Here is a 57,671-nt window from a genome sequence, read left to right as displayed (position 1 = left end):
CGCTTTCCTCCAGCAGGGCGCCGTCCGCAAAATCCCTCATGATGGTGAAGGCCAGGTTCACGGTGGACTCCTTCATGCTGGGCACGTCCATCATGTACACGGTTTCGTCAAAGGCGGTGTAGGCGTTCGCGTCCCCGCCCAGGCCCAGGCCTTCCTTCTGCATGGCGGGAATCATTTCCCCGCGCTTGAAATGCGTGCTTCCGTTGAAAACCATGTGTTCCAGGAAGTGGGAGATGCCCTGGATGTCGTCCGTTTCATTCAGGGAACCCGTATTGACGCGCAGGCGGATGCTGAACCGGCCCTTGGGCTCTGCGTTCGGGCGGATGAAGTAGGTCAGCCCGTTGGGGAGCTTTCCCTTGATAAGCCGGGGATCCTGCTTGGGAATGCCTGCCGCCGGTTGGACAGCGGCGGCCTGGGTCTTGTTTTCTGCTGCGGCTTCGGCCAGCGAATGGGCCGGGAGTAGGCACGCGGCAGCCAGAATGGAGGTGATGGTAAATGCCTTCATGGAAAAATACTGCCCTCTTGTTTCACACGATTTTCCGGGCAAGTCAAGCGGCCTTCTCTGCATAAAAGCGGTGAATTTCCGGAGAACCTCCGGAAACGGAAGCCATATCAAAAGGATGAGGAAGGCATCCATTCATCCCGCGGGCGCGGCTCTGAAATTCCGCAGATGCGGTCCACGCAACGCTCCCACGCCTCCCGGCCCTGGTAGATCTCCACCTCAATGCGCAGGAAGTAAATGGGAACCTCCGGGTCTTCCTCCGGTTTTTCCAGCCGCACGGCGTCCTTCTCCGTGGTCACGATCATGTCCATGGCCCGGTCCGCGCAGCGGTCGTAGAACTCCTGCAATTCCGCTTGTTCAAACCAGTGGTGGTCCGGGAACCTGCGGCAGATTTCCACGTGGGCGCCCAGGGAGCGCAGGGAATCTTCAAAGCTTTCCGGGCGCGCGATGCCGCTGAGGCACGCCACCCATTTCCCCTGAAGGGCCTCCAGGGGAAGCCGTTCCCCCGTGAACACGTTTTCCAGGTACCGGGGGCCGTGGTCGCTCACGATGATGTCCGCCACGGGATTGTACTTCCTGATGGCGGCGATCAGCTCATCCTGGGGCTTGCCGCCGCATTTGGTCAGAACGATGTAGCTGGCGCGCGCCAGGCTGCCCCTGGGCTCCCGCAGGGTGCCGCGCGGGAGCATGGCCCCGGTGCCGAAGGGCGCGCCGCAGTCCACCAGCACGATGTCCAGTTCATGAGCCAGTTTCAGGTATTGCATGCCGTCGTCCAGCAGCAGGGTGTCGCACCCCAGGTGTTCAATGGCGAAGATGCCGGACTTGATGCGGTTCTTGTCCACCAGAACCGCCACGCCGTCCAGGTTCTTGGCAAGCATGAAGGGTTCGTCCCCGGAATGCAGGGGGCCCAGGTAGCGCGTTTCCCCGTCGCTGGCGATCTTGGGCAGGTTTTCCGGCTGGCGGCCGTCCTTGTCCTTCCACTCCTGGGGCTTGTCCAGGTCCGCGCTCTTGTAGCCGCGGGTCAGGATGGCTACCTTGCGGCCGCGCTGGGTGAGGGTGCGGGCCAGCAGTTCCACCACCGGAGTCTTTCCGGTGCCCCCCACGGTGATGTTCCCCACGCTGACCACCAGCGTTCCCAGCCTGGCCTGCTTCGCGATGCTGGAGTGGAACAGGTACAGCCGCGCCAGCACCACCAGCCTGAACAGCCAGGAGGCCCCGCGCAGGACCATGCGCATCATGGAGGCGCGGAACCCCTTGGCCCGGCCGAAGATGACTTCCGTCCCCCACTCTTCAAACTCTTCCGATCTGGATTTCATGATAAGCCCGGCGGCGCGCCTGGAAACTCCGTCAGTGGAGGATGCGGTGGCAGCTGTCGCAGTAAACGGTTTCGTGGCCGCCCAGCACCTTCATGCGGGCGTTGTCCGTAATGACCATGTGGCAGCCGCCGCAGTGGCCTTTTTCATCCATCGGCACAATGACCGGGACTCCCTTGCTTTTGGTCATCCGTTCGTATTCCCCCAGGGAATCCTCCGGAACGGCGGCGGCCAGGTCCGCGCGTTCCGCATTCAAGTGGTCCAGAAGCTCCTTGTCCGTTTCCGCCGTCCGGTCAAAGCGGGCCAGCGTTTCCTCCATCTCGCGCTGGGCGTCCCGCGCGCGCCGGATTTTCTGCTCCATATCCGTTTTCGCGGTTTCCAGGCGTTCCATCAGCTCCAGCTCGGAGGTTTCCAGGGCGTCAATGGCGGCTTCCGTCTTCTCCACCTCCTGAATGCACATCTGGTATTCCTCGTTTTTCCGGGTGTTGGACTGGAGGGTTTTCATCTTGCCGATGTAGGCGCGCTTGGTTTCAACGGCGGCTTCCACGTCCCGTATGCTCTTCTCAACGCTCGCGACTTCCTGCTTGGCGGCCAGGGCCTTCTGCTTGATGGCCTCCATCTGGCGCAGCAGGCGCGTTCTCTGTTCCGGCAGGGAGGCCAGCTCCTTCCGGAGTTTGGAGATCCGCACATCTTTTTCCTGAAGGATCAGCAACTGGTCTAAATCGGCATGATTCATCGCCTGCCACCCTAGCATGCCCCGGCGGGGTGGAAAAGATTTTTTCTCGGCTCCGGGGCGGCGGCCCTTCCGTCTTTTTACGGTGCAGGGAAGCGGCGTCCCGTGTTTCGGGGGAAAGGAGGTTTTCCTGAGAAACGGCCTCCCGTTTCCCGCTGAGTATTTCAAGCAGGGCCTTCTGCTGCGCCGGAGTGCCGCCCTGTGCGGGCGGCGGCATGGAAAGTTCCGCGTACTGCCGCGCCAGTTTGTCTTTCTTCTGCCGGTTCTGCCAGAAAAGGAAGGCGCACACGGCAAGCACGCAGGCGCAGGCGGCTGCCAGGACCGTGTATGAATGGCGGTTGGAGGGCATGACGGGAGAGACTAGCCGTGCATTGTAGAGAAAGACGCTCCCCTGTTCCAGGTAAATCAACAACGGGGAAAAGAGAGTCTGCCGTGCCGCCATGGGGGCGGAAGCCTTCCGCGGCGGTTTCGGCGGCTCTTAAAACGTCAGGATGGTTTGGAGCCGGAAGACGCTGGCGTTTCCGGTGTCGTCCCGGCCCGCGGGGTTGGAAATCCACAGCAGGGAGGGCTGGATCAGGAACCAGGGAGTCACGGAAATGTTATAGTGGCATTCCATCACCACTTCCTTTTTGCTTCTGGAACGGCCTTCCGCCATGCTCCCGTCGTCCGGGCGGGTCACGGCCAGGGCAATGCCGAACTGGTTGGCTTCCCCCTCCTCGCAGACGCCCAGGTGCTGGAGAGGCTGGCTGCAAACGAAGCCGCCGGACCATTGGACGGCGGCGCCGCAGAAGTTGTCCCGCGTGGAATCGCTCCATCCCGCGCGGCAGAAGGCCTTCCACGGGCTGCCGCCAAGCTGCTGCTCCACGTTCAGGGCGATGCCGGCCACGGTGTGGAGGTTCTTCCTTTCCTCCCCGTCCGGCAGTTCGTTGATGCGGGCCATGAAGGGGGTGAGCTTGACGGCCCCGGAATCATGCACCCACGCCAGTTCCGCCAGGACGTTGAAATTCTTGCCGTCCGTGTGTTTCAGCGGGGAGGCGTTCTGGGGGCAGCTGGTGAAGTTGCCGCCCAGCATGGCGTACCACTGCTCGTGGAACTGGTGCTGGAAGATGACGCCCAGGTTGGAATCCGCCATGGGAATCACCTGGTTGTTGACGAAGGGGGAGGCGCAGAACTGGCCGAAGGAGGAATTGGCGTAGCTGTTGGTGTCAAAATAATTCGTCTGGTTCACCACGCCCGCGACTATGGCGCTTTTTCCCCGGTTGAAGGTTTGCAGGAGCGCTATTTCCGGCAGGAAGAAGATTCTTTCCCCGAAGATGTCCGTATGCGTGTCTCCCGTCAGGCCGATGGCGTCATTCATGTTGCCGCCCCTCCACGTCTTTCCGGTCAGCGCAGTGGAGCCTGAAAGCTCCAGTTTCAGCCACGTTTCCCGGTTGCTGGGCGCCTGGATGAGGCGGTAATTGGCGTGGGCGTGCAGCAGGTACCAGAGCTGGGTGCCGGGCTTGTCCGGAGCCGGGTGGTGGATGGAGTTGTAGGAAAAGGCGTTTTCCACCAGGAATTCCAGTCCCGCGCGGTGCGCTTTGGAGTGGAGGCCGGTCAGGGCCTGCGTAAGGGAATCGTTGGGGATGGGGGCCGTTTCGTCCCCGTAATCCCCGCCCAGCAAATTGATGTCCGCCAGCAGGTGGGCCGGAGGTTCCGGCTGGTCCGGGCGGAGCATTTCGGTTCCTGCCTGTCTGCCCTGGGCGGCGAAGGCTCCCAGAAGGCCGAGGATGATGAGGGGACGGTACATGTTGTCAGGTGAATAGGTAAGTGGTGCAGGGGGCGGAGGGGCCCTATCCTAAGGGATGGGGCAGGAGGAGGAAAAGCGGCAAATCACCCCCGTTGAGTCATGACGCAGCCGGCGGGGCATTTCTGCCGCGGAAGGTCCGGTTCAGGGGGAAATGCCGGAAGCGCGCCGGAAAGACGGGGCCGGTTAAAAGCCCAGGGCTTCCTTCTGCCAGTTCAGCAGGGTGGAGACGCCTTTTTCCCTGTCTTCCGCAATGGCTTCCAGGGAGGCCCGGGTAATCAGGAAGGAGCCTTCCATGCCCAGTTCTTCAGCCTTTTCATCCCTGAGCTTGCACAGGCGCGCCAGATTGGCCTCAAACTGGTCGGAATGCTGGCGGCGCTGGATGCGCGGGCGGCAGGGATAGTCGTCTTCATCCAGCAGGTAAAATTTCTGGAGGGCGTCCATGAACCGGCTGCGCCTGTGGGAGTGGAAGCGGGGCGGAGGAGTCACGGTGCGCTGTTCCTGAAGGGCCAGGCTCCACTGGATGAGGTCCGCGTTGGAGCAGACCATGAACGCGGGCTTGTCCCACGCTTTAGCCTCCGCATCGCGCCATGTCCACAGTTCCCGGAGGGCGGCCAGCCCTTTCCTGTTCAGCTTGCCGCAGCCCTGGATGCGCCAGGGGTCCTGATGGCCGGCCAGATGGCGTTCCCGGGCTCGGTCCATGGAGTGCCTGCAAATCTCTTCAAACCAGCCCATGCGTCCTTTTTCCCGGAGGGCGGCCGTCAGTTTGTCCGCCATGTCCAGCATGTAATTCACGTCGTTCAGGGCATAGGTGACCATGGTCGGGGAAAGGGGGCGCCGCGCCCAGTCCGCCTTTTGGGAGGACTTGCTCAGGGCTACGCCGTGGAAATGTTCCACCAGGGCGGCCAGCCCGAACTGGCGGAAGCCCAGCAGGCGCGCCGCCGTCTGGGTATCCCAGATCATGGCGGGCAGCGTTTCCCAGGCGTTCTGGAAGAGGCTCATGTCATAATCCGCCCCGTGCATCCAGACTTCCGTTTCCTTCAGCCAGTTGTAAAACGGCCCCATGTCTTCAATGGAGAGAGGGTCGATCAGGCAGGAGCCCGTTTCATCCGCGTACTGGATCAGGCAGATCTTTTCCTGATAGCGGTGCAGGCTGTCTGCCTCCAGGTCCAGGACTACCCGTCCCGTGGGCTGTGCGGTGGCGCGCTTGCGCCATTCCAGTAATTCCTCTTTCTCGCTAATCATCTTATTGCAACAGAGCGGGATTGAACCATGTATCAGCACGCCGGGCAACTGGAAATGCAAAAAAAGTGCTGATGGGGCAATCATGTATTGCCTATTTCCCGGAAATAGGGCACGAAGAAAGGCGCATGGAAGAGGAAGCTACAGAAACCGGACGCAACCACGGAGAACAGCCTTTGGACGAATTGATGAAGCGCTGGCATCTGACCAACCACGACCTGGTGGAGATTTCCCCGGAACAGCTTACCCACAAGCAGGTTCAAAAGGCCCGGCAGGGACGCCAGCTTACCTTGAAAATGATGCAGAAGGTGTGCCGCGCCTTGAACGTGGCCATCTGGGAGCGGCTTACCCCCATGCAGAAGGAGCAGTATTTTGAATACATGCACAAGCATGTGTTCAGCTATGCCAAGGGGTATGACCCGGCCTGGAAGGATCCGAACATGGACATGATGGCCTGATTCCGGACCTCTTTTCCGCCGCGGAGGCACGCATTCCCTTTTCCGTTTCTTGTTTCACGCTTCCGGGGGAAACCGGGCTGCGGCAGGGAATTTTTTTACAAGGCTGGCGGTTTTTATGAAGCGCCCTGATGCCCCGTTTTTTCCCGTTTTTACGGGAGATGGGCAGATCGTTCCGGGTATGGTATTGTGTTCCAGCAGGATGGAAAAAACAGACATTCCATTTGACAGCCAGAAAACCAGGGTGTATACGCCGCGCTCCTTTTTATCCGTCATCATGATGAATATTGCTTTTATTACCTGTTTCGTCGGTGTTCTGGGGATGTGTGCGGGAGCGTCCCTGGCCGAGGGCAAGCCGTGGTCCGGAGAAAAAGTTCCGCTGGCGGAGGACGGCGCGGTGGTTCTGGATGACAATGAATACCTGCTGAACCTGGCGGATTATGAAAAACTGGAGCAGGGAGGCGGTTTGCTGGTGCGGTATGCAGCCGGAAAGAACGGGCTCCGGGAAGACTCCGGCGCGTTCTATTTTGAAAACAGCCATGGAAAAATGGTGAGCGCCGCCGTGGAGCCGGTATCCGGAAATGCCGGAAAAACGGAACCGGAGCGTCTGGCCCTGGTCAGTCCCGCTTTCCCGCTGAATCCGGAAGGTAAGTGGAGCCTCAAGCGGAAGAGCAGGCCAGCCGAACTTTACCGGAAGAAGGTGGCCGTCTCCCACATGGACCAGGAATACACGTTCCAGAGCCACGAAGATGCGCAGGTGAAACTGGTGCACGGCGTGCTGGCAAATGCCCTGGTATCGGGAAATAACCGCTCCAAGAGTTATAACTCTTTCAAGGTAAGCCGTCCTACCCCCCCCCCCCCCTCCCCCCCCTCTCTTTCTGACTCGCTGAAGGAAAATTCCGGTTCTTCAGACGGGGAGGAAGAGGCAAGGGAGGAGGACGGACAGGCGGAAAGCCATGGGGACCGGGAGAAGCCGGAATCCGGGTTGCATCTTGCAGAGAATGCTGTTGCGGTTTCCGGCCCCGGCAGCCTTGCCGCGGTCCTGCGCGCGGGGCAGGACATCACTGTGACCGGAGGTGGAAGCGTTGCCCTGGAGGAAGGATTTGACGGAACGGTGCGGATGGAAGGTTCCGGAGATATTTTCCTGGACAGCGTCAATGTCAGCGACGGCGGCAACAAGGAAAAGCATTACGGCCTGAATATCCGGATGGACGGCGGCCCCGGCTCCAAGGTGTATCTGGGCTTCACGAGCTCTACGGCGCGCACGGCTTTTTTAGAGGGTACCGTTTCCGGTACGGGGACGCTGGTGTTTGAGAACACCAGCCGCAGCCGGGTAAGCATTTTTGACCTGACGGGCGCGGACATGAGCGGTTTCAGCGGCGTGGTCCAGGCGGCGGCGCCGCGTTCCAGCCTCTCCTCAGAAGGGTATAATACGCCCGTCCAGCTTCAGGCGGCGGGGAATATGAACGCCACGGTCATGGACCTGTCCGTGATCCGCCAGGGCGGCAAGGACCCCGCCGGGCTGGGAGGCTGGCTGACGGGCAATGCGGGAACTCCGTCCCTGGTCATTTTGAAGCTGGAGGGGGATTTGACCATCTCCGGCCTGGAAGGGGCCACGGCCGGTTCCTCCTCCCGCGTGACGGTGGGCAATGGGGCTGCCGCTACCCTGACCATTGACGGTGCGGAGAACCATGAATTCAAGGGAATGATCGGCGCCGCGGGCGCGGACGGCGGCTACTACGTGGGGACGGAGAAGAATGAGAGCTACAAGAATACCCAGCTTGTGGAGGCGGACGGCACCGGAGTCATCAATCTGGTCAAGAAGGGAAGCGGGGAGCAAACCGTTTATTCTGGCCGGCTGGGCAGTCTGGACATTCAGGGCGGCGTTTTCCGCCTGGGGGCGGATGGGGCCCTGACCGTAGGGAATTCCTTTTCCACTTCCTCCGGCGGCTTGCTGGACATTGCGGCAGGGGCCGCCCTCGCGCTGGATTACCATGAAGCGGCTTCCCGGCTGGGGGGAATGAACTGGCGGTCCGCCGGAACGCTTGTCTTCAACAAGGGACTGGTTCTGGATGTGGACGGAACGTTTCAACTGGATTCTTCCGTGCAATTTGCGGAGGGCTGCCTGCTGACGGTAATCATGCCCGAATCCGGCATTCAATCCGGAGAATCCCGCAAGCTGGTTTCCGTGACGGAGGGGAACACCCTGTCCTTTGCGGACGCCGTGCAGCGGGAAAAGGTCAGGTACGCCACGGGCAGGAATGCCGACGGCAGCTGGATTTACCGGGAGCTGGACGTTTACAGCGGACTGACCCTGAATGTGCAGGGGGGAGGCCAATGGCAGATGCTCGTAACCGGGCTGGATTCCACTTCCCTGGAAGGCACCTATTTTGACGCGGACAAGTTCAATTACTACGTCTGGCAGGGGAACGGGTCCAAGGTTCCGGACGGCAGCGTGTGGTCCGACGGGGCGGCGGGCTCCAGCCCGTGGGAAGGCGGCCTGACGTTCCGCAACGGGGAGCGTGAAGTCTTCTTCGGCATGCAGGATTTATCCGGTCATGCCGTGGACAGCTTTGACGTCATCCTTGACGGAACGGTGCGCGTCTCCAGCCTGACAGTCTCCGTGGACAAGGAGGCGAACGGCGGCATGGGCTATGTCTTCCACGCCGCGGACGGCGGCGCAGGCAGCATTGCGGACGCCGGACCGGACCACGCGGGCGAGCTGGTCAAGGAGGGCGCAGGCATGCTTACCCTGGCTACCGGCAATACTTTTTCCGGCGGAACGGAAATCCGTGAGGGCAGTATTCTGGCCGCCCGTGAAGGAGCCCTGGGCGCCGGGGATATCCGCATGGCGGACGGAACGGAACTGTATGTCAACTACCCCTTTGCCACGGAGCTGGATTCCTCTTACCGCAACCCCTCCATTGCCAACAACATCCGGATCGGGACGTCCTCCAAGGACACGGCGAAGGTGGTCATCGGCTACTCCCCCCTTTCCCTGGCGGAGAAGGAAGACCTGCCCGGCGCAGGTTCCTCCGGCTACCAGTGGGATTACCTAACTTCCCGCCACTGGCGCACGCTGTCCCTGACCGGCAGGCTGGACGGCTATGGGGAACTGACGCTGATGGGCTATACCTCCACGACGGCGGGCGGCCAGGACAAGTGGGTAAGCATGTTCCACATCTGCGATGAAAGCCTGGCCCCGGGGGAGAAGTCCAATTTCACCGGCACGGTCAAGCTGGACAACTACATTCTGTATTCCGAGGCGGACTCCCCCGCCAATGCGGATGCCAACAACGACATCCTGGCCATCCGGAAGCCCGGCGCCGTACAGCTCATCGTGGAAGACGATGCGCTGCGGAACGCCAAGGTGGACCTGACCCGCGCCCATACCGTGAACGCGGCGGACAACGGCACCGCTTTTGAAGGAAAGGAACGCATGGACCTTTACCACATCCTGCTGGTGCAGAAGGATGCCGTTCTGGCGGGGCTGCAAGGGGATTTGATCGGGAAAACGCAGGACAGCGAGTATTACGGCAAGACTTGCACCGTGGGGAGCGAAGTGGATACGCTGCGCGTGCTGACCAACTCCAACAGTACGCTGACGCTGGATGTGGACGGTACGGAAAAACTGTATTTTGCCGGCGTCTTCGGGACGGCATCCACGTATGGTTCCGCTACCTCCGGCAAGGTGACGGCCGCAAGCAGGGAAACCCTTTCCCTGACCAAGACGGGCGCGGGAGCCCAGTACATTCATACGGCCACGGTCAACCGCCTGGTGCTCCAGGAGGGGACGCTGGGCTTCAACAGCCTCAACGTGAAAACGAGCGCCGTCCTGTACGGAGGAACCAACCTGAATCTGGGAGTGACGCGGGGCATCGCCTCCGACGGCACGGCGCAGGAGTGGGGCGCAGCGGGGGGAGGCATGACCATCAATCCCGGTTATGCGCTCCACATCGTGACGGACAGGACCGTAAACGCCGGTACGGAGGCAGGGGCCGTTGCGGTTCCTGAAACGGCGGTGGTGAACGGTTCCGTGACGGTATCTGATTCCTCCTTCCTGTATTTTGACTGCTCCATCCTGCCTTCCGAACTGCAGGAGCATCCCCTGCTGGCCGTCAAGGGGCTGGAGGACATCGCTGATTCCGGCAGGTTGAACCTGAACGGCGACATCCTGGTGCGTTTCGGGGGATACGATTTTGGAGAAACGGACACGGTTGACAAAAAATATTATCTGGCGACGACGGAAAGCGGCATTTACGTGGACGGGGCGCTGGGCGGCTTTCAAACCCGCACGATTTCCATCGGGAACGGGTGGTTCGGCATCATCAAGGTTTCCGGGGACAATCTGAACCTGGTCATGACGGTGACCAATACGCCCATCCGCACCTGGTACAACGGGGAAAACCGGAGCGAGGGGGAATACGTGGCCGCCACGGACAACGTCTGGTTTGCCAATGAATTGCCCGAAGGGGAGGGGACCGACCGCAACCACTGGCTGGAGGGCCTGGACAAAAATCTGGGCCTTAATGGCTTTTACCGGGATACCTACCATGTGGCCTTCGGCGCGGAAGGAGCCGGGAAAACAGGAATGGTGGAAAGGGAGGAAGGAAAGGATTACAACGTGGTGCTCATCAGGGGGGAAGTGCGCCCCGCCTCCATCCGCGTGAAGGATGACGTCAACTACATCTTCCGCGCCCATGCGGACGGAGGCCTGATTGCGGACGGGGAGCTTCCGGATGACTATGAAACCAGCAACTGGAAAACCATTCTGACCAAGGAGGGAGCAGGAACCCTGGTGATGGAGACGGCCAACACGTATTCCGGCGGAACGGAAATCAACGGCGGCAGGGTAGTCATGAGGGATGCCGGAGCCCTGGGGACCGGGGAAATCCGGATGTTTGACGGCACCTCCCTGGCGCTGGACTACCAGAGCGGGGGCTTTATCCAGAAGGTGGCTCTGCTGAATAACCTGCTGACGGTGGCGGAGGATTCCGTGGTGACGGTGTCCCATACGGACAGGGTGATCGGTGGCGTCATTTCCACGGTCCGGGGGGATTCCACCGCCAACCTTGTCCTGCAGCATGCCAACGGCAGCGGCCAGACCGTTTTCCAGCTGGATGACGGCTCCAAATTCCATGGAAAGATCAGCATGAGCGGGACGCAGGACGGCCAGGGAACGGTGCAGGCTTGCCTGGACCGGAACACGTGGGAAGAAGCCGGTTTTGATTTAAGCCTGAATGGTGTGCAGAGCACGATACTGCATCTTGATTCCGTGGAGGACGTCCATCACATCACCCTGGCCGGCATCATGGGGCAGGATGAGGCTTCCTTCGTGACCACGGAAGCCAGCGCGGGGCGCGATTCCTCCACCACCCTTTTCCTGGCGGTGGGGACGCAGGACCGGATTTATTGCGGCAATGTGGGCTTTGGGCAGTACATCGACATGTATGATACGGGCCTGCGCCATGAGTCCGGCTACATCAGCCTGGTGAAGACGGGCATCTTTTCCCAGACGGTGGGGAATGCGCGCCTGGCTTCCCTGCAAATTGACGCGGGTTCCCTCAAGGTGGTAAACACTCTTCTGCTGGCCGGGGAATTGAGCGTGGCGCAGGATGGCAATCTGGTGGTGGGCCATGACGAATGGCAGGGGCTGTACGATTATGACGTGCAGGTCAACGACGGCGGCGTTCTGCGCCTGGGCTCCGGCTTTGGTTCCCTGACCGGGACTCCCTACACGGAAGACGGAGTTCAGAAAACCGGCAATACGATTCTTCTGAACGGCGGAGGCGTGCTGGGCATGCTGGACGCGGACTGGAGCAATGAGAATGAAATGGTGGTGAACGCCGGAGGGAAGGCCTTTGTGCTGGATACGACGGGTTACGATCCGGACTCCATGACGGCCTCCGGAAACAGCCATGTCATGACGCTCAACGGAACCGTCAAGCCCGGCGGCGCCTCCGGGACCATCATCGTCAAGAACGGCAATGCAGGCAAAAACGGCCGCGTGGTGCTGGGCGCGGCCAACACCTGGGACGGGATCTACCAGGTAACGGACCATGCCGCGCTGGAGCTGGCGCATGCGGGCGCGCTCAATACGAAAGCCGGAGTCGAACTCCAGGGAGCGGCTTCCCGACTGGACGTGAAGGCCGGAACGGTTTCCTACGCCGCTTCCGTGAAGCTGGCGGGAGCGGGAGCCTCCGTCAATACGCTGAACTCTTCCTCCCTCTCCGATATTTCCGTGGCGGTGACGGCCCGCACCGGGGCCGCCTCCTCCACGGTGGAGCGGGCTTTTCTAGGTTCTTCCGCCGGAGCGGGAATCGTGCAGGGAGCAGGCTCCGCGGCCCGCGCCCTGTTCAACGGCGTCAACGTGAACGTCAGGACGGGAGCGGCGCTGGCCCATACGGAATTCTCCGGCTCCGTGCTGGAGGTGGCCGCAGGGCAGGAGGCCCGCGTGACGGACATGCTCATTCATGCGGCGGATTCCGGCATCAGGCTGGGCGCGTTTTCCTCCCTGGCCGTCACTGGCGTTTCCACAACGGATTCCGTGCCGAACCTGAACATCAGCTATGCGGACGGCAACTTTTCCATGACAGCTCCCGATGCGTGGACGACCAATGCGCTGATTACCGGGGCCGGGCAGGCCTCCGTGGACTTCTCCGGCGGCGTGAACCTGCTGCTGACGGAGTGCTCCGGCAGCCTGATTGAAAAACTGGTGGAAGCCCGTGTGAGCACCATCAACTTCTTGCTGTATGACGGCTCCCTCACCAATGCCTTCAGCGGGGATTACTCCCTGGCCACCGTCCTTTATGACGCCGCCCTGAAAAACGCCGGCTTCATCCTGGCAAACGGGGACTCCTGGATGCGCGACGGCGTGGTGACGCTGGTGCGCACGGTTCCCGAACCCGGTACGGCCTCCGTAGCCTTGCTGGGCCTGGGCGCGCTGCTGCTGCGCCGCCGCAGGAGCTGAACTCCTGAAAAACATTCCGGCGCCGCGCGCATGAATCATGCAGACGGCGCCGGAAAAGGCAAAACGGAGAACCGGAACAAGGCCCGGTCCGGGAAATGGAAATACTTTATTGGGCGGACTTCGCCTGCTGCCAGCGTTCCTCCATGGCGTCCAGGGAGACTTCTTCCAGGGAAAGGCCGTCTTTGGCAAGCAGGCGTTCCATTTCATTGAAACGCCGTTCAAACTTCCTGTTCGCTCCGGCCATGGCCGTTTCCGGGTCTATTCCCTTCTTCCGGCACAGGTTGACTACGGAAAACAGGAGGTCCCCCAGTTCTTCCGTGACGTGCGGATCTTCCTCCGGCACGGGAAGGATCTCCTCACACTCCGCGGTTTCCTCCTTCACCTTGTCCAGGGCGCCCTGGGCGTCCGCCCAGTCAAACCCCGCTTTGGCGGCTTTTTTCTGGAGCTTCCAGGCGCGGAGCATGGGCGGCAGCCCCTTGCCCGTTCCATGAAGGTACGGGGTGGCCTCCGCGCCTTTTTCCTGGCGTTTGATCTTGTCCCACTGGGCCAGCACGGCATCCGTCGTGTCTGCCGTGGACTGGGCAAACACGTGGGGATGGCGGCGGACGAGCTTTTCACTCACTTCCGCGGCCACATCGTTGAAATTGAAACGCCCCGCCTCCTGGGCGATCTCCGCATGAAAAACCACTTGAAGCAGAACGTCGCCCAGCTCCTCCCGCATCTGCTCCCAGTCGTCCCTCTGGATGGTGTCCACCACTTCATAGGCCTCCTCGATCATGTTGGAAATCAGGGAGTGGTGGGTCTGTTCCGCGTCCCAGGGGCAGCCCTGGGGAGCGCGCAGGCGTTTCATGATGGCGATGAGGCGCTGCATTTGAAGGGCAGGCTCGCGGCATTCGATCATTTCAGTGTCGTTCATGACGGAGCCATACTAATCGCGCAAGGGCGGATGACTAGCAAAAATTCCTCTTTACCCGGAACGGTTCTTCCCTACACTCGCCCCCATGGAAGTTCACACGTGGAAAGAACGCACGGAAGAAGGCACCCTGGTATACAGGGCATGCCACCACGCCAGCAAATGGAAGCTGGAATGCGCCCCCAAGGTGGGCCGTGCGGAACGTGACGATGTGGAATGGGAACATGTGGAATTCACGCGGGCGCACTGGGTGACCCTGCGCGACGTGCTCTGGCGCAAGTACCAGCGCAAACGCTGTCCGTGGCGTTTCATTGAAGCCATAGACAAGCTTCTGGAAGACATGCCGGAAGAGGAGGAACCCGGTTCTCCCGATGGGGAGGACGGGCAGTAGGAACGCCCTTCAACTTCTGCCGTGCCGGGGATGCTGGAAGCGGTTTTCAGGGAATGGCTCTCCTGGGTGTACCCCTTCGTCTGTGAGTTGTGCGGACGGGGCGGACTGGACGGCTGCCATGTTTGTCCGGAATGCCGGGAGCGTTTCGTGCCCATTGAACCTCCCTGCTGCGCCGTTTGCGGAGAACCTGCGGAAGGCTCCTTCATCCCGTCCGGGTTATGCGCCCGCTGTGCGGAAACGGCTCCGTCCTTTGAGGAAGCCCGCGCCGCATACGTGAACGAAGGGGCATTGAGGGAGCTTCTGCTGGCCTTCAAATATGCGGGGGCCGTTCATCTGGCCGGAACCTTCGCGCGGATGATGGCGGAGGCCGTGCGCGGAAATCCCCACTGGTTCGGAGGAAAAAAGCGCCTGCTCGTTCCCGTGCCCATGCACCGCCGCAAGCTGGTGCGGAGGGGGTACAACCAGGCGCAGGAACTGGCGGCGCTGCTGGGGAGAGAACTGGGCTGGCCCTGTGCCGGGGTGCTGAAACGCCTGCCTGACCGGCTGCCCCAGGCCAGCCTGGCGCGGAAGCAGCGGCTCAGGCACGCCCGCAGGATTTATGCCGCGGATGAAAAAAGAATCAAACGTCATCCCGTCGCGGGAAGGGACGTGCTGCTGGTGGATGACGTTTTTACGACCGGGGCTACGGCGGACGCCTGCGCGCATCTGCTGCTCCGGGCCGGGGCGGCTTCCGTTTGCGTGCTGACGCTGGCGCGGACGCACCATGCATGGCATGGCTGAACCGGAATTTCCTTTCAGCTTCACCGTTTCCTTCCTACAATGGCAGTCATGAATCCGGAGCTGATGTTTCATACGGAAGACGAAGTCATGTTTTATGATACGGACTGCGGCGGAGTGGTTCATAACTTGGCCTACCTGCGCATGATTGAAGCCTGCCGCACCAAGCTGGGAGCCAAATTGGGCATGGATTACAAAACCATGAGCGATTTGCAGCAGTTCGCCGTGGTGGTCCGCCATGAAATCGACTACGTACGCCCCGCCGTGCTGGGGGACACCATTCTGACGACGGGATGGCTGCAATCCGTGGAACGGGCCCGGTTCTGGTGCGATTTTGAAATGCGCCGCGCCTCCAACAACGATCTTCTGGTGAGGGCCCATCAACAGCTGGCCCTGGTCCGGATGCCCCAGGGGCGCCCCGCGCGCATTCCAGCTGAATGGCGTGCGCGGTGGCAGGAATACATGGAATCCTGATCTTTTTTTGTCCGTCTTCCATTTTGCGCTTGCCATGAAAGGGGGCGTGGTGTTTACTGCCTCCGCCCTTCCAGCAAGGGTAAGTGCTTGGGTAGCTCAGTTGGTAGAGCAGTAGACTTTTAATCTATTGGTCCCGGGTTCGAGTCCCGGTCCAAGTACCATTCCCTTTCATACGTTGAAACTCCGCAGGAAGTATTTCCGGGCGGAGTTTCTTTTTTGAGGTAGCCGGAAAACGGGCGGGAACGTGGTGTTCCACCATCCAATGAGCATGGGAATGGGTATTGCCGTGCTGCCCGGTCCGTGAGGCCGCCGGCGGAACGGAAAGACGGAACCGGGCGGGGATGTCCATCAGGGCAAATCATGCCGGACGGCGCGTTCTATTTCATGGAACAGCAGGAAATGGTCTTTCAAATGGTACAGCCATGATCGGATGTCGGCCAGTTCGTGGGTTTCCAGCATGACCACCGGGAAGATGAACGGATTTTTTTTAACGGAGACTTCAATGAGGCCGATGATTTCGTTCCTCCTGCTCAGGACGGGGATGGCGAGGTATTGCATGTATTTTTCCTCCGGGGGCTGGTTGCGCTTCCGGAAGAAGCTGCGCCGCACTTCCGCCGGGCCGGAGAGGACCACGGGGCTGAGATGGCGTTCAGCGAACAATTGTTCATCCAGCATGGAGGGAGTTCCCGTCACGGGCCGCGGAGGCTGGGCCAGCAGAGAGGGGATGTCGTTATTGTGTTCTCCCTGCGCGTAGCCTGTGACGCGCAGGAAGGTCTGGCCCTGCTGCCACTCCGCCTGGATGTAAAGCACTTCAAAGATGAGGGAGCTTTTATATTCGGCCAGGGCTGCGGCGATGGTGGAACACAGGAACAGGCAGGCGGAGTTGAAGCTTTCCGTCGTTGCGCGGGAGCCGTCCGCTTTTTTCTCCCGGCGGTCTTCTCCATTCAGCTTGTTGGCGAAGTTTTCATATTCCCCGCTGAGGGCGGCGTAGGTTTTTTTGTAAAGAGCCGCACTGCGGTTTTTCAGCGTGCAGGCCTGTTTCTTCATCTCCCGGTTCCTGTTGATCAGCCTCTGGCATTCCACGTGCCACACGATGAAAGCGGCGCCCAGGATAACCAGCAGGACGATTTTTCCCGTGTTGGCGCCTTCCATGGGCGTCCCTCCGATGATGGAGATCACAACGACCAGGATGGGCTGGAACAGGTTTGCTTTTTTGAGGAAGGAGGGCTCTTTGAACATAAGAAAGATGCGGGAGAAAGGTTGGTTGAAAAGAAGGTGATGCTGTACAAGTCTTGTTAAAGGTGTGTTATTTGTTGATTATCAAAAATATTCCATATTGAAGGTTGAAATGGTGCGGAATGAAAGCAGGAAGCGGAGAGATTTTTTCTTATGCCATCTTAAATTAAGTTTATTTATAATCAATGAGTTTTTTGTTAATTTAGAAGCATTCTAATACGATATTTCTTTGAATGATAAGGCTTCCTTTGTTCCAATAATTGTTAGGAAAAAATAAGAGTTTTCCATTTGGGAAACGATTTGTTAAATCGCAGTGTTTTGATGTGTTTTATTTTGATTCATGGAATATCTTTGTTTACAGGGTAAAAGCATGGAGAGCCGGAGCAAGCTCCGTCCGGAGGGCCGGACTCCTTGCGGAATTGTCCGTCAATATCCGGATGGGGAAAAGGAATGGTGAATGGGCCCCCGGATATCAAGGGGGGGGAACAAATATTCTTCCGGCTTTTTACCGGAAATGATGCGGGTTACGGCTCCGGTGGCTGCGGTGCCGGAACGTCAGGGCTTGCCCCTGGAAAAACCCTGCCGCGGTAATGTTCCGTGCGCGCCTGCCAGGCTACCCGCCGTGCCGCATTATTCGGCATGGTTTTCTTCTGCCCACTTCCTGTACTGTGCGGACAGTTGTTCAATAAGCGGCTGGTGCCTGGAAGCGAGGTTTTTTTGTTCCGTCCTGTCCCTGATGTCGTATACCTGCCAGGGGCCGCGGTTGGGAGCCACCAGCTTGAATTGGCTGGTCAGGGCCGCGCGGTTCCTCTGGTGCTCCCAGAAAATGGTGCGGGAAGGGCAGGTGCCGGGAATGTAGTCCCATACCCTGGACGGAGGAAGCTTTCCGGGATTGGCCCAGTAGGCGTTGAGCGGCTTGCCGTCCATGTGGACGGGAACCGGAAGCTGGGCCCACGCCAGGCAGGTGGGGGCGAGATCCTGAAGCAGGAAGGGGGAGTGATAGCGCGCGCCGGGACGGATTCTGGAAGGGTAGCGGATGATGAAAGGCGCGGACAAGCCGCCGTCAAAGGTCTCAATCTTATACTGGCGGTAGGGGGTGTTGGACACGGCCGCCCACATGGGGCCGTACCCGTCCCGGCAGCCGGCTTCCCCCAGCGGACCGATGGGAAGAACGGTTTTCTTGTTCCTGTTGTTCTGGGGCATTTCCGCCGTTGCGCCGTTGTCTGACAGGAACATGACGATCGTGTTGCCGCTGAGGCGGTGGCGGTCCAGGGACGCAAGGATGCGGCCTATGCCGCGGTCCATGATGGAGATTTGGGCGGCGTAGGTGGCCATGCACCTGGAAAGGTAGTCCTTGCGCTCTGCTGTGGTCTTTTCATAGCCGGAAGGATTGAATTTTCCGGCCATGCCCAGCTTGGCGGAGGGAGGGACGATTCCGAGCTGTTTTTGTTTTTCCAGCCTCTTGGAGGCGATGGCATGCGGAGATTTTCCGCGGTAGGACGGCAGCATTTTTTCTATTTCCTCCCGGGGGGCCTGAAGGGGGGTGTGCGGGGCCGTGTAAGCCACGTAGAGGAAGAAGGGTTTTTTGCTTTTGGCGGCGTCGTCAATGTAGGCCAGGGCCGTTTGGGTGATGTCTTCCGTCATGTAGAAATCCTCCGGCAGGTCCTCCGGACGGAGCAATTTTCCGTCTTCTCCGAAGGGGCGGTCCGGCATGGGCTTGTAGTAATCCGCCGCGCCTCCCAGCAGGCCGCGGGAACGGTCGAAGCCGCGGTCCCAGGGGTAGGTTCCGCGGACTTTCCCCAGATGCCATTTTCCGGAAAGGTAGGTACGGTATCCCGCTTTTTTCAGGAGTTCAGGGAGGGTGGGGATATCCGGATTCAGCCGCCCGCGGTAGCCGGGGCGTCCGCTGTCGTCGTCCAGCAGCCCTACGTCCACCTTGTGGGGCTCGCAGCCGGTCATGATGGAGGCGCGGGAGGGGGAGCAGCGGGAAGCCGTGTAGCACCGTGTAGCCAGCATGCCCTGTGCGGCGAGGGAGTCCAGATGGGGAGTGGGGATTTCCGAGCCGTAGCAGCCCAGGTCGGACCATCCCATGTCGTCAGCCAGGATGAGGACGATGTTGGGCTTGTCCGCCGGGGAGGGGACAGGGGAGAGCAGCCAGAGGGCCATGCAGGCCAGGAGGGGGAAACTTGGAATGAAACGCATGGGAGGAACGGGGTGTATGATAAAGCAGGCAGGCCCGCGGACGGATCCTGCCCGGAGGCTGGAAAAGGAAAGCTGTCTTCCCTGTTGGCCCGGACAGCTTGCGCGACCGGGAATTCCTCCGGAAAAAGCCGGGTGGGCGGATATGGTGCGCCGGAAAAAATGCGTCTGCTACCACCACAGGACGGCGCAGAGCAGAATGGCGGCTCCGTAGGCCATGCCGCCCAGGCAGAGGGGCGTCCACCAGGCCGGTTTGGAGCATATCTTGTTCACCATGTCACGGTACAGGTAGGGCTTGCCTATCCAGAGGAGGGAAAGGAAAATGACAATGTAGCACCAGATGGGGATGAGCAGCCTGGTGACCGGGTCCTGGAGGAAGGCCGCGCTGAGAAGAGGGGCCGCCACCATCAGGCCGAAGATGCCGAGCGCCCGCGGAAAGAGCAGGTTTTTCACCTGGGTGACCATCAGCACCAGGAAAACGGGACACGCAAGCTGGAGTAGCCAGCGGATGCCTTCAAACTCCGCCAGCCCTACCCGGAAATAACTCAGCACGCCCAGCCCTTCCGGAGCCACCAGCAGGAAGAACCAGAACAGGCCGATGGCCAGCAGAACCTGGGCCAGCAGGTGGTTGCGCGGGGAGGCCAGCAGAAAGGCCTGCACCTGCTGCCTTTTTACCAGTGCGTAAAGGTGAACCAGCAGCAGAACGGCGCCCAGGACATATCCCGCCACGGGCAGCGGTATCATTCCATCATACGGATGCAGGAAGGGAGCGTGCTGGTTCATCTGAACGCTAACCTTAATGATTATCCCGGCTTCGTAAAGGCGAATCAGCGGGAGAGAGAAGAAAATTCCATCGGATTCCCGGCGTCAGGCCGCTGGAATTCCCCCGCAGCCGGCGGAGGAACGCAGGCTCAGGAGCCTTGGGTGACTTTTTCAAACGTGGGATCCTCCACAGGGGTGATTTTCCCGTCCGCGTAAAGCACCATGATGCCTCCCTGATGACGTTCCAGGGCCGGGACCACGATTTCCTCAAAGTCCTGCTCCGTGATGACGCTGCGCCCGTCAAGCGGAATGCCGTCGCTGATCCAGGGCTTGCCGCGCAGGGCCTGCCCGCGCGCCACGTTCATGGGGCGTCCCTTCCGGTTGTCCAGCCAGCTGGTGTAGGAAATGGTGTCCGGGCTGGCGGGAAGGATGGAATCTTCCGCCGCGAGGATTTCCGGCCGGTTGTCATTCTTGCAGCGGAAGGTGTCCGGAAGCATGTTCGGCTCCTTGTCGCTCCGGGCGATCAGGTCGGGCTGTTCTGCGTTCACGATGGGGGCCAGGGCGTCCCACCAGTTCCGGCACTCCCTGGCGGTCAGAAGGCTGTCCTTCATGCCGCTGGAGGGCAGCTTCCCGCCGTTCTGGCCTGCGAATTCCTTGCCCCAGTCGCTGATGCGGCGCAGGTTGTCCGTGCAGCGCGTTCTGGCCGCAGTCTCCGTAGCATGGGAATAAATGCTGTAGGATACGCCAGCCAGCAGGGCGATGATGGCGATGACCACGAGAACTTCAATAAGCGTGAAACCTTTGCTGCGTGAGGGGAGTAAGCGGGCTTTCATGATTTCCCGCCATTATGCACGATTGCCGCCGCTTGAAAAGGCAGAAACTGCGCCCTGGGGCGAAAAGCGCCGGACGGAGCTCCGGAAATGAAAAGGGCCGGTCCCGTGAAGGACCGGCCCGCAGGAAAGGAAATGGCTGGATTGCGCTTACTTGGCGGAAGTGACCAGCGCGGCGAAGGATTCCGGCTTCAGGGAAGCGCCGCCCACCAGGGCTCCGTCAATGTCCGGCTGGGCCATGAGCTCCACCACGTTTTCCGGCTTTACGGAACCGCCGTACTGGATGCGCACCCTGGCGGCGGTGTCCGCGCCGAAGACGTCGGAAATGACCTTGCGGATGAAGGCGTGGGCTTCCTGCGCTTCCTTGGAGGTGGCGGTCAGGCCGGTGCCGATGGCCCAGACGGGTTCATAGGCGATGACCAGGTTGGCCACTTCTTCCGGGGTGAGATCCTTGAGACCGCCCTTGAGCTGGATTTCCAGCACGGGTTCCAGAATGCCGCCCAGGCGTTCATCCTTCGTTTCACCGATGCAGAAAATCGGGGTGATGCCGGCGGCGATGGCCTTCTTGATCTTGGCGTTGATGATGGCGTCCGTTTCTCCGAAGTACTGGCGGCGTTCGCTGTGGCCGAGCACGACGTACTTGAGGCCCAGTTCATTCAGCATGCTGGTGGAGATTTCCCCGGTGTAGGCTCCGTTGTCATACTGGGAGACGTTCTGGGCGCCTACGGCAGTGCAGGAGCAGCCGTTCAGGGCGTTCAGCACGGAGGGGATGGTGGTGAAGGGGGGAATGACGACCACGTCGCATGCGACGTCTTTTCCCTTAACGAGGTTTTTGAAGCTTTCGATGAATTGGGCGCCTTCGGCGGGGCCGATGTTCATCTTCCAGTTGGCGGCAATGATGGGTTTGCGGGACATAGTGGAATGAGATTAATCAGGAGCACGCATTGTTGCCAAATTGGGGCCGAGGTCAAGCACAGATCAAAAGGGCCGCATACGCGCCGTCCGATTTTTCCTCATGGGGAAGGATGAGTTTTTCCTCCTTCAGGGTCCATTCCGGGTGGTTTTGCAGAAAATCCCTGACCACCAGGCCGTCTTCCTCCGCGTCAATGGAACAGGTGGAATAAACCAGCCTGCCGCCCGGCTTGACGGCCTGGGAGGCGTTTTCAAGAATGCTCCTCTGGAGGGCGGCCAGGCGGCGGATTTCCTGCGGGGTCAGGCGCCAGCGCACGTCCACGCGGCGCTGGATGACCCCGGTGTTGGAACAGGGCACGTCCAGAAGCACGGCGTCAAAACGGCGTTCCCATTCCGGAGGGCAGGGGAGGGACCAGTCCGCCTGCGCCGTCCGGACGGAGGAGGAACCCTGCCTGTCCAGGTTTTCCTTCAAGGTGGGCAGACGGTGTTCATGGAGGTCCGTGGCGGTCAGGCGCGCCTTGCCTCCGGTAGCGGCGATGATGGCGGCGGATTTGCCGCCGGGGGCGGCGCAGGCGTCCAGGATTTCCTCGCCGGGCCGGGGAGCCAGCAGGTCGATGGCGTAGCGGGTGGAGGGGTCCGCCACGTAAAGGGAGCCCGCTTTGATCTCTTCCAGCGGCAGGGCGCCGTCTACGGAGAACCAGCCGGGAGCGCGGTCCAGCGGAGCCAGGGAGGCTGGCATGCCGTTCACGGGGACCAGCGGATTGGCGCGGACGTACAGGCGCGGCGTGGTGTTGTTCCAGTGGAGCAGGGCGCGGACCGTTTGCGGCTCCATCTGCTGCGTCCACCGCTGCACCAGCCACGCCGGGGTGGAATAAAGAACGGGAAGCGGCAGTTTTTCCCGTTCCTCCAGGATGGCTTTCTCCCGCCGAAGCGCGTTGCGCAGGATGGCGTTGACAAGCCCCCGCAGGCGTGCGGGCGCAAGATTGACGGTTTCATACACGGCGGCGTGGTCTGCCATCCCCAGCAGGAAAAGCTGGCACAGCCCCAGTTGGAGGATGAGGCGCATTTCCAGGTCCAGCCTGCCTTTCCGCAGGGAGTCGATCACATGGTCCAGCCAGGTCTGGTTGCGCAGCACGCCGAAGACGAGGGCCTGCACCAGATGCCTGTCCGCCGTGGAAAGCGCAGCCCGCGAACATTCCCGGTCCACGAGGGTTTCCGCAAAGGAGCGGCCTTCATGCCAGCGCATCAGGCAGGTCAGGGCTGTCTGGCGGGAGGTGGGGGGATTGTTCTTCACCGGGGAACTCTACATGCGGAACGTTCAAGTTTCAACCTGCAAAAGCAAGCGGCGGAAAAAGGGCGGTTTTCCGGGGTTGTTCCGGCTTTTGCCTGTCTTTTCTGGGGCTTCCCGCTTCCTTCCTGTAAATGGCCTGGAGCCTTTCCAACTGGTCTTTCCTTGTTTCCGCCAGATTGTGCCTTTCCTCCGGGTCGCTGCTGATTTGAAAAAGGAGCCACTTGTCCTGCTTGTGCGTGAGCTTCCAGCCGTCCCCCGTGATGACCGTGTGGTCCACTACTACGTAATCGCGCTGGCTGGAAGGTTTGCCGAAGAGCATGTTTTTATAGGAAACGGAATCCTTGCCTTCCGGCATGCCCACTCCCGCCAGCTCGGCAAAGGTGGCCATATGGTCGTAGCTGGCTACCAGGCTGCGGCAAACCTTCCCGTGCGGCACGGTCCCGGGCCAGGAGACGATGAGGGGAATGCGGATGCCCCCTTCATGGTTGGTCCATTTCAACCCGGCCAGGTTGACCATGGCGTTCTTTTGGCCGATGAGCCCGCGGCTGCCGCGGAAAACGTCCAGCAGCTCCCCGGTGCCGTCCAGAACGCCGCCGTGGCAGTTGAGGCCGCGGCCCCGCTCCTTGTCCGTGCGGTAGTAAAGTTCATGCCCGTTGTCGGAGCTGAAAACGATGATGGTGCGCTTCTCCAGTCCCAGCTTGTGCACCTGGGCCAGGATGGCGCCCACCTGCCTGTCCAGCTTGTCCACCATGGAGGCGTATTCCTCCGCCGCCCCGGCGCATTCCCTGTTGCCGCCCGCGGCGCCCGCATAGGCCTGGCGGATGGCTGGATGACCGGCATACTTGTTCTCTGCGGGGGGAATATCCACCGGGCCGTGGGGCAGGTTGGTGGAGAAGAGGATGAACATGGGTCTGTTCCGGTTTTCCTCCATGAACTTGAGGGTCTCCGCCAGCATGGCGTCCGGAGCGTACGTCACTTTGCCGTCCCGGTTTCCTCTCCGTTTTTCCGTGGCTCCCGGCCCGTAAATCTCCGGGGTCTTGCCGCCGTCGGCATGCGTGTTGCCCGGAAGGGGAAGGCGTTCGCCGTCTTTCCAGAGGAAGGAGGGATAATAGCCGTGGGCCCGCTGATGGTCCATGTATCCCACGTAACGGTCCCATCCGTGCCTTTTCAGCTCTCCGTGCCAGGTGGTGAAGCCCCACTCCAGCTTTCCGAACTGGCCCGTGACGTATCCTGCCTTTTTCAGCAGTTCCGGAAGGAAAACCTCTCCCCCGGAAGGCTTGATGCGGGCCGCCCTGGCCGCTTTCTTTTCCAGTTCCTCGTTGGACCAGCCTTGTTGTTCCGCCGTGATGACCAGGCCGCCGTTTGTCTGGGTGTAGGAGCGGGAGTGGCTGTCATGCACGCCCATGAGCAGGGAGGCGCGCGCCGGGCAGCAGTATTGGCTGCTGTAGCACCGGGTGAACATGATGCCCTGTTTGGCCAGGCGGTCGATGTTGGGCGTTTTCACGATCTCCTGGCCGTAGCAGCCCAGCATGCCCATGCCCAGGTCATCCGCATAAATCAGAATGATGTTGGGCCTGGAAGCGGCAGTGGCCGGGACCGGACAGAACGCCAGCGCTGAAACAACTGCCAGAAATGTGCATGAAATAAATCCCATCACGGGCAGTACGTGGAAAAGGAAAGGATTGTTGCAAAGAAAAAACCGTCCGGAACTGGTATTCCGGACGGTTGATTGAAAACGTTGTGTTGCGGGGGCTTAGTTGCCGTAGGGCTTGTTGACGCGGCTGAACTGCTTCAGGCGCAATCCATTGAGGTGGATGAAGCCTTCCGCGTCGTCCTGGTTGTACAGTTCCTCATGGCCGCCTTCCATCGTGGCGATTTCTTCGGAATACAGGGACTGCGGGGAACGGCGTCCGGCGTACATGACGTTGCCCTTGTAAAGCTTCAGGCGCACTTCCCCGTTGACGGTTTCCTGGGACTTGGTCACCAGAGCCTGGATGGCTTCACGTTCCGGCGCAAACCAGAAGCCGTTGTAAACCAGCGTGGCGTATTCCGGAATGAGGGAATCGCGCACCTTCTGCACTTCACGGTCAATGGTGATGGTTTCAATGTCGCGGTGGGCCGCCAGCAGGATGGTGCCGCCGGGGGTTTCATAAATGCCGCGGCTTTTCATGCCGACGAAGCGGTTTTCCACAATGTCCACGCGACCGATGCCGTGCTTGCCGCCCAGGGCGTTCAGCACGTACATGACGCCCAGCGGGCTGAGCAGGGTATAGCCGTCGCGTTCCCCCTTCGGGGTGACGTTCAGTTCTTTCAGCAGGGCGTCAAGGCCGTCGTACTTGATGCCGATGGCATCGCCCTTTTCATACAGGATCTGAATGTATTCGGCCTGGTCCGGAGCGTCTTCCGGGGAAACGGAAAGCTTGTACATCTCACGGTCGGCGGGGGTGGTACCGTCGTACCAGGTATCTTCCAGCATCCCTGCTTCAAAGGAAATGTGGAGCAGGTTGCGGTCCATGGAATAAGGCTTTTTCAGCGACTGGCGGATCGGGATGCCATGGGATTCCGCGTAGGCGATCATTTCCGTACGGCCCGGGAACTGCTTGCGGAATTCGGGGTCGCGCCAGGGGGCGATGACCTTGATGTTCGGGGCCAGGGCATTGACGGCCAGTTCAAAGCGCACCTGGTCGTTCCCCTTGCCGGTGGCGCCGTGGGCGATGGCGTCCGCTCCTTCACGGATGGCCAGGTCCACCATGTCCTTGGAAATGCAGGGGCGCGCGATGGAGGTGCCCAGCAGGTAGCGGCCTTCGTAAAGGGCGTTGGCCTGCATCATGGGGAAGATGTAGTTGGCAGCGAAGTCTTCCTTGAGGTCGCCGATGAAGCACTTGGAGGCTCCCGTAGCCAGGGCCTTGGCTTCCAGGCCGTCCAGTTCTTCCGCCTGGCCTACGTCTGCGCAGTAGGCGATGATTTCGGCATTGTATTTTTCCTTGAGCCACTTCAGAAGAACAGAGGTGTCAAGGCCGCCAGAGTATGCAACTACGATTTTCATGTACGTCAATGATTAGTGTGCGGCGGCATGATGCCCCATTCCCCCCCCGGAGGAAAGGACAAAATCATGTTTAACCACGGGCTTTTTCCCGGAACTGTCCAGAGCGGCTTCCCCGGGATGGTTCCTGAACAAAAACAAGTCGAGATTCATCAGGATTCGTTCACCGCATAAGCCTGGAAAGCTGCTTTTAATTCTTTTTCTTGCCTCCTCTATACAGAAACTCCGTTTCCTTGGCGCGTCCCAACGTCCGGTCCACCAGTCCGTTGATTTCCCGGTCTTCGTATCCCGCCATCCGGATGTACTGGCGCGCTTCCGCCGCATGGCCGGGAAAGTATCCCACCAGGATGCGAATTAAATCTTCCTCCAGCCATTCTTCTATCTCATATTTCATATCATCATTTCTGCCCTGGGCCACGATGAACTGGTCTTCCCAGCCAAAAACACGTCCCTCCCGGTGCACCTTCCACGTGTTCTTTTCCCCTTCCTTCCATCGCTTCCTCAGCTTTTCTTCGGAAGTCGCCTGGTGCTCCTTCCGGAATCCTTTTAAAATTACCGCTGTATATAACGCGCTGAACTTTCCGATCTCCTTCTGGTTCACGTTCATGCGTCCGGCAGATTCTTTTTTTATAATACGGCTTAGGCATGAAACGGCTACCCTCTTCGTATCCATATCTCTCGTCCTTCTTCCGTATTCCCACGGATGCTCTCCGCTGAAGTCCACCTGGTAGAACGGCGCTGCCGTCACCAGACCGCACAAGTGGTACAGTTCTCGGCATTGTCTTCCCCTCAGGTCATCAATATGGATCACACAATAGATTTGGAACAGACGGGCTGTGCACATGTAGAACAGTTCCAGCTCGTTCTTTTTGAGCATTTCCTGCAGGTGCCAGAGCGGAGGATACGGTTCCTTCACCGGCAGGTACATCCATCCCATCTCCGCCAGCATGCGGTAGCCCGGATACTCGCGGGGCTGGGCCGTTTCCGGATAAGCCAGGGGAAGGCGAGACCCCGGGAGCGTGGCGGCTCCCTGCACCCGGGGCGTGATGCCGGAGCAAAGAAGGATGAGCGGGAGGACGAGGTGGAATGTTTTCATCATTATTGTGGGGATCATTATTTGTTGTCTTGCGGGGAAAACGCATGGGTTCCCTGCTGGGAGTCGCGTTCCACCTGGCATTCAAATTTGGAAATCCATGCATGGACGGCTTTTCTGGTCCTGGGGTCTGTCCACCGGACCTTGAAGCTTTGCGTCACGGTATTGAGCATGTAAACATCCCGGTGCAGAATAGACTGCACGTAACGTTTACATGCCCAATCCCATTTCTGTTCCGGAGCATCCGGACTCAATCCGGCTTTCACCTCATTCATCGTCTTTTTCCATGCTATGGTGTCAATGACCCTGTTGCCGGGATCAATCTGGGACCATGTTTCTCCGGGCCGGTGCCTGCCTCCCAGGGGAGGAAAAGTTTTGTCGCTGGCGTCCGCGTCTTTTTCAATCACATGGATATTCTGGAAATTGACTTTCGTGGGATGGATCGTCAATTCCAGCTGGGCGGAAGCTCCGGGTTTGCCCCGGTCCTGTGCCTCATCCGTGGGAAAACCGGGAAATTTTTCAGCGTCCGCAATCATTCCCCTGCCGCCTCCTTCCTTTTTCCTGTGCTTCCCGGTGATGTGGGTAGGGATGCACACTTCCAGTTTGAGCGGTTTATCGGGCATCTGCTGCGTTTTTGAACCATATGCCCAGACTTTGATCGTATGGTTGTTTCCGACGGTCTTCGGACCCAAATCCTCATTGATGGACAATGTTACTTTACGCTTTCCATCAGTTATTCCCTCAAAGCTGCCCAAATGCGCCCCGTCCGCCAGGCTCCACCTGATGTCCTCATCTTCTCCAATGAGCGCCTTCTTTCCCGTCAACGTCAAGGTAACCTTCTCGCCCATGCCCACGCAGGTCCTTTTTTTATCCTCGTCCTCGTCCGGATTCTGTCCTTCTTCCTTGGCGATGTGGTAATCCGCGGAATACTTATGCGTTTTCGATTCAATCTTCAGACCTTGCATGGGTCCCTCCTCTTCCGCCGTCACACGGCAGGGGCATGCAAGAAGTGCGCCAAAGACGCAGATCTTCATAACAACCTTGTTTTTCAACAACATTCTTGAAAAAGTTTTCCAAAAATACGATTGAAGTCAAGGGAATTCCCATTTTATGCTGATGCCTTGCAGATATGATCCCGTTCCGCCGGGGAAGAAATGATTAGGAAGAGTTAAATAATCGACTGCTTCCGTTCCGCCGGAAACGCCTGTGAGGCTTTTCCTGATGGTGCCGCTTGCGGAAGAAACAGGCGTTCAAGCCGATGTGCGGAAGCTGCCAAAAAGGACGGATGACATTGAAAACGGCTTGAATTTGATGAAATTGAAAAAAAGCGCTTGATTTTTCATCCCCGGCCCTCTACTTATTCCGCCGAACTTATGGCTAAGAAGAGCTGGATCGCAAGAGACAAGAAAAAGGCTGACACCGTCAAGCGCTACGCGGAACTGCGTACGCAATTGAAGGCTGAGAAGGATTATATCGGTTTAACCATGCTGCCCCGCAATGCAAGCCCGACCCGTACGGTCAACCGCTGCCTTGTTTCCGGCCGCCGCCGCGCATTTATCCGCCGTTTCAAGCTTTCCCGTATTTCCTTCCGCGAACTGGCCAACGCCGGCATGATCCCCGGTGTGACCAAGTCCAGCTGGTAAGGGCTGGGAAAGGTTGCAGCCTTATAAAGATTTTGACGCTAGGCTGATTTTTATTTAGCCTAGCGTTTTACTATGCCCATATACGAGTATATTTCCGAAAACCCTGACGACCCCGGCCAGTCCTGCCCGGTGTGCCGCCGCGGTTTTGAATTGCGGCGGCCGGTGGACCGTGCGCCGCTTGAAAAGTGCCTGGTGTGCAAGCACCCGGTGCGCAAGGTCATCAGCCGGATCAATGTGCCGGAGGTGACCAAGCCCCTTTCCGTTTCCGACGCCAAGGCAGCCGGGTTCACCGTGCTGGAGCGCCGGGACAAGGGCGTTTATGAAAAACTGTAACACAAAAGCCGGGAAATATTCCGGCCTCCTTTCCCGTATACTACTTGAAACAGAATGAATGATCCGGACCCTCTGAGTATTCTTGCGGCCTTCGGGGCCGCTGAAGCGCCCGGCGCTGTTCCGGCGCTGGGTGGAATGACGCTGGCGATTGCCGGCTTTATCCTTTTTTTACTGCTGAACGCGTTTTTTGTGGCGGCCGAGTTCGCCCTGATGAAGGTTCGCGAAAGCCAGCTGCACGCCGGGGATGGCGTTCCGGCGCGTACCCGTAGGAAGCTGGCCCGGGCACGGAAGGCGGTCAAGCACCTTGACCTGTATTTGGCCGCCTGCCAGGCGGGCATTACCCTTTCTTCTCTGGCGCTGGGATTTCTGGGCACGTTTTTCGTGGCGGAGCTGACGGCTCCCTTCCTTGTTTCCCTGGGGCTGGGCGGTAAGGTTCCCGTTTACGGCATTGCCCTGGCCGTTACGTTTATTTTCTTTGCCTGCTGCCATGTTATTTTTGGGGAGTTTATTCCCAAGGCCATGGCGGTGCGCCATCCGGACAGGGCCGCTCTGGCGACGGTCCCCCTGCTGCATTTCTTTTACACGGTGTTCAAATATACGGGCATTCTTGGCCTGACGGACGGAATTGCCCGGTTTGTGCTGAAGTACCTGCTGGGTATCGATCCCCGCTCCACGGCCTGCACGGTTCACAGCACGGATGAACTGATGTACCTGGTGGAGGAAAGCGAACGTTCCCGAGAGCTGACGAAGCAGGAGGCGGAGATCTCCAAGAATGCCCTTGAACTGAACGACATGTGCGTCAAGGACGTGATGACGCCGCGTTCCGAAGTGGACGTGATGGATTTGACGGCTCCCTTTGAGGAGAACTGGGAACTTGCCCGGAAGTCCCGCCATACCCGTTTCCCCCTGGTGGAGGGCGACCATCTGGACGAGGTGAAGGGCTGGGTGCACGTCAAGGATCTGCTCAAGCTGGTAGGGCAGGAAAATCCGGACCTTAGAAGCGTGCGGCGTGAGTTGCGCGTGGTGCCGGATACGATGCCTCTGGACAGCCTTCTGACGTTCTTCCTGAAAGAGCATGCCCATTTTGCCCTGGTGGTGGATGAGTTTGGTGATTCCATCGGCCTGGTGTTCCTGGACGATGTGCTGGAACAGATCGTGGGGGACGACATTCAGGATGAGTTTGACCAGGAGGAAATGCGGGAATTCGTCAAGACCGGCAAGGATACGTATGCCGTGAACGGAGCCGTTACCCTGTTTGACTTGGCGGATTACCTGCCTGAAATGGACCTGGATTGCCCGGGCGTCACCACCCTGGGCGGTTACGTGATCAGTCGGCTGGGCTACATTCCGGAAGAAGGGGAGGAATTGAAGATTGGCCGCTACCGGGCCGTAGTGACGGGGTCGGACGGCAGAAGAATCACGCAGATTCTGCTGACCCGCCTTCCGGAAGAACAGGAGGAGGAATGAGGCCATGACGGAAAAGTCACACCCGGATATGAGTTTTGAAAGGGAGGCCCGTTCCTCCGGTTTTCTTTATGTGGCCGGGGTGGATGAAGCCGGCCGCGGCCCTTTGGCCGGCCCCGTGGTGGCCGGGGCCGTCATTCTGCCTGAACTGCCGGAGGAACTGTCCGGGTTGAATGATTCCAAGCAATTGACCGCGGCTAAGAGGGAACGCCTATTCCTGGCTCTGCTGGATTGCGAACAGGTGGCCTGCTCCGTGGGAATGGCTTCCGTGGAGGAAATAGACCGTCTCAACATCCTGAAAGCCACTCATCTGGCCATGGCGCGCGCCGTGGAAGGACTGGCCCCGCATGCGGATTTCTGCCTGGTGGACGGCTTGCCCGTCAAGGGGCTTCCCGTTCCGCACCGCGCTATCGTGAAGGGAGACGGCAGGAGCCTTTCCATTGCCGCCGCCAGCGTGCTGGCCAAGGTGACGAGGGACCGCATGATGACGGAGGCGGATGCCTCCTATCCGCAGTACGGTTTTGCAAAACACAAGGGATATGGCACGAAAGCCCACATGGAAGCCCTGCGGAGGCATGGGCCCTGTCCGCTTCATCGCCGCTCGTTTGCGCCGGTTTCACAAATGGAACTGTCCATTCCTGAATAGGAAGGAGCGGGATACGGCATGGCTGGGAATGTACGGGGAACTGGCAGCGGCCTCTTTCCTGCGTGGGGAAGGGTTTTCCGTTTTAAGGAGGAATTGGCGTCCCGTCAGGGGCGGGGAACTGGACCTCGTGTGCCGGGACGGGAACTGCCTGGTTTTTGTGGAAGTGAAAACCCGTACGGGAAACAGTTACGGGGGAGCCCGCCGCGCCGTGGACGCCCGCAAAAGGGCGCTGATACGGCGGGGAGCGGCGGAATGGCTCCGCCAGCTTCCGGAACCGGTTCCCTCCCGTTACGATATTGTGGAAGTCCTGTACCGGGAGGGGAAGCCCCCGGAATTCAGGCATATACGCGGAGCGTTCAGGGAGAAGGATTTGCCCGCTTCATGAAAAGCGCCGCAGGCGCAGGGCGTTCAGAATGACGGATACGGAGCTCAGGCACATGGCCCCTGCCGCAATGACGGGAGAAAGCAGGATGCCCCAGAAGGGATAGAGGATGCCGGCGGCTATGGGGATTCCCAGAGCGTTGTACACGAAGGCGAAACCCAGGTTGGATTTCATGTTTTTCACGGTGGCGGTGGAAAGGGCGAAAGCCTTGGAAATCACCAGCAGGTTCCCCTTCACCAGGGTGACGCCGCAGCTCTGCATGGCTACGTCCGATCCCGTTCCCATGGCGATGCCCACATCCGCTTCCGCCAGTGCGGGAGCGTCGTTAACGCCGTCCCCCGCCATGGCGACCACGGCGTTCCCGCTTTTCAGGGAGGCGATGAGCGCCTGCTTGTCCGCCGGTGTCATTCCTCCGTGGAATTCGGAAATGCCCAGATCCCTCGCCACGGCTTCCACCGTCGCGGGCGCGTCCCCGGAGGCAATGATGATGCGGATGCCGCGCGCAGTAAGGTCCGCCAGGGCCTGGCGCGTGTTTTCTCGGATTTTATCCGCCAGGGAGAAGGCTCCCGCCGCCTGGCCGTCCACCGCGGCAAAGACGGTAACACGGCCCTGTCTCCGCTGTTCTTCCACCCACGGAGCCAGGGAGGAGATGTCTACGCCCCGCTTCTGCATCATGTCTGCGGTGCCTACGCAAACCTTGCTGCCCTGGAAAGTCCCGGCCACGCCGCCGCCCGGGAAGGACTGGAAATCCTCAATGGGCGACAGGGTGAGCTTTTCCTCCGCCGCCTTCTGGAGGAAAGCGCGCGCGATGGGGTGTTCGCTGTTCTGCTCCAGAGAGGCGCACCGGGCGAGCAGCGCGTCCATATTCACGTTGTTCCCCGTGGTTACGTTGACCAGGGATGGCCTGCCTTCCGTGAGGGTGCCTGTCTTGTCCATCACCAGGATATTGACCTTGTGCATGGTTTCCAGAGCGGCCGCGTCCCGGAAAAGGATGCCCAGGGAGGCCGCCTTTCCGGAAGCCACCATCATGGACATGGGAGTAGCTAGGCCAAGCGCGCAGGGGCAGGCTACGATCAGGACGGCGACGGCGTTCACCAGCCCGTGCGGCCAGGATGGCTGCGGCCCCCAGAATCCCCAGGCGAAAAACGTGAGAACGGCAATGAGCACCACCGCAAGCACAAAGTAGCGCGCCACCTTGTCCGCCAGCCTTTGCATGGGGGCCTTGGTCCGCTGGGCCTGGGCCACCAGGTTGACGATACGCGCCAGGACGGTGTCATTCCCCACGTTCTGCGCCGTCATGGTGAAGGTGCCTGTGGTGTTCAGCGTGGCGCCGATCAGCTTGTCGCCGGGAACGTGGGAGACGGGAATGGGTTCTCCGGTCAGCATGGACTCGTCTACATCGCTTCCCCCGTCCTTCAGGACGCCGTCTACCGGAATCTTTTCTCCCGGTTTCACTCTCAGCACGTCGCCGGTCTGCACGTCCTTCAGGGGAATGTCGCTTTCCACCCCGTTGGGGAGTACCAGATGGGCGGTGGCGGGGGCCAGATTCATCAGGGCCCTGATGGCTTCCGCCGTACGGGACCTGGCTTTCAGTTCCAGCACCTGGCCCAGAAGGCTGAGGGAGATGATGATGGCCGCCGCCTCATAATAAACGGGAACATGCCCGTCATGGATAAAAACGGCGGGAAACCAGCCGGGCACGATGGTAGCGGCCAGGCTGTACAGAAAGGCGATGGAGGTTCCGGCGCCGATCAGCGTCCACATATTGGGATTGCGGGTCTTGATGGAATCCCATCCCCGGACCAGGAGCGGCTCTCCCGCCCACAGGACCACGGGGATGGCCAGGAACAGTTCCACCCAGTTCTGGACTCCGGCGTTCATCCAGCGCGCAAGATGGCCGCCCATGGAAATAATGAAGATCAGGACGACGAAAGGCAGGGAAAAATAAAAACGCCTGCGGAAGTCATTCAGCTCCGTATCGTCCCGGGCGTTTGCGGAAGGGAGCAGCGGTTCAAGCGTCATGCCGCAGATGGGGCATGCTCCGGGATGATTCTGCCGGATTTGAGGGTGCATGGGACAGGTGTACACCGTACCGGGAGCGGCGGCCGCAGATTCCATGGCAGAGGAATGGTCCATGTCTTCATGGTGGTGCATGGGCATGTCCATGCCGTGTCCGGCGTCCGGAGGGTGGGCAAGAGCTTCTTCCGGCGCTGCCGTGAATTTATCCCGGCAGGAACGGCTGCAGAAAAAATAGGTTTTCCCCTGATAGCCGGCCTTCCAGGGAGTATCTTCCCCGACTTGCGCTCCGCAGACGGGGTCCGTGTGTCCGGAAGCTCCATGCCGGGCATGCGGGCTGTTGGTCATATCCATACGGAAAGTGAGACAATTCCGGGACCCTTTCCGTTCCGGGACAGCCATGATTGGAAAAACCGCGGAAGCGGCTTCAAGCCCGCATTTCTCCATGCGGGCACAGATTGCGCCTGTCTATTATATATAGTGCAGGAGGAAAAATCATTCCGCCCTGAGCGCCAGAATGGCTTCCATGAAATCCTGGGGAATATCCATGCGGGCCAGTTCGTCCTGAAGAATGACGCCGTTGGCCCCGGCGTCCAGCATGCGGCGCGCGTCTTCCACGGTGCGGATGCCTCCTGCGGCCAGGACGGTGACGGAGGCGGGAATTTCTTCAATGAGTTTTTCCGTAACCGCCGGATTGGCCTGGAGGGTATGCGGGTCCGCATTGTTGATGCAGACGAATTCCGCTTCCAGGTCCATGGCGGTTTCAAGCTCATTCAGGGTATGGACTTCCATCATCACGTCCAGTCCCAGCCCGGAGGCCATGCGGTACAGGTCTTCCAGGTCCTTTTCCGGCAGGGCGGCCGCCACCAGGTTGACGGCGTCCGCTCCCGAGACGATGGCCTGGCAGATCATGGCGGGATGGATGAAAACGTCGCGCGCCATGACGGGGACAGTGCTGATTCTGGAAATGGTGGAAACCATGTCCCAGGAACCGCCGTATACCTCCGGTTCCACGGCGATGGAAATGCCCTGCGCGCCGCCCTGGATGAACATGCCGTACAGGTGGCGGAGGTCCTGGTTTGACTCCCGGAGGTTGAGGACGGGATGGACCCTGGACATTTCCGGGACGACGGAAAGACGGTTTTCCCCAAGGTCCACCGCCGTGCGGAATCCCGCATAGTCATTCCTCTGGATGGCGGAGGCCCGCAATTTCCCTTCCAGGGGAAGGATTTTTTTCAAGTCGGCGCGTTTGCGCTCCAGAATGCTGTTTAAATAATCCATATGTTACTTTTTGGGCAGGAAATAGGAACGTTGCTTTTCGGAAATGGGGAGGCCGGCCTGTTCCATGACGCACAGCATGTCTTCCCAAACCTTTCGTTTTTCTGAAATATCCTCCGTGCGGAGGAGGTAGCTGGGATTGTAAGTAACGCGCACAGGCGTGTCGAAAGCCGTGTGGAACGTCCCCCTCAGGGCGGAAAGCGGCGTCTCTCCGGATTGGAGGATGCCCCTGGCCGCGATGGCGCCCAGGGCTACCACCACTTTCGGGCGCACCAGCATGATTTCCTCCCGGAGAATGGGGAGGGACACCTCTATCTCCCGGTCCGTGGGCGGCCGGTTGTTGGTAAGCTGGCGGGGGAGGGCGGGGCGGTACTTGACCAGATGGGTCAGGTAAATGTCCGTACGGGAAAGCCCCATGGCTTTCAGCATGGCGTCCAGCTTCTGTCCGGAGGGGCCGGCCAGGGGAACGCCCTGCTTTTCTTCATACAGGCCGGGGGCGTCCGTGACCATCATGATGTCCGCCCTGGGACTGCCGGAGGAAAAGACGGGCGTGTCCCGCAGGGACTCCATATTCCGAAGCGGCGGCCAGTTGACGACCAGTTCCCGGAGGGAGGACAGTTTCTCTTCCTCCGTTTCACCTTCCAGGGCAAAGGAAATATGGCGGGGCAGCGCGGCTTCCTCCTCCGTTCTGCCCGGCTGTACTCCGTTGAGGATGTCCCGGAGTTCGTTGCCGAAGGAAACTTCATCCACGGAGTCCGGCGGCTGGCCTGGAATTTCCGGCGGCGGCTGCGTTTCTCCGGAAACAGGGGGGGCGGAAACGGAAGAGGGGATTTCCCCCCTGGCGATCCACCGTGCGTCCATGACCCATTTCCTCAAGACCGTTCTGGCCTCCTCCGTGACGGCAGCCTTCTCCACGCCCCGGGATAACAGGGCGCGCAGATAGTCCAGCGTGAGGTGTTGGGGCAGGCCGGCAGACATGTTTGTTCCGGAGTGTAATCTATTTCCGGAGGGATGCAACAGCCCATTGGGTGTGCGCCCGGCCGCCGGGAGCAGGAGGCTTGGCGTCATCTGAAGAGCGTCGCAGGAAGGAGGGGAAAGAGAAAAAAGGAAGGGCTGTCATGAAATTTTCCCTCTCTTGCCCATGGATGCCGTTCAACGGGGCAATGCCCGACTGCAAGCAGGCATGCTTGTTCCGGGGCCGTTTTGCCGGAAGCGGGGAATTGATTCGTTCGCCTTCCGGCTTTCCTTGCTCTTCAGGGTTGAAGCTTCGTTTTCCGTCCAACCGGGCTTTTCCGGTTCCCGCTCCGGAAAAATTGCAGGAGAAAACGGGAGGATCCCTTTCCTGCGCGGCGCGGGCTGTTCCCCGCATCTTTCTTTTTCTTGGCATGGAAGTTTCTCCAGAATTTGAAAAACTGCTGCAAGACGGGTTACAGGATGTTTTTTCAATCAGGCCTGCATGCCTTTTTTTTCTATAGCTTTCCCATGGCCGGAGCATGCCCCGGTAAAAATCCCGTGTCCCGAATCCTTATTGCCGGGAAACGTTCTTCCCAACCTCTTCCCGAACCCTGCATTGCGGCATATTGGGAAGCAGGAAGGGCGCAGATAAGGAAACGGGAAAGGAAAAATTCACGTGGAAGCCTGAACAGCAAAGGGAAATTCGTTCAAGGGGAGACGCGATTTTTCCATCTATGACGGCCTCCCGGAATTGGGCCCATTGAACTTTTTTAGGGAATCTTTTGAAGGATTGAGGTCGATTTTTTCTTATATCATCTTTATAGTAAGCAAGATGTATTAAAAATAAAAAAGTGTGTCGTGATGTGATAGAAAAAGATGTTTCGTGAAGTATATTATTTGTCATGATATGACAAAAATGCGGCATGTTTTATATATTGCTTATTTTTAGCGTTTTATATTAATAGATTTTCCTTGTTTGGAAGGGGGTCGGTGAAAAAAAAGGATTGCCAAGGCAGAAATTATTTCGTACCCAAGAGCCGCCGTTGCCGATTTTTCGGCTTCCGCACATGGCCTGAAGGTTCTGCCGGAGTGACTGCCATGTGTATGGCGCCTAACCTCATACCGCATGAATTTAAGAATAATTGCCACCCTGTCTTGTGCCGTCGCGGCCATGTTTGTCAGCAGCTGCTCGACAAACGGAGCTGTAACCGGCATGGGGAAATCCAGTAGTGACGCCCTTGTTTTGGCCCGTGTAGGTGAAAATGCCCAGGGATTTGTTCAGCCCCTGGCGCCGAGCCGTTCGGCAGTGCCTTCTTCCAAGCTCCCCAAACTGGGGCGCGACAAACACAAGATGCCGTTTTACCACCCCGCCCAGCGCACCCGTGTAGTACGCACCACGGCTTATACCCATTCCGAACGTGACCACCTGGCCTACGGACCCCGGAATGCCGTTGGCACGACGCTGAAATACACTTCTTCCGTGCGCAGCGCCGCTGCGGACTGGTCCGTTTACCCTCTGGGAACAACCTTCCGCATCAAGGGGCAGCCCTATCTCTACGTCGTTGACGATTACGGGAGCGCCCTGGTCGGCACCGGAACCATTGACATTTACCAGCCTAACAAGAAGCTGATGAAGGAATGGGGCCGCCGCTATGTGGAACTGACCATCGTCCGCTGGGGAGATCCCGCCAACAGTCTGGAAGTGCTCGGCAGCCGCCGCGGCTACAGGCACTGCCGCGCCATGTATGCGGCCCTGCAGCACCGCGTGTCCAAGGGGCTTTACGCCAAGGCTGACTGACCGGATTCCTGAACCCTTTAACCCGGGCGCCGCCATTCATCACATGGCGGCGCTTTTTTATTTTCCGGCGTGCGTGCAGGATGGTAATCTGGCGGCATGGATACGAAAAAACGGGCTTCCATTGTCCAGGAGGAACTCATGTCCCTGTATGGGAACCCTCCCATTCCCCTGGCGCACCGCGACGCCTACACCCTGCTGGTGGCGGTTCTTCTGTCCGCCCAGTGCACGGACAAGCGTGTAAACCTGGTGACCCCGGCCCTGTTCGCCCTGGCTTCCACTCCGGAGGAAATGGCCCGGCAGGATGTGGAAGCGGTCCGGGAAATCGTGCGGCCCTGCGGCCTCTCGGAAAGGAAGGCGTCCGCCATCGTGAACCTCAGCCGCATCCTGGTGGAAAAATACCAGGGGCAGGTTCCCTGCGACTTTGCGGCCCTGGAATCCCTTCCTGGGGTGGGGCATAAAACGGCCTCCGTCGTCATGACCCAGGCCTTCGGCGTTCCTGCCTTTCCGGTGGATACGCACATTTTCCGCCTTTCCCGGCTGTGGGGGCTGAGCAAGGGGAAAACGGTGGAAGCCGTGGAACGTGACTTGAAAAGCCTTTTCCCTGAAAATTCATGGGGGGATCTTCATTTGCGCATCGTCTTGTACGGGCGTGAATACTGCTCTGCGCGGGGTTGCGGAGGGCGCTGTCCGATCTGCAGCCGGCTGGCCCGGGAAGACGGTTCCGCGGGTGTCTGAATTTTTGCCAGGGCCCGAAATGAATGCTTGCAAGTCTGAATTTGCATGCTTTAATACACCAGTATCTTTTCGAACAACCATATAACTTAAATTATGAAGAACCTTTTTAGACTGGGTTTCCGTTTCGCCGCATTTGCTTCCGTCCTGATGGCCGCGTTTTCTACATCCGCCTTTGCTCAGGAAGCTGCCGAAGCCGCTGTTCCGCAGGAACAGACCATGCTTGACAAATGGATCATCGCCGGTGGTTGGACCATGATCCCGATTATGCTGGTGGAAGCCTTCATCGTTTTCCTGGTAATCTACAACATGGTGGCTCTGAAAAAGGAAAAATTCTGTCCGGAAGACCTCAAGGTCACCCTGCTGCAGCTGATGGCCGAATGCCGCATCCGCTCCGCCATTGAAGTGGCAGCCGGCAGCCCCACCTATCTGGGGCGCCTGGTTGCATATGCCCTGCCGAATGTGGACGCCACCCGTCCGGAAGACCTTGGAAAGGACGCCATTGAAGACGCCGTAGCCGACTTTACGGCCAATGAAAGCCGTTCCGTATTCAAATGGATTAACATGCTGGCCCTTTGCGCGCAGATTTCCCCCATGCTCGGCCTCTTCGGTACGGTGCAGGGGATGGTGGGCGCGTTCGGCACGCTGTCAAGCGCCGGACAGGCAGACCCCACCCAGCTTGCCGGTGACATCTCCGTGGCTCTTCTGACGACCTTCTGGGGCTTGATCAACGCCATTATCGCCACGCCGTTCTTCTTCTTCCAGAAGGGCATCGCCAACGCCCATATTGCCGAATGCGTAGGCACCGTGCAGGAAATGGTGAACACCTCCATCAACGTGGTGAACGCCGAAGCCCAGCTTGCCCGCATTCCCGAAGGCCTGGCCTGATCGCCGGGAAAGACGGTCCGGTCCGGAAGTTTCCGCCCAGGCGGAGCCGGGCCGGAGAATCTCAACCAAATGTAGCTTATGGGTAAGAAAAAAGCCAATGTAGCGGCCGACGAAGAGAGCGGGGAAATGGATATGTCCCCCATGATCGACATGGTTTTCCTCCTGTTGATCTTCTTCGTGGTGAACGCTACGGCCATTACCGTTAAAAAGGATAAGAACATTCAAATGCCCACGGCCAGCAGTTCCGGTGAAGTGAAATCCGCCAACGGCTGCATCGTGGTGAATGTGTACGGTGAAGGGGATGGAAAGCGTCCCGCCGGCATGGATCCCAACGTTCGCTGGGCTTCCGATGTCAGTGCGCCGCTCAACTCTCCGGATGAACTGAAGGAATATATCAAAAACCTTGCGGAACGCTTCAAGGACAAGCAGGACTTTGAAACCCGCCTGTATCTGCGCGGCGACCAGAAGGCCCTGTTCAAGGGCTCGCGGGAAGTGATTCGCGTGGCTGCGGAATGTGGCGTGGTCAAGGTGATCTTTGCCGTATTGCCTGCCAAAAATTCCTCTGCTGCAAACAAGGACGAATAACATTACGCGCTATGGCAAGACATAAAAAATTGGAGATGGTTGAGGATGAAGATCCCAAGCTGGATATTTCCTCCCTTATCGACGTGTGCTTCCTTCTGTTGATTTACTTCCTTGTGGCGACCTCCCTGATTCAGGAACGCAAGCTGGACATGTCCATGCCGGGGCAATCCGTGAGCGATACCGCCTCCCAGATTGAACCGGCGCTGATCCGCATCATCAAGGACGGCACCATTTACTGGGGCAAGGACAACAGCCTGATGATTGACAATGACATGAATAACCATAACCTGGCGACCCTCGTGCAGCAGCTGGAAGCCAAGAAACAGGAAGCCAGCGCCGTAGGCACCAAGCCGGTAGTTCAGTTGTGGGTGGAGGGCGATGTTCCCCACCAGCGCGTCATTGACGTCATGAACGCTTTGACGGAAGCAGGAATTACCACGGTGGCCCTGACCGACCTCAAGGACGACTAAGCCATTCACGGATGGACCGTGTTATTGATGTTCGGCTTCCCTGCAAGAGTGTGGAAGTGGCCCGCTGTCTTTTTTTCTTATGGTCTGGTCAAATCATGCAGCCCGGTGGGGGGCAATCCTGATCGTCTTCTCGAACGCCGTTCAGGCATTACCGTTGAAGGCGTCTCAGGAATCGGGCGCCTGCCGCAGCATCCCGGTTTCCGAGACGGCAGGATGTAGTGTGCGGCGGGGAGAGGAAGGCCTTCAGATGCGGGAAGATGAACATTCCGGAGAAATCAGGTCCTCCTTCGGCAACATCGTGATCAATGTGTATGGCAAAAAGGAGGACAGGCGTCCGGAAGGTATTGATTCCAGTATCCGCTGGGGATCCGGCTCCCATGAGCCTCTCCATTCCCCGGAAGAACTAAAGAAACATATCAAGAAGCAGGCAGAACAGCTGAGGGCAAAGGGCTGTAAGGAGCCTTTCCTCTATCTGCGCGGTGACCGGAAGGCTCTCTTCACGGATTCCCGCGAAGTTATACAGGTTGCCGCAGAATGCAATGTGAAGAGGGTTCGTTTTTCCGGACCTCCTGTTGCAGCAGTTCCAGGCATTCCTGAAAGGCCGCAGAGCGGGACGGTTTCATCAATGCCGTCCGCTTCCATTTTTCTTCTTCCGCATGCTCTCTTTTACGGTAACGGGAATGGCCTTTTTTATCCTCTGGTGGAGGAGAAAGGGAGCCTGGGGGTTATCGTCGAGTGGCTGAAAAACAAAAAGCGGAGCGCGGGGAGGGCGGGAGGCAGGGTAGTGGTTCAGTTAATGGTGGCTGGAGATGTTCCCAATCAGCGCGCCGCAGCTGTCATGGATGTTTTGATGAGAGCCGGGATGGACTCAGTGGTCCTGAAAACTTTCAAGGATAGTTGAGAGAGGGGCGTTCATTTCGTTAATGGCCGGAATTTGCTCCGGCTCGGAATGCCGGATCTTTTTTTGAAAGAGCAGGATTCTCAGAGATAAAAAGGCCTTTTTGGTTCCAAACCCAATCCTCCCTTAAGGGAACGCGAGCAGGAAGAACTTTCTTGCAAGGATGACTAAAAATACAGAACTTTCTGCTTTAGAGTTTGCAGCATCCTGTTAGAATGACGCAATCCATTACAGATAGGTGCATTCCGTGCATTTGCACAGATATTGTACCTATTCTATTATCTCTTCTGTTTCAACGAATTTTAAACACATGATCAAATCAAACTATACTACTGCACTGGCTGCAGGCCTGGTTTCCGTGGTGAGCATTGGGGCGGCGCTCCCGTCCAGTGCCCAGCATGGCCCGCGCGATTACCAGCGCACGGCCCTGACCGCCATGAAGGAAGGCAAGTGGCAGGAAGCCCTGGATGCCGTGGACCGCTGCATCCGCGTTTATGAACCCCGTATCAAGACGCTGGGGCTGGATGACGGCTTCGGCTGGTTCTATTACCAGAAGGGCGTCTGCCTGGCCCAATTGAAGCAATACAAGGAAGCTGTGGAAGCGTTCAAGGCGTGTTACACCAAGTTCCCGAGCGCCAAGAACCAGCTCGTGAAAATGGCCCTGTTCCGCGAGGGGGAAAACTATTGCCGCCTTGGGGATTTTGCCAAGGGCGCGGAGCTGCTGGAGAAATTCCTGAAGGAATACCGCAGCGACCCTGTAGCCCGGAATGTCAATGCCGGTGAAGTGCAGGGACTGCTGGCCCAGTGTTATTTCAAGATGGATCCGCCCGCCTTTGAGAAAGGGCTGGAAAACCTTACCTCCTGCGTCACCTCCCGCTACAAGGGGCGCCGCATTACGGATGCCGTCATCACCAACGGCTTCCTGGCGATGGTGGATGCCGCCATCAAGACCGGCAAATGCCAGGAAACGGTAAAATTTGTGGAAGCCCATCCTTCCGTGATGAACATCAGCCCCACCCGCGTGGCGCTGTACGCTCCCCGGCTGGTGAGCTACATTGCGGAAGTGCTGGAAAAATCCCGCGCCCTTCTCCAGGAAGGAAAGCAGAAGGAGTCTGAAGACTACGCCTCCCTGGCAATGGTGCTGATGGGCCTCCTGCCCGACCAGGCCGGAGTGCTGGCGGACGCCAACCATTCCCTGGACCGCCTGGGACGCGCCAACGGCGCCGTGCCCGGCGTGACGGACCTCTCCCATACGCTGGACAGGACGAAGGTGACCGCCCTGATTGACCAGTTCAACAAGATGAAGGAGGAAGGGAAGGTCATGGACGCCTTCACGTTCAGTTTCATGGGCAACCAGGCCCTGGTGCATGGTTCCCAGCGGGTCGCCCGCGCCGCTTACCAGCTTATCAATGAATCCTATCCGAACGCCCCGGGCAGGGAGGACAACCTCTATTACCTGGCCATGACTACCTGGCAGTTGGGAGAAGCGGACAAGGGCGGCGAGCTTGTGGCGCAGCACCTGAAGGAATTCCCGAATTCCAAGTATGCCCCCATGCTGAACACCCTGTCCCTGGAAGGACTGCTGAAGGACAAGAAATTCGATCTCTGCGTCCAGCAGGCGGACAAGGTCATGGAGCTGCACAAGGACGACCCCACTCACAAGTTCTATGAATTGGCCCTGTACTGCAAAGGCGCCTCCCTGTTCAACCTGGGGGCTGCGGACGCCGCCCGCTACAAGGAAGCGGTGCCGGTGCTGGAACGCTTCGTGAAGGAATACCGTGACAGCACCTACCTGAAAACGGCCATGTACCTGCTGGGTGAAACCTACACGAACCTGGGCAATACGGATGAAGCCATCCAGGCCTTCACCAATTACATTGCCCGTTTCCCGGACAAGAATGACGCCAATATGGCCGCCGTGCTTTATGACCGTGCCTTCAACTACCTGAACCGCAAGAACCCCGGAGACGAGGAGCTTGCCACGAAGGATGCGAAGGAAATCGTGGACAACTTCAAGGAGCACCGCCTGTTCCCGTATGCCAACAACCTGCTGGCGAACCTGTATGCCGGCAGCAAGGAGCATGAACAGGAAGCGGAAGGCTATTTCCTGGCCGCTCTGGAATCCGCCAAAAAGCTGGGCGACAAGCGCCCCGCCGCGGAAGCCGTGTACAACCTGCTCATCAATGCCACCAAGAAACCTCTCCCCGTAGAACCGAAGGAAGCCGTGGAAGCGGCCAGGACGGCGCGACGGGACGAAGTCAAGAAGTGGTATGACGAGTACTGGAAGAACAGCGACCAGCCCGGCAGCCGCTACAGCCTCCAGCTGGCTGCCGCAGCCATGGACTTTTTCAAGGACGACAAGGAGATGTTTGACCCCGCGTCCGTCAAGATGCAGGAAGTCATTGTGAGGGAAGGCAAGAAGGACGATCCCAAGATGACCGTTCTTCTGGAGGAAGCCGTCAACTCCTACACCAAGACGTACATGGCCGGCAATCAGGCGCTGGGCCGCAATCTGGACGCCAACGCCATGCGCAACCACTTCTACCGGTTCCCCGGCGTGGACAATGACAAGGACAAGACGCTGAGCGCCATGCTCCGCATGGCCGTCATTGCCCAGACGCAGGAACGGTATGAAAAGGCTCCCACGGAAACGGACGAACAGCGTGCCGAGAAGGCCGCTCTGGAAGGTCTGGTCAAGCAGCTCTTCGTGGAGCTGAAGCGGGACTTCAAACCTTCCGACCTGCCTCCGTACACGCTCGTGAAGCTGGGTGTCCACCTGGCCAATACGTCCCAGCCGGAAGAAAGCATCGCCTACTTTGATGAAATCCTGGACCCGTCGGAACCTGATCCGGTGCGCAAGAAGGCCCGCATCAACGGCATGTCCAAGTACCGCAAGAATGCGGTCTTCGGGAAGGCCGTTGCTCTGGGCCGCAGCAAAGATAACGCCAAGGTGGAAACCGCCATCAAGATGATGAAGGATGAACTCAGCAAGGAGGAATCCAGCGCCAACCCGGACCGCAAGGCCATGGAAGACGCCCAGTACAACCTGGTCAAGTTCACCTCCGCCCGCCAGGACTGGCCGTCCGTCATTGCCGCCGCCGACAAGTACCGCGAGAACAAGTCCTACAAGAAGAATCTGCCGGAAGTCCTCTACCTGCAAGGTGAAGCCTACCTGAAGCAGAACGAGCTGGACAAGGCCCTGATCAACTTCATGAACATCACGGGCACGTACAAGGGCCTCGTGAAGTGGTCCGCTCCCGCCGTGCTTGCACAGATGGATACGCTGTGGAAGAGGAACACGATGTCCCAGGGGGCGGGCAAGCAGCCGTCCGACAGGTATATCGCCTGGAAGGCCGGCAGCCAGTATGTGCAACTGCTGGATACTCCCGCCAACCGCAAGAAGATGACGGCAGAAGACAGTGCCCTGGTCAACGAGGTGAAGGATAAGACGGCCAAGTTCGGCTCCGATCCCGCCGTCAGCCAGGAACGGGCGGACATCGCCGCCTATGAAGCCGCCATACGCGCCGCCAAAGGCCAGAAGTAACAACAAAAGGTTTAGCAATCAACAATATGAAAGCACTTTCAGTAATAATGGTATTGGCCGGCTTGTCCACCCTGGTTCCGGCTATGGCTCAGAATGCCCAGAATCCCCAGCGCCTGCGCGCCAGGGCTGCCGCTCCGGCCATCAAGAATGGCCGCCCGACGGATATTTACATTCTTTCCGCCAACGGCCCCATGGTCCAGTTTGTGGAAAGCAGGGAATCCCAGGAAGTCCTCCAGCAGATGGCCAGCGCCTTCAAAACGCTGTACATCTTTGAAACGGATGATTTCGTGGACGCCAAGGTGGCTATGGAAAACCGGAAATACCAGGACGCCCGCAACAAATTCCACGCTCTGGTGAACAAATATGCCTCCACGCTTTCCATCAAGGACAGCCTGTCCGCCCGGGCGGCCGTCTATGAATTGGAGTGCGCCATGCGCATGATGGACTGGGCCGGGGTCAAAGGCCTGCTGGCCAAGTTCCCCGTAAGGGGTTCCAATCTGTCTCCCTCCGCCCAGGATGATCTGGAGGTTGCCAAAATCATGGCCCTGATTCCGGACAAGGACTGGAACGGCGTGAAAAGCCGTGCCGCCTCTTTCCTGGCCACCAAGAAAAATGCCACTCGCCTTCAGCAGGCGCGGATGAAGTATGCTCTTGGGGCCGCCGCCATGGTAGCCCAGGATTGGAATAAGGCTCTGGATTACTTTGCGGAAGCCCTGGTGCTGCTGCACGGTTCCGATGAAGAACTGGCCTCCGCCTGCGTGGTGCGTTCCCTGGACTCCTACCTGCACATGCCGGATGTGGCCAAGTTCCTGGAGGATTCCGCCGTGACGGCTGCCGTGGAAGCCAGAAAACACAATCCTGAAACCGTGATTCCCGACTTGCAGATGAAGGCCCGTCCCGCGCACGTCAAGGAAGCGGCCGCGCTGTACCGCCTGCATGAACTGATGCTTCCGGACAGGAAGCTGCCGGCCAAGTACGACGGGTTTGCGGTTTCCTACAAGCATCCCGCTGCCGTTGCTCCGGCCCAGACTCCCGCTCAGGCGCCTGCCCAAGCCCCGGCACAGGCTCCCGCCCAGCCGGAGAAAAAGTAGTAACGAACTGACGCGGCGGGTTTTCTGCCAGCCGCCTTCCATTCAACAAGGACTGTCTCCCCTTCACAGGGAGACAGTCCTTTTTTGTACTTCGTTCCCTCATGAGGGTACCGCATCCCTACTGTCCGGAATGGCTGCCGCGCCTTAGGGGACGCTGCACGTTTTCCGGAGACATTTTTTCATTGGGAAAATGCGGAAGAGCCGCTGGCAGGGAGAGAACAAGAGCGGTTAAAAAACGGTGCGTACCGTAGGGAGGGGCTCTCTTGAGCGCAGACTTGCGGAAAAATATGAGGTGGCGGCTGCGGGCGCGTGTTCCACAAGGAAGAAAAGACAGTTTTTTGCAGATGATGCAGTTTCCGGGACTTTGTGCGGAGATGCCTGGAAAGCCATATTCCGTATGTTTTGCCCTGGCGCGGGGAAGGAGAAACGGCGTTGTTGATGATAGGGGGCCGGAACAGGGAAACCGGTGCGGCTGTTGCGGCTTCCATGACTGTTTGGGGTTTGCCTCCCCCTCAAGCTGAAAGCCGGGAATGAAGAATTCCGCATGGACGGCCAGCCGGCCACTCAACGCCGGAGAGGGAACAGGGGGCAGGAAGGCCGTTGCGCGGCGCTGTCCTCCGTTAGAAGGTATCCTTTTGTTGGTTTTCTGCCCCCATGTACGGAACGCCCCTGCGTCCGGGAAAAAAGCTCGTCTTTTCAGAAGCTTTATTTTTCCCGTGCAGGGTCATTCCCTGTTGGAGGATTTGGGGGGTCCGGAAGAATGATGTCAGGCCGCAGTGCGCCGGCGCCGCAGCATGGAGAGGGAAAAGCCGAACAGGCCCAGGGCAGCGGCAGCCGGTTCCGGCGTGTTGAAATTGACGCCTACGTAGCCATCCCGGCTCATATCCAGCTTATACCCTCCTTCCGTCCGTACTTCCAGCCCTTCCAGGCTGATGCCGTTCCCTGCCAGTTTGAAGTAAACCATGCCGGACCCATCCACCGGAAGAGCGTCCGGAGTTCCCATCAATTGAAGGATTACATTGTTGAATAAAAGAGAGCCGGAGGCTGTGGAATTCCCCTCCAGGCTGAACAGGGGCTTGTCCTGGCTCAGGGAGGCCATATCCAGGGTAATGGTCAGGTTTTCCAGGGTGACGGAAGCGCCCGGGGAAAGGGATGAGCCCTGGATGCTGATGGAATGGAAGTTTTTCAAATCGCTTGAAAACGTGAGGTCCGTCTCCGCCGGTTGGAAGACCATGATGTTGAAGCCCGCTCCTCCGTCCACGCTGCCGTTCACTGTTCCGCCGGAATAGGAAAATACATCGTCGCCGGAACCCATGACCACCGCCTGGCCGCTGCCTCCTGTAATGGTTCCTCCTTCCATGAAGATGCAGTTCTCCCTGTCGCTGACAATCCTGATGCCCACGCCGTTGGAGCCTGTTCCCTCAATGGTGCCGCTGTTGGTGATCCGGATGGCTTCAAAGGCATTGCCGCCGTCGGAGTCATCCACCAGAATGCCGTAGGCCTGGCCGTTCGTGTTGGAATTGGAAGCCGTGATGGTCCCGGTATTGGTTACGACGCCCCCGCCGATGGCAAGGCCGTCCGCACTGCCGAAGGAGTCCTTGGCAATAATCGTGCCGGAATTGGTCAGGTTTACGATGTAATCCACGTCCACGCCGTCGCCGTCCAGGGTGGTTGCGTCTCCGGTGCCGCTGATGACGCCGTCTTTGCCGTTAACCACGGTGACCACGTACTTGTCGTCCTGCTGGAGGGCGGCGTTCCAGTCCCAGTTCAGGCCGGAACCTCCCCTGCCTTCAATCCTGCCGTTATTGCTGATGGCGGCTTTCCCTTCTCCGGTAACTCCGTGTTTCATGCCGGTGATTTTCCCTCCGCTGTTGTTGGCAAGGTCCAGGCCATGGGCAAAGGTGTCAATGCCGTCGTCTTCCGGATCGTAATGCTTGGCCGTGATGCCGTTTTCCCCCGCAGCCGTGGTTTCAATCGTGCCGTTGTTGACCACAGTGGCGTTATTGCCCAGTTTGACGGCTCCTTTCTGACCGGCGGAAATGGTACCGTTGTTGGTGATGGTGGCGGACGTGTTGATCATGTAGCGCAGGTCGATGGCCTGTTTTTCCGTTCCGGTCATCGTGCCGGAATTGGTCACGCTGATCAACTGTCCCGTTATTCCGTTTTCCATGTCCTGGTCCAGGACAAGGGCGCTTTTTCCGGAAATCCTGCCTCCTTCCATTACCTCGATCTCAAGGGCGGACTGGATGGGGTCTTTCAGGTTGACGGCATTTTTGGCGACGTTCAGGAATCCGGTTCCCGTGACGGTCAGTTTGCCCTCCGTCATGTTGACGGCCTTGGTCTGGGCGTCGCTGATGGTCTGGTCCGCAAGGGAGGGCGCGGCAAGCAGAACCGCCGCGGCCAGGGTCGTGGCTGTGGAATAAAGATGGTGTGCCTTCATGGTGACAAGCTCCGCAGGTTAACGGGAGCGACGCCACCATGCCAGAACGGACGCGCGGGAGGGAAACCCGTTCGTGCAACAAGTTTGCCACGGGGAATGGCGCGAAGCAGGGAGGAAAGGAAGAAGGACGCCTACCGCAGGACGGGGGCGCTTTTCACTTCCTCCGTCCATTTCCTGTACAGGTCCGGGGAAATTTCGGAGGGCTTGATTTCCGAGCGTTCGCCCCAGAAGACGGCCGTATGCAGGACGGGAATGCCTGAGGCGTCCAGATGGCGGTCAATCGCCGCCTTGTGTTCCAGCACGGCGTTTTTTTCCAGGCCGTGCACCACGCCCATGATCTGCGCCCCGCCGAAGATGTCCCCTCCGGTTCTCCAATAGCAGTGGGTCATGCAGATGTGGCGTCCGCATTCCGCTCCCGCCCGGATTTCCATGCCGGCGGGAACCGTCCAGTGGAACAGCCCGTTGTATTTGGTGACGGGGCCGTCGTTCGTTCTGGTCCGTACATGTTCCAAAAAGGTGGCGAAGCGGCCGATGACCTGCTTCCGGTCCAGCTCTTCCGCCGTGCGGCAGTATTCCTCCGGTTCCAGGCCAGCCTGGGCGGCGCGGAGGGCCCAGGGGTCTTCCACCATTTCCTCCGGCCTGAGCTGTTCCTTGACGGAGAGGAGCACCTTCCATTCCAGCCCGGAGAGGGAGACGGTTTTCGTTTCCTGCATGGGGGCCGGTTCCGGAGTCTTGTCCCCGGGCCGGAGGCCCCTGCGGCGCATGTGCCCCACGCCCAGCGCAAAAACGCCGCGGGCGGGCAGCAGGACATAGTCGTCCGCGCCGATGTGGCGTTTCAGTATCTCGCAGTGTTCCTCCAGCGTGCCGCAGCCCACAGGCACCTTGACCGTGGTCCAGAGCCTGTATTGGGCGCCGGGATTGGCCGCATCCGTGTTGCGGAGCACCACGTGGCCCGTGAAGGGGTCATGCTCCTTCATCCAGTCAAAGGCCGCATCCAGGTTCTTCTCCGGCAGGGACCATGCCACCAGGGCCCCCTGGGCGAGCTTGGTAGCCAGCAGCGTCTGGCGCACGCGGCGCACCACTCCGGCTTCCATCATGGCTTTCAGGCGCTGGATGACTACCGGGACCGGGTGGCCGCATTGCTCGGAAATGGCATGGAAGGGGAAGCGCCGGAAGCCCTTGACGCGGTCTTCCGCCACCATCAGGATGTCCGTGTTGACGGGATCGTTCGGAGAGGAGGGAATGCTGTTCATGACGGGTCAAAAAAAGGCCGGGCGATGGTGTCGCCCGGCCCGGAAAGCCGGAGTTGGTTTAGCTACTGCCCGGATTGGTACAGCGGCTTGTTGTCGTACCGGGCGTCGTAAATGGCGAAGGATTCGCGGTGCTGGTTGTGGTCGCCGCGGAAGATCAGCCTTCCGCTGTGCTGGCGTTCCAGTTCCATGAGCAGGCTGGCGTCTTCATTCTTGAAGCGGGAGAGCACCTCCGAGTTTACGACGATGACCATGTCCCCGATGGTTTCCCTGTATTTCTGGATGCAGGCGTAGATCTGCCGCTGGATTTCCACGCTCATGGTCATCACGGATTTGACGCGGCCCCGGCCTCCGCAGTACGGGCACGGGTCATGAACGGATTCCCGGAGGCTTTCATTGAGCCGCTGGCGGGTCATTTCCATCAGGCCGATGGGGGTGATCTGCAGTACCTGGGTCTTGGCCTTGTCGCGCTTCAGGCGGTCCTTCATGGCTTTGTACACGGCCTGCTGGTCCTTCCTGTGGCGCATGTCGATGAAGTCCACCACCACCAGGCCGCCGATGTTGCGCAGGCGGAGCTGTCTGGCGATTTCATAGGCGGCTTCCAGGTTGGTGTCCAGAATGGTCTTGTCCAGATCCTTGGTGCCCTTGTTGCGCCCGGTGTTCACGTCAATGGCGATCAGGGCTTCCGTCTCGTCAATCACCAGGTAGCCGCCGCAGGGCAGGAGCACCTGGCGCTGGAAGGCTTCGTTGATTTGTTTTTCAATCCCCAGTTCTTCAAAAATGGGCGTGCGCACGGGGAAGTGCTGGATGTGGCGCTTGGCGCGACGGGAGATTTTTCCCGCAATGGAGCGCATGTGCTCCGTAGTTTCCGCGTCGTCGCAGATGATGTTGTCCACGGTGTCCGTCAGGAAGTCCCGTGCCGTGCGTTCGATCAGGTCGGGTTCCCGGTACACGCAGACGGGGGCGGGGTTGGCCTCCTTTTTTTCCTCCACGCCGTACCATTGCTCCAGCAGCATGGCGAGGTCGCGGACAAAGTGGCGGTAGCGCTGTCCCTGGGCCACCGTGCGCATGATGATGCCCATGCCGTCCGGCACGTTCAGCTTCTGCATGATCTGGCGCAGGCGCAGGCGTTCCTTGGGGTCTTCAATCTTGCGGGAGATGCCGAACTGGTCCGTGAAGGGCATCAGGACCAGGTAGCGTCCCGCCAGGGAGACGTTTGTGGTGACGCGGGGGCCCTTGGTGCCGATCGGGCCCTTGGTGACCTGCACCATGATTTCGGAGCCGATGGGGTAGATGTCCGGAATGTCCTTGGACGTGATTTTGCGCTGCTGCTTCTTTGGCCGTCCTTCGCGTTCGATTTCTTCCAGGCTGGAGTCCAGCGCGGCGGGCAGAGCGTCCCAGAAGTGGAGGAAGGCGTTCTTTTCCTGGCCGATGTCCACGAACATGGCCTTGAGGCCCGGTTCGATGTTTTTGACGCGGCCCTTGAAGATGCCGCCTACGATGTTGTCTTCGCCTTCGCGCTCGATGGTGTATTCTTCCAGTACGCCGTTTTCCAGAAGGGCTACGCGGCGTTCGAGTTTCTCGGCATTGATGATGATGGTGGAGCCTTCCATGGGATCACAGGATCCGAAGCCGAAGGCTCGTTTAATTTTTTTAAGCATTTTTGTAAACACGGGGTGTGAATAAGCTAGGGTGTGCTATTGCCCGCAATGTTCCCGGAGGGCCGCCTCCCGGCAGGAGCGGCTGGATTTCAAGCTGTGGAGATGGCCGGAAAGGAATCATGCAGGCAGATGCGTTGATGTGATGCGGCAGTACGGCAGGCGCAAGGCCGGAGCGCTGGCTCCGGAGGTTCCGTCTTCAGTCTTCCGCGTCAGTAACATTAGTGAAGAAGTCCAGTTCCTGAAGGGCTTTTCCGGTACCTTCCGCAACGGCGCTGAGCGGGTCTTCCGCAATGTGGATGGGCAGGCCGGTCTGCTCATGAAGGAGCTGGTCCAGTCCGCGCAGCAGGGCGCCTCCGCCGGCTAGGACGATCCCCCGGTCCACGAGGTCGGCGGCCAGTTCGGGGGGGCAGCGTTCCAAAGTCGTCCGCACGGCGTCAACAATTGTGTTGAGTTGTTCCGTGAGCGCTTCGCGCACTTCTTCTGATCGGATTGTCACTGTCTTGGGCAGGCCCGCGACCAGGTCGCGGCCCTTGACCTCGATAGAGAGTTCCTGGGGCAGGGGATAGGCGGAGCCGATGCGGATTTTAATGTCCTCGGCGGTGCGTTCCCCGACCATAAGATTGTAGGTTCTCCTCATGTAGGAGATAATGGCGTCATCCAGCTCGTCCCCGGCGCAGCGGACGGAACGGCTGTAAACGATGCCGGAGAGGGAAATAAGTGCCACTTCCGTGGTGCCCCCGCCGATGTCCACGATCATGTTGCCGGCGGCTTCCTGGACTGGAAGGCCCACGCCGATGGCGGCGGCCATCGGCTCCTCAATCAGGTGCACGCGGCGCGCTCCCGCCGCTTCCGCGGATTCCTTGACGGCCCTGCGTTCCACTTCCGTAATGCCGGAGGGAATGGCGATGAGCACGCGCGGCTTGATCAGGTAATACCTGGCCGTGGCTTTTTTAATGAAGTAACGGAGCATTTCCTCCGTGATGTAGAAGTCGGCGATGACGCCGTCCTTCAGCGGCCGGATGGCCGTGACGGAGCCGGGGGTGCGGCCCAGCATTCGCTTGGCTTCGTCCCCCACGGCCAGAACCTTGTCTCCCTTGACGGCGACGACCGAGGGCTCTCGCAGAACGATGCCCTGGTCCTTGACGTTGACCAGCGTGTTGGCGGTGCCCAGGTCAATGCCAATGTCATAGGAGAAAAGTTTGACAATTTTCTGAAAGAAAGATGACATAAAAAACTAGTGGATAAAGGCGTAGCCCTGAAACAGCCGGGGGAGGAACGCCACACTTTTTCCTTTTCACGGGACTGAAAGCCTGGCACCCGGACCGGGGCTGCGGGATAATCCCGTACAGGACGAATCGACTATGAAAAAACATGCCTTCCAGGTCAAGCGGAAGATGCGGGATGACATATGTATTTGCATTATCAGCAAGGATGTACTATATGAATGAAAGATGGCGGCAGTGTTTCCCCGTATATCCAAATTACATTCACCTATTCCATTTATGAAAGTCACTACTATCCTGACGGCGGCGGCATGCCTGGCTGGTTCTTTCTCTCTTTATGCGGACCCGGCTGCGGACAGGGAAGAAGCTGCGTCATCCACGGGAGCCTATTCCGTAGCGGGAGCCCTCCGCCTGCCTGAAAATACGACCAAGAGGGATGTCTACGGCATGAACGTGGGCTGGAAGCTGTTCAAGGGCAAAAATGCCCCGGAAGGAGTGAACAGTCCGGACTTTAATGATTCTTCCTGGGAATCCGTGAATCTTCCCAACGGCATTGAGCTTCTTCCGGAGGAGGCCAGCGGCTGCTCCAATTACCAGGGGCCGGTGTGGTACCGGAAGACGTTCACGGCCCCGGAGAAGCTGAAAGGCAGGAGGAACACCCTGTATTTTGAAGGCATCATGGGGAAGAGCGAGGTTTGGGTGAACGGGGAGAAGGCCGCGGAGCATTTCGGGGGTTATCTTCCCGTCATCGTGAATCTGGACAAGTGGCTGAAGCCGGGCCAGAAGAACGTGATCGTCGTGAAGGCGGACAATTCCAACGACGGGTCCTATCCTCCCGGCAAGCCCCAGGAAAGCCTGGATTTCGCCTACTTCGGAGGCATTTACCGTGACGTTTACCTGATTTCCACCGGTCCCGTCTATATCACGGACCCGAACGAGGCCGGAACCGTTGCCGGCGGCGGAGTTTTCTTCCGGACGGAATCCCTTGACCCCCGTACCCGCAAAGGCAGGGTGGGAGTGAAGGTGCAGGTGGCCAACGATACGGACAAGGAACAGAAGGTGCGCGTGCAGGCGCTGATGACGGACCCCAAGGGCGTGGACCCCGTCGGAGAGACCGCCCCGCTGGTCATTCCGCCCCATTCCACGGGTGAAGTGGATATTCCCCTGGTGATCTCCAATGTAAAGCCGTGGTCGCCGGATGATCCCAACCTGTACACCCTGAGCGTAGAGGTATGGAACGCCGCCGGAGGGAACAATGCCAAGAATCCGGCCCATCTGCTGGACAACCGCTCCATGAGGGTGGGCGTCCGGACCGTGGAGATTACGGAAAAGGGGCTGGTGCTGAATGGCTCCCTGTTCCCTGAAAAGCTGATTGGCGGCAACAGGCACCAGGATTTCGCCCGGCTGGGGAATGCAGTTCCCAACAACTTGCAATGGCAGGACGCCGTGAAGCTGAGGAAGGCCGGCATGCGTGTAATCCGGAGCGCCCATTATCCGCAGGATCCGGCCTTCATGGACGCCTGCGACCGCCTGGGCCTTTTCGTCATCGTCGCTACGCCGGGCTGGCAGTTCTGGGGCAAGGGGCCTTTTGCGGACCGGGTTTATGACGACATCCGCCAGATGGTGCGCCGGGACAGGAACCATCCCTCCGTGATGATGTGGGAGCCCATTTTGAACGAGACCCATTACCCGGCGGATTTCGCCAAGAAGGCCCGCGACCTGGTGCATGAGGAATACCCGTATAAGGGCTGTTACACCGCTTGCGACGCGGTGGCCCAGGGCAATCAGCATTATGAGGTGCTGTACGCCCACCCGGCCACGGGGGACAAGCACTGGTCCATCAAGGAACGGAAGGACAACAAGCCGTATTTTACCCGTGAATTCGGGGATAACGTGGATACCTGGTCCGCCCATAACTCCACCTCCCGCGCGGCGCGCCACTGGGGCGAAGTCCCCATGATGGTGCAGGCCCTCCATTACCTCAAGACCTCGTTCCCGTACACTACGTATGATACCCTGAACGCCGCTTCGGCCTACCACTTCGGCGGCTGCCTGTGGCACCCCTTCGACCACCAGCGCGGCTATCATCCGGACCCTTTCTACGGCGGCATTCTGGATGCCTTCCGCCAGCCCAAGACCTCCTATTACGCCTTCATGTCCCAGCGGCCCCAGAAGACGCGCAATGAGCTCGGCTCCGGTCCCGTGGTGTACATAGCCAACGAATGCACGCCTTTTTCTCCGGAAGACGTGACGGTGTTTTCCAACTGTGATTCCGTTCGCCTGAGCGTCAACGGAGGCGCGCCGGTGGAAAAGAAGGTGGCTTCCTACCCCAACGGCCTCAAGCGCGTTCCCGTCGTGTTCCCGAAGGCCTGGGATTTCATGGAAAACAAGAAGCTCGCCCGCGCCGGCAAGGAAGGGGCGGTGAAGCTGGTGGCGGAAGGCCTGATTGGCGGCAAGGTGGTGACCAGGCATGAAGTGCGGCCCTCCCGGAGGGCGGAAAAAATCCGCCTGAGCCTGGACCGTGAGGAAGGCGTGGAGCTGTGCGCCAACGGTTCCGACGTGTTTGCGGTGGTGGCGGAAGTCACGGACAGCCGTGGAACGGTGAAGCGCCTGAATGATGAAGAGCTTGTCTTTTCTGTGGAAGGTCCTGCCGAATTGCTGACGGATTCACCGGACGGCACCCTGACCCAGCCCGTCAAGTGGGGCTCCGCTCCGGCGCTGGTGCGCCTGGGCGCCAAGCCCGAAACAGTGACGGTGAGGGCCTCCGTGAAGCATCCCGGCTCTCAGAAACCCGTTTCCGGCGTCTTGAAGTTTGACACGAAGGCTTCCGGGCTGAACATGCTCTTCACGGAAGATGCCGTAGGCAAGGCGAAGAAGGGGGCGGCTGCGCCGTCTTCCGCAGAGGCGCCTGCTTCCGAACGGGAAAAATCCCTCCAGACGGAGCTGGAAAAGGTGCGCCATGAGCTTAACAAGCTGCGCAACGACAAGGTGAGCGCCCAGCAAACCCACTTTGAATAACCGGACTCCCCGCCATGCTGAGAGAAAAGATCATCCGTTTCTGCCTGCTCCTGCTCCGGCTGGGGATGGGGGGCTTTTTTCTCTTTGTGGCGGGGCGCAAGCTGTTCCACCTGGACCAGCTCCAGGCGACTATTGACCGGTTCGCCATTTTCCCGGAGGCCTGGGGACATCCCCTGGCCTGCCTGGGCGTGGCGTGCGAGATCGTGGTGGGTCTGGGACTCCTCTTCCGCCGGACCTGCGCCGGCGCCGCGCTGCTGGGCAGTGCGCTGACGTTCACGTTTGTAGCCCTCTTTGTGCAGGGCTGGATCAGGGGGCTTGCCCTTTCCTGCAACTGCATCGGCGTGGAAAGGGAAGTGACCAGCTATCCCTTTGAAGTGGCGTGGAGGCTGGGGCTGTTCCTGCTGATGCTGGTGATCCTGTGGAACTCCTGCCGCAAGGGGAAGACATACTTCAATGTGACCCGGCTGGATTTCAGCGAAATGTGACCGATAGAAAAGGGCGTGCGGCCGTTTTCAGGCCTGGAACGTTTCTCTGGGAATACATTCCGGGGAGAAGGATTTCCAGGGGCCGGAAGTCCCTTGCTCCCTGGAGGCAGTTTCGCGTGCACGCCGCCGCATTCATATATGCTTGGAGAACAGGCTCCCTTTCCCGGAATGAAGATTTGATCCGTTCATTCTTCAGATTTACTCACCCTGCGGGCTTCAAGCTGCGCTTTCCGACCTGCCGGTTTGTCCGGTTTCCCGGCCTTCATAGCCTCATTTTACCAATGAACGCCGCCTTTCGTCCAATCGGGTTTTCACCGTTTCTTGAGACCGGTGTTCGTCGTGGAAAATTTCCTTGCAGGGGCAGGGAGGCAGGGTATCGTCCGGAGGGATGGAGAAGCCTGAAGCCCGCAGGAAGGAGGAACCCGCAGGCCGGCGCATCACCCTCCGCTTGTTCTCCGGCGCGAACCCTGTGCACATGCCCTGGCTGCCGCCAAAAGAAGGCGCACCTTTCCCGGGCGCCTTTGCCGCCGTACTGTCTTACAGCTTGTGGCCGAAGGTATCTTCCGGCTTCAGGGATTTGATCAGTTCCAGCAGGAGCTTGATCGTGTTTTCCACGTCCGTAAGGGCGGCCGTTTCCACCGGGGAATGCATGTAGCGCAGGGGCAGGGATACCAGAGCGGAGGCCACGCCGTTGCGGGAAACGTAAATGCTGTCCGTGTCCGTTCCGGTGCGGCGTCCGGCGGCTTCGTGCTGGAGCGGGATTTTGTTCTTGTCAGCCACGATTTCCAGGCGCGCCACCAGGTTGGGGTGGTTGGCCGTGCCGTGGATGACCGCGGGACCGCCGCCCAGCTTGATGTCTCCGAATTTGCCCTTGTCCAGTCCGGGGGAGTCCGTGGCATGCGTCACGTCAATGCAGATGGCCGCGTCCGGACGCAGGCGGTGGGTGATCATTCCCGCGCCGATGCAGCCCACTTCTTCCTGGACGGCGTTGACGAGCATCACGTTCCAGGCGAGGGGCTTTTTCAGCTTGCACAGTTTCCTTGCTATTTCCGACAGGACGAAACCGCTCAGGCGGTTGTCCAGGGCGCGGCATACCAGCTTGCTTTCATTCATCAGCATGGGGCCGTCGCAATAGACGCCCACATGGCCCACGCGCAACCCGAGTTCCGCCACCTCCTTGTCGGAGGATGCACCTACGTCAACGTAGATTTCCCAGATTTTAGGTTCCTTTTCCCCGGGTTCCCGCAGGTGGATGGCCGTGTTTCCGGTTACGCCCGTCACTTCCCCCTGGGAGCCCAGGAAGCGCACGCGGCGTCCGCGGGCGATGGCCGTATCCGTGCCGCCCACGCGCTCCACGTAAAGGAAGCCGTCCTTGGTGATATGGCGGATCATGAAGCCGATTTCATCCGCATGGGCTTCAATCATGAGCGTGGGAGCGTTTTCCGCTTCCGCGTGGAAGGTGGCCCAGGTGTTGCCGTAGGTGTCGCACTGGACGTCTTCCGTGTACTTGCGCAGCTCGTCCGCCCAGATTCGCTGGGCGTCTATTTCAAAGCCGGAGGGGCTGGGAGTTTCCAGAAGTTCCGTTAAAAATTCAAGACTGTCGTCGCTGATCTTCATGGCTTTTGTATAGCACCGTTCCCGTATCCGCTCAACAGGAAAGCATGGCTGCCGGCGGGGAGATGTTCCGGGAGGGGGATGAAAAAGCCCCGCCTGCACGGGATGCGGGCGGAGCCGGGAAATGGTTTCAGCCGGGGCTAGGCCTGCTTGACCGGAGAAAGCCCTTCCAGGACGTTCTGCTTGTCCATGATATAGCCGGTGTCCGGATCATGGTACTGCGTGGAGTAAACGGATGTTCTGGCGCTCCCGTACGGGTCCGTTTCCTTCGCGACGGGAAGACGGTTGCTCAGGGAGGGGAAGCACTGCTCCACCAGTTCAAAGGTGGTGACGGGCTCC

At 59.2% G+C, this 57,671-nt stretch carries 46 protein-coding genes and 1 tRNA gene (2 of these 47 cut by a window edge); 22 read left to right on the top strand and 25 right to left on the bottom strand.

From position 1 onward, the window contains the following. The 5 genes from HJW02_RS08230 to HJW02_RS08210 all read right to left on the bottom strand — a co-directional run. Positions 1–505, bottom strand: the 5' end (the start) of a protein-coding gene (locus HJW02_RS08230) for an insulinase family protein (RefSeq protein ID WP_180971011.1). It extends 3,926 nt beyond the left edge of the window; 505 of the gene's 4,431 nt are visible here — the first part of the coding sequence; the start codon lies at positions 503–505; its stop codon lies beyond the left edge, outside the window. Between the two features lie 107 nt (positions 506–612). Continuing rightward, positions 613–1,818 carry a tetraacyldisaccharide 4'-kinase gene (gene lpxK / locus HJW02_RS08225; RefSeq protein WP_022397628.1) on the bottom strand — a complete coding sequence of 402 codons (1,206 nt, stop codon included), beginning with the start codon at positions 1,816–1,818 and terminating at the stop codon, positions 613–615. 31 nt (positions 1,819–1,849) lie between these two features. Continuing rightward, complete coding sequence (locus HJW02_RS14150; protein WP_146023784.1) at positions 1,850–2,503, bottom strand: C4-type zinc ribbon domain-containing protein; 654 nt, start codon at positions 2,501–2,503, stop codon at positions 1,850–1,852. Positions 2,504–3,026: 523 nt separating this feature from the next. Continuing rightward, complete coding sequence (locus tag HJW02_RS08215; RefSeq protein ID WP_102722179.1) at positions 3,027–4,334, bottom strand: carbohydrate porin; 1,308 nt, start codon at positions 4,332–4,334, stop codon at positions 3,027–3,029. A gap of 183 nt (positions 4,335–4,517) precedes the next feature. After that, complete coding sequence (locus tag HJW02_RS08210) at positions 4,518–5,576, bottom strand: ribonuclease D (RefSeq protein WP_180971010.1); 1,059 nt, start codon at positions 5,574–5,576, stop codon at positions 4,518–4,520. Positions 5,577–5,701: 125 nt separating this feature from the next. Here HJW02_RS08210 and HJW02_RS08205 point away from each other — a divergent pair, with 125 nt between their 5' ends. Together HJW02_RS08205 and HJW02_RS08200 are read left to right on the top strand one after the other, a co-directional pair. Beyond that, positions 5,702–6,031 carry a hypothetical protein gene (locus HJW02_RS08205; protein ID WP_022397624.1) on the top strand — a complete coding sequence of 110 codons (330 nt, stop codon included), beginning with the start codon at positions 5,702–5,704 and terminating at the stop codon, positions 6,029–6,031. Between the two features lie 274 nt (positions 6,032–6,305). After that, on the top strand, positions 6,306–12,998 hold the full coding sequence (locus tag HJW02_RS08200; protein ID WP_208050627.1) for an autotransporter-associated beta strand repeat-containing protein: 6,693 nt from the start codon (positions 6,306–6,308) through the stop codon (positions 12,996–12,998). A 106-nt stretch (positions 12,999–13,104) separates the two neighbouring features. Here the strand turns inward: HJW02_RS08200 and mazG are convergent, their stop codons facing one another. Beyond that, positions 13,105–13,914: a nucleoside triphosphate pyrophosphohydrolase gene (gene mazG, locus HJW02_RS08195; protein WP_102722836.1), complete on the bottom strand. Its 810-nt coding sequence runs from the start codon at positions 13,912–13,914 to the stop codon at positions 13,105–13,107. 85 nt (positions 13,915–13,999) lie between these two features. Between mazG and HJW02_RS08190 the strand changes: the two genes are divergently transcribed. From HJW02_RS08190 to HJW02_RS08175, 4 genes are all read left to right on the top strand, one after another. Beyond that, on the top strand, positions 14,000–14,302 hold the full coding sequence (locus HJW02_RS08190; protein ID WP_102722837.1) for a hypothetical protein: 303 nt from the start codon (positions 14,000–14,002) through the stop codon (positions 14,300–14,302). Positions 14,303–14,332: 30 nt separating this feature from the next. Beyond that, entirely contained in the window at positions 14,333–15,082 is a 750-nt protein-coding gene (locus HJW02_RS08185) for a ComF family protein (RefSeq protein WP_102722838.1), read from the top strand. A 39-nt stretch (positions 15,083–15,121) separates the two neighbouring features. Then, positions 15,122–15,553: a thioesterase family protein gene (locus tag HJW02_RS08180; RefSeq protein ID WP_102722839.1), complete on the top strand. Its 432-nt coding sequence runs from the start codon at positions 15,122–15,124 to the stop codon at positions 15,551–15,553. A gap of 85 nt (positions 15,554–15,638) precedes the next feature. Then, positions 15,639–15,714 (top strand) — tRNA-Lys (locus HJW02_RS08175). Between the two features lie 187 nt (positions 15,715–15,901). Here the strand turns inward: HJW02_RS08175 and HJW02_RS08170 are convergent. The 10 genes from HJW02_RS08170 to HJW02_RS08125 all read right to left on the bottom strand — a co-directional run bounded on the left by HJW02_RS08170 (position 15,902) and on the right by HJW02_RS08125 (position 27,884). Further along, positions 15,902–16,792, bottom strand: a complete 891-nt coding sequence (locus HJW02_RS08170; RefSeq protein WP_102722840.1) for a hypothetical protein — start codon at positions 16,790–16,792, stop codon at positions 15,902–15,904. 627 nt (positions 16,793–17,419) lie between these two features. Further along, the gene (locus HJW02_RS08165) at positions 17,420–18,991 is read right to left on the bottom strand and encodes an arylsulfatase (protein WP_102722841.1); all 1,572 of its coding nucleotides are present in this window, start codon (positions 18,989–18,991) and stop codon (positions 17,420–17,422) included. A 168-nt stretch (positions 18,992–19,159) separates the two neighbouring features. Beyond that, complete coding sequence (locus HJW02_RS08160; protein WP_102722842.1) at positions 19,160–19,771, bottom strand: hypothetical protein; 612 nt, start codon at positions 19,769–19,771, stop codon at positions 19,160–19,162. A 128-nt stretch (positions 19,772–19,899) separates the two neighbouring features. Further along, positions 19,900–20,583: a prepilin-type N-terminal cleavage/methylation domain-containing protein gene (locus tag HJW02_RS08155; protein ID WP_022397614.1), complete on the bottom strand. Its 684-nt coding sequence runs from the start codon at positions 20,581–20,583 to the stop codon at positions 19,900–19,902. A 147-nt stretch (positions 20,584–20,730) separates the two neighbouring features. Further along, the gene (tpiA, locus tag HJW02_RS08150) at positions 20,731–21,495 is read right to left on the bottom strand and encodes a triose-phosphate isomerase (protein ID WP_022397613.1); all 765 of its coding nucleotides are present in this window, start codon (positions 21,493–21,495) and stop codon (positions 20,731–20,733) included. 52 nt (positions 21,496–21,547) lie between these two features. Beyond that, on the bottom strand, positions 21,548–22,786 hold the full coding sequence (locus HJW02_RS14145) for a transcription antitermination factor NusB (RefSeq protein ID WP_022397612.1): 1,239 nt from the start codon (positions 22,784–22,786) through the stop codon (positions 21,548–21,550). Positions 22,787–22,817: 31 nt separating this feature from the next. Then, entirely contained in the window at positions 22,818–24,437 is a 1,620-nt protein-coding gene (locus tag HJW02_RS08140) for a sulfatase-like hydrolase/transferase (RefSeq protein ID WP_102722843.1), read from the bottom strand. Between the two features lie 99 nt (positions 24,438–24,536). Beyond that, positions 24,537–25,829, bottom strand: coding sequence for an argininosuccinate synthase (locus HJW02_RS08135; RefSeq protein ID WP_102722863.1), 1,293 nt, complete (start codon positions 25,827–25,829; stop codon positions 24,537–24,539). Between the two features lie 187 nt (positions 25,830–26,016). Next, positions 26,017–26,925 (bottom strand): hypothetical protein, encoded by a 909-nt coding sequence (locus tag HJW02_RS08130; protein WP_102722844.1) that lies wholly within the window; start codon positions 26,923–26,925, stop codon positions 26,017–26,019. A gap of 14 nt (positions 26,926–26,939) precedes the next feature. Next, a complete protein-coding gene (locus HJW02_RS08125; RefSeq protein ID WP_146017845.1) occupies positions 26,940–27,884 on the bottom strand; it encodes a hypothetical protein in 945 nt (314 codons plus the stop codon). Between the two features lie 408 nt (positions 27,885–28,292). On the opposite strand from HJW02_RS08125, the gene rpsN reads away from it, so the two are divergent. The 5 genes from rpsN to HJW02_RS08100 all read left to right on the top strand — a co-directional run bounded on the left by rpsN (position 28,293) and on the right by HJW02_RS08100 (position 31,390). Continuing rightward, on the top strand, positions 28,293–28,562 hold the full coding sequence (gene rpsN, locus HJW02_RS08120; protein ID WP_022397607.1) for a 30S ribosomal protein S14: 270 nt from the start codon (positions 28,293–28,295) through the stop codon (positions 28,560–28,562). 72 nt (positions 28,563–28,634) lie between these two features. Then, complete coding sequence (locus HJW02_RS08115) at positions 28,635–28,895, top strand: FmdB family transcriptional regulator (protein ID WP_012419609.1); 261 nt, start codon at positions 28,635–28,637, stop codon at positions 28,893–28,895. Positions 28,896–28,949: 54 nt separating this feature from the next. Then, a complete protein-coding gene (locus HJW02_RS08110) occupies positions 28,950–30,362 on the top strand; it encodes a hemolysin family protein (protein WP_102722846.1) in 1,413 nt (470 codons plus the stop codon). A gap of 28 nt (positions 30,363–30,390) precedes the next feature. Then, positions 30,391–31,005, top strand: a complete 615-nt coding sequence (locus tag HJW02_RS08105; RefSeq protein ID WP_240454354.1) for a ribonuclease HII — start codon at positions 30,391–30,393, stop codon at positions 31,003–31,005. Positions 31,006–31,033: 28 nt separating this feature from the next. Beyond that, positions 31,034–31,390, top strand: a complete 357-nt coding sequence (locus HJW02_RS08100) for a YraN family protein (RefSeq protein ID WP_102722848.1) — start codon at positions 31,034–31,036, stop codon at positions 31,388–31,390. Here the strand turns inward: HJW02_RS08100 and HJW02_RS08095 are convergent. From HJW02_RS08095 to HJW02_RS08085, 3 genes are all read right to left on the bottom strand, one after another. Continuing rightward, a complete protein-coding gene (locus HJW02_RS08095) occupies positions 31,385–33,757 on the bottom strand; it encodes a heavy metal translocating P-type ATPase (RefSeq protein WP_180971847.1) in 2,373 nt (790 codons plus the stop codon). The two genes, HJW02_RS08100 and HJW02_RS08095, sit on opposite strands and share 6 nt — an antisense overlap. A gap of 141 nt (positions 33,758–33,898) precedes the next feature. Further along, positions 33,899–34,684 carry a glycerol-3-phosphate responsive antiterminator gene (locus HJW02_RS08090; RefSeq protein WP_022397601.1) on the bottom strand — a complete coding sequence of 262 codons (786 nt, stop codon included), beginning with the start codon at positions 34,682–34,684 and terminating at the stop codon, positions 33,899–33,901. A gap of 3 nt (positions 34,685–34,687) precedes the next feature. Then, positions 34,688–35,659, bottom strand: a complete 972-nt coding sequence (locus tag HJW02_RS08085) for a uracil-DNA glycosylase (protein WP_180971100.1) — start codon at positions 35,657–35,659, stop codon at positions 34,688–34,690. Positions 35,660–35,799: 140 nt separating this feature from the next. Between HJW02_RS08085 and HJW02_RS08080 the strand changes: the two genes are divergently transcribed. The 9 genes from HJW02_RS08080 to HJW02_RS08040 all read left to right on the top strand — a co-directional run bounded on the left by HJW02_RS08080 (position 35,800) and on the right by HJW02_RS08040 (position 45,641). Beyond that, complete coding sequence (locus tag HJW02_RS08080) at positions 35,800–36,156, top strand: hypothetical protein (protein WP_146018262.1); 357 nt, start codon at positions 35,800–35,802, stop codon at positions 36,154–36,156. A 605-nt stretch (positions 36,157–36,761) separates the two neighbouring features. Then, positions 36,762–37,433 carry a 3D domain-containing protein gene (locus HJW02_RS08075; protein WP_240454353.1) on the top strand — a complete coding sequence of 224 codons (672 nt, stop codon included), beginning with the start codon at positions 36,762–36,764 and terminating at the stop codon, positions 37,431–37,433. Positions 37,434–37,529: 96 nt separating this feature from the next. Next, the gene (gene nth / locus HJW02_RS08070; RefSeq protein WP_102722851.1) at positions 37,530–38,168 is read left to right on the top strand and encodes an endonuclease III; all 639 of its coding nucleotides are present in this window, start codon (positions 37,530–37,532) and stop codon (positions 38,166–38,168) included. A 93-nt stretch (positions 38,169–38,261) separates the two neighbouring features. Further along, a complete protein-coding gene (locus HJW02_RS08065) occupies positions 38,262–39,053 on the top strand; it encodes a MotA/TolQ/ExbB proton channel family protein (protein WP_022397596.1) in 792 nt (263 codons plus the stop codon). Positions 39,054–39,131: 78 nt separating this feature from the next. Beyond that, positions 39,132–39,638, top strand: coding sequence for a biopolymer transporter ExbD (locus tag HJW02_RS08060; RefSeq protein ID WP_022397595.1), 507 nt, complete (start codon positions 39,132–39,134; stop codon positions 39,636–39,638). 11 nt (positions 39,639–39,649) lie between these two features. After that, entirely contained in the window at positions 39,650–40,108 is a 459-nt protein-coding gene (locus tag HJW02_RS08055) for a biopolymer transporter ExbD (RefSeq protein ID WP_022397594.1), read from the top strand. A 79-nt stretch (positions 40,109–40,187) separates the two neighbouring features. After that, positions 40,188–41,009 (top strand): hypothetical protein, encoded by an 822-nt coding sequence (locus tag HJW02_RS08050; RefSeq protein ID WP_146018261.1) that lies wholly within the window; start codon positions 40,188–40,190, stop codon positions 41,007–41,009. A 307-nt stretch (positions 41,010–41,316) separates the two neighbouring features. Next, the gene (locus HJW02_RS08045; RefSeq protein WP_102722854.1) at positions 41,317–44,550 is read left to right on the top strand and encodes a tetratricopeptide repeat protein; all 3,234 of its coding nucleotides are present in this window, start codon (positions 41,317–41,319) and stop codon (positions 44,548–44,550) included. Positions 44,551–44,576: 26 nt separating this feature from the next. Further along, the gene (locus HJW02_RS08040) at positions 44,577–45,641 is read left to right on the top strand and encodes a hypothetical protein (protein ID WP_146017847.1); all 1,065 of its coding nucleotides are present in this window, start codon (positions 44,577–44,579) and stop codon (positions 45,639–45,641) included. Positions 45,642–46,407: 766 nt separating this feature from the next. Here the strand turns inward: HJW02_RS08040 and HJW02_RS08035 are convergent. The 4 genes from HJW02_RS08035 to HJW02_RS08020 form a co-directional block, all read right to left on the bottom strand. Beyond that, the gene (locus HJW02_RS08035; protein WP_102722855.1) at positions 46,408–48,081 is read right to left on the bottom strand and encodes a hypothetical protein; all 1,674 of its coding nucleotides are present in this window, start codon (positions 48,079–48,081) and stop codon (positions 46,408–46,410) included. A gap of 131 nt (positions 48,082–48,212) precedes the next feature. Next, a complete protein-coding gene (locus HJW02_RS08030) occupies positions 48,213–49,334 on the bottom strand; it encodes an AsnC family transcriptional regulator (protein ID WP_102722856.1) in 1,122 nt (373 codons plus the stop codon). Between the two features lie 62 nt (positions 49,335–49,396). Then, positions 49,397–50,992, bottom strand: coding sequence for an Rne/Rng family ribonuclease (locus HJW02_RS08025; protein WP_022397588.1), 1,596 nt, complete (start codon positions 50,990–50,992; stop codon positions 49,397–49,399). A 196-nt stretch (positions 50,993–51,188) separates the two neighbouring features. Further along, on the bottom strand, positions 51,189–52,220 hold the full coding sequence (locus tag HJW02_RS08020) for a rod shape-determining protein (RefSeq protein WP_012419593.1): 1,032 nt from the start codon (positions 52,218–52,220) through the stop codon (positions 51,189–51,191). A 274-nt stretch (positions 52,221–52,494) separates the two neighbouring features. Here HJW02_RS08020 and HJW02_RS08015 point away from each other — a divergent pair, with 274 nt between their 5' ends. Next, positions 52,495–55,233 carry a glycoside hydrolase family 2 TIM barrel-domain containing protein gene (locus HJW02_RS08015; RefSeq protein ID WP_156340767.1) on the top strand — a complete coding sequence of 913 codons (2,739 nt, stop codon included), beginning with the start codon at positions 52,495–52,497 and terminating at the stop codon, positions 55,231–55,233. Between the two features lie 14 nt (positions 55,234–55,247). Further along, positions 55,248–55,718, top strand: a complete 471-nt coding sequence (locus tag HJW02_RS08010; RefSeq protein WP_022397585.1) for a MauE/DoxX family redox-associated membrane protein — start codon at positions 55,248–55,250, stop codon at positions 55,716–55,718. A gap of 537 nt (positions 55,719–56,255) precedes the next feature. Here HJW02_RS08010 and HJW02_RS08005 read toward each other — a convergent pair. After that, complete coding sequence (locus tag HJW02_RS08005) at positions 56,256–57,335, bottom strand: M42 family metallopeptidase (RefSeq protein WP_022397584.1); 1,080 nt, start codon at positions 57,333–57,335, stop codon at positions 56,256–56,258. Between the two features lie 137 nt (positions 57,336–57,472). Further along, a protein-coding gene (locus HJW02_RS08000; RefSeq protein ID WP_022397583.1) for a hypothetical protein crosses the window boundary here: on the bottom strand, positions 57,473–57,671 show its 3' end. It continues 581 nt past the right edge of the window; only the last 199 of its 780 coding nucleotides appear in the window; its start codon lies beyond the right edge, outside the window; it ends in the stop codon at positions 57,473–57,475.

Origin of the sequence: Akkermansia sp. GGCC_0220, from assembly GCF_017566105.1 — a bacterium.
GTDB lineage: Bacteria > Verrucomicrobiota > Verrucomicrobiia > Verrucomicrobiales > Akkermansiaceae > Akkermansia > Akkermansia massiliensis.
This window is presented reverse-complemented; position numbering and strand designations above follow the sequence as displayed.

Excerpts from the sequence above, each read along its gene's own strand:
- HJW02_RS08210 (WP_180971010.1), bottom strand. The coding sequence starts at position 5,576 with ATGATTAGCGAGAAAGAGGAATTACTGGAATGGCGCAAGCGCGCCACC.
- HJW02_RS08040 (WP_146017847.1), top strand. The coding sequence starts at position 44,577 with ATGAAAGCACTTTCAGTAATAATGGTATTGGCCGGCTTGTCCACCCTG.
- HJW02_RS08060 (WP_022397595.1), top strand. The coding sequence starts at position 39,132 with ATGGGTAAGAAAAAAGCCAATGTAGCGGCCGACGAAGAGAGCGGGGAA.
- HJW02_RS08105 (WP_240454354.1), top strand. The coding sequence starts at position 30,391 with ATGAGTTTTGAAAGGGAGGCCCGTTCCTCCGGTTTTCTTTATGTGGCC.
- HJW02_RS08015 (WP_156340767.1), top strand. The coding sequence starts at position 52,495 with ATGAAAGTCACTACTATCCTGACGGCGGCGGCATGCCTGGCTGGTTCT.
- HJW02_RS08065 (WP_022397596.1), top strand. The coding sequence starts at position 38,262 with ATGAAGAACCTTTTTAGACTGGGTTTCCGTTTCGCCGCATTTGCTTCC.
- HJW02_RS08190 (WP_102722837.1), top strand. The coding sequence starts at position 14,000 with ATGGAAGTTCACACGTGGAAAGAACGCACGGAAGAAGGCACCCTGGTA.
- HJW02_RS08055 (WP_022397594.1), top strand. The coding sequence starts at position 39,650 with ATGGCAAGACATAAAAAATTGGAGATGGTTGAGGATGAAGATCCCAAG.
- HJW02_RS08215 (WP_102722179.1), bottom strand. The coding sequence starts at position 4,334 with ATGTACCGTCCCCTCATCATCCTCGGCCTTCTGGGAGCCTTCGCCGCC.
- HJW02_RS08200 (WP_208050627.1), top strand. The coding sequence starts at position 6,306 with ATGATGAATATTGCTTTTATTACCTGTTTCGTCGGTGTTCTGGGGATG.
- HJW02_RS08130 (WP_102722844.1), bottom strand. The coding sequence starts at position 26,925 with ATGATGAAAACATTCCACCTCGTCCTCCCGCTCATCCTTCTTTGCTCC.
- HJW02_RS08020 (WP_012419593.1), bottom strand. The coding sequence starts at position 52,220 with ATGTCATCTTTCTTTCAGAAAATTGTCAAACTTTTCTCCTATGACATT.
- HJW02_RS08080 (WP_146018262.1), top strand. The coding sequence starts at position 35,800 with ATGAAATTTTCCCTCTCTTGCCCATGGATGCCGTTCAACGGGGCAATG.
- HJW02_RS08135 (WP_102722863.1), bottom strand. The coding sequence starts at position 25,829 with ATGAAAATCGTAGTTGCATACTCTGGCGGCCTTGACACCTCTGTTCTT.
- HJW02_RS08125 (WP_146017845.1), bottom strand. The coding sequence starts at position 27,884 with ATGCAAGGTCTGAAGATTGAATCGAAAACGCATAAGTATTCCGCGGAT.
- HJW02_RS08165 (WP_102722841.1), bottom strand. The coding sequence starts at position 18,991 with ATGCGTTTCATTCCAAGTTTCCCCCTCCTGGCCTGCATGGCCCTCTGG.
- HJW02_RS08095 (WP_180971847.1), bottom strand. The coding sequence starts at position 33,757 with ATGGATATGACCAACAGCCCGCATGCCCGGCATGGAGCTTCCGGACAC.
- rpsN (WP_022397607.1), top strand. The coding sequence starts at position 28,293 with ATGGCTAAGAAGAGCTGGATCGCAAGAGACAAGAAAAAGGCTGACACC.
- HJW02_RS08205 (WP_022397624.1), top strand. The coding sequence starts at position 5,702 with ATGGAAGAGGAAGCTACAGAAACCGGACGCAACCACGGAGAACAGCCT.
- HJW02_RS08140 (WP_102722843.1), bottom strand. The coding sequence starts at position 24,437 with ATGGGATTTATTTCATGCACATTTCTGGCAGTTGTTTCAGCGCTGGCG.
- HJW02_RS08030 (WP_102722856.1), bottom strand. The coding sequence starts at position 49,334 with ATGAACAGCATTCCCTCCTCTCCGAACGATCCCGTCAACACGGACATC.
- lpxK (WP_022397628.1), bottom strand. The coding sequence starts at position 1,818 with ATGAAATCCAGATCGGAAGAGTTTGAAGAGTGGGGGACGGAAGTCATC.
- HJW02_RS08035 (WP_102722855.1), bottom strand. The coding sequence starts at position 48,081 with ATGAAGGCACACCATCTTTATTCCACAGCCACGACCCTGGCCGCGGCG.
- HJW02_RS08090 (WP_022397601.1), bottom strand. The coding sequence starts at position 34,684 with ATGGATTATTTAAACAGCATTCTGGAGCGCAAACGCGCCGACTTGAAA.
- HJW02_RS08010 (WP_022397585.1), top strand. The coding sequence starts at position 55,248 with ATGCTGAGAGAAAAGATCATCCGTTTCTGCCTGCTCCTGCTCCGGCTG.
- HJW02_RS08155 (WP_022397614.1), bottom strand. The coding sequence starts at position 20,583 with ATGAAAGCCCGCTTACTCCCCTCACGCAGCAAAGGTTTCACGCTTATT.
- HJW02_RS08005 (WP_022397584.1), bottom strand. The coding sequence starts at position 57,335 with ATGAAGATCAGCGACGACAGTCTTGAATTTTTAACGGAACTTCTGGAA.
- nth (WP_102722851.1), top strand. The coding sequence starts at position 37,530 with ATGGATACGAAAAAACGGGCTTCCATTGTCCAGGAGGAACTCATGTCC.
- HJW02_RS08050 (WP_146018261.1), top strand. The coding sequence starts at position 40,188 with ATGGTCTGGTCAAATCATGCAGCCCGGTGGGGGGCAATCCTGATCGTC.
- HJW02_RS08075 (WP_240454353.1), top strand. The coding sequence starts at position 36,762 with ATGAATTTAAGAATAATTGCCACCCTGTCTTGTGCCGTCGCGGCCATG.
- HJW02_RS08185 (WP_102722838.1), top strand. The coding sequence starts at position 14,333 with ATGCTGGAAGCGGTTTTCAGGGAATGGCTCTCCTGGGTGTACCCCTTC.
- tpiA (WP_022397613.1), bottom strand. The coding sequence starts at position 21,495 with ATGTCCCGCAAACCCATCATTGCCGCCAACTGGAAGATGAACATCGGC.
- HJW02_RS08025 (WP_022397588.1), bottom strand. The coding sequence starts at position 50,992 with ATGCTTAAAAAAATTAAACGAGCCTTCGGCTTCGGATCCTGTGATCCC.
- mazG (WP_102722836.1), bottom strand. The coding sequence starts at position 13,914 with ATGAACGACACTGAAATGATCGAATGCCGCGAGCCTGCCCTTCAAATG.
- HJW02_RS08180 (WP_102722839.1), top strand. The coding sequence starts at position 15,122 with ATGGCAGTCATGAATCCGGAGCTGATGTTTCATACGGAAGACGAAGTC.
- HJW02_RS08170 (WP_102722840.1), bottom strand. The coding sequence starts at position 16,792 with ATGTTCAAAGAGCCCTCCTTCCTCAAAAAAGCAAACCTGTTCCAGCCC.
- HJW02_RS08045 (WP_102722854.1), top strand. The coding sequence starts at position 41,317 with ATGATCAAATCAAACTATACTACTGCACTGGCTGCAGGCCTGGTTTCC.
- HJW02_RS08110 (WP_102722846.1), top strand. The coding sequence starts at position 28,950 with ATGAATGATCCGGACCCTCTGAGTATTCTTGCGGCCTTCGGGGCCGCT.
- HJW02_RS08100 (WP_102722848.1), top strand. The coding sequence starts at position 31,034 with ATGTACGGGGAACTGGCAGCGGCCTCTTTCCTGCGTGGGGAAGGGTTT.
- HJW02_RS08085 (WP_180971100.1), bottom strand. The coding sequence starts at position 35,659 with ATGTCTGCCGGCCTGCCCCAACACCTCACGCTGGACTATCTGCGCGCC.
- HJW02_RS08160 (WP_102722842.1), bottom strand. The coding sequence starts at position 19,771 with ATGAACCAGCACGCTCCCTTCCTGCATCCGTATGATGGAATGATACCG.
- HJW02_RS08115 (WP_012419609.1), top strand. The coding sequence starts at position 28,635 with ATGCCCATATACGAGTATATTTCCGAAAACCCTGACGACCCCGGCCAG.